The organism is Geodermatophilus sp. DSM 45219 (genome assembly GCF_900104025.1).
Taxonomy (GTDB): domain Bacteria; phylum Actinomycetota; class Actinomycetes; order Mycobacteriales; family Geodermatophilaceae; genus Geodermatophilus.
Genome location: NZ_FNIQ01000003.1, coordinates 690,302 through 746,215, shown reverse-complemented (window position 1 = coordinate 746,215; position 55,914 = coordinate 690,302). Strand labels below are relative to the sequence as shown.

Annotated in this window: 55 protein-coding genes and 1 riboswitch (2 of these 56 only partly in view); of the genes, 29 read left to right on the top strand and 26 right to left on the bottom strand. The window is 76.3% G+C overall.

Annotated elements, in window-relative coordinates; all coding sequences use genetic code 11:
* The 6 genes in view from BLR12_RS12585 to BLR12_RS12560 are tightly spaced (at most 6 nt apart) and all read right to left on the bottom strand, a layout consistent with a single transcriptional unit that may run on beyond the window.
* Positions 1-392: the 5' portion of a GntR family transcriptional regulator gene (locus tag BLR12_RS12585; RefSeq protein WP_091378203.1), read on the bottom strand. 355 nt of this gene lie to the left of the window's left edge; 392 of the gene's 747 nt are visible here — the first part of the coding sequence; it begins with the start codon at positions 390-392; the stop codon falls past the left edge of the window.
* Positions 389-1,471 carry an ABC transporter ATP-binding protein gene (locus tag BLR12_RS25540; protein WP_218120640.1) on the bottom strand — a complete coding sequence of 361 codons (1,083 nt, stop codon included), beginning with the start codon at positions 1,469-1,471 and terminating at the stop codon, positions 389-391. Before BLR12_RS25540 ends, BLR12_RS12585 begins: the two co-directional genes overlap by 4 nt.
* Complete coding sequence (locus tag BLR12_RS12575; protein WP_255363456.1) at positions 1,468-2,559, bottom strand: ABC transporter ATP-binding protein; 1,092 nt, start codon at positions 2,557-2,559, stop codon at positions 1,468-1,470. Before BLR12_RS12575 ends, BLR12_RS25540 begins: the two co-directional genes overlap by 4 nt.
* The gene (locus BLR12_RS12570) at positions 2,556-3,491 is read right to left on the bottom strand and encodes an ABC transporter permease (RefSeq protein WP_218120639.1); all 936 of its coding nucleotides are present in this window, start codon (positions 3,489-3,491) and stop codon (positions 2,556-2,558) included. Before BLR12_RS12570 ends, BLR12_RS12575 begins: the two co-directional genes overlap by 4 nt.
* Positions 3,488-4,444 (bottom strand): ABC transporter permease, encoded by a 957-nt coding sequence (locus BLR12_RS12565; protein ID WP_091378200.1) that lies wholly within the window; start codon positions 4,442-4,444, stop codon positions 3,488-3,490. Before BLR12_RS12565 ends, BLR12_RS12570 begins: the two co-directional genes overlap by 4 nt.
* A 6-nt stretch (positions 4,445-4,450) precedes the next feature.
* Positions 4,451-6,106, bottom strand: coding sequence for an ABC transporter substrate-binding protein (locus BLR12_RS12560; RefSeq protein ID WP_091378199.1), 1,656 nt, complete (start codon positions 6,104-6,106; stop codon positions 4,451-4,453).
* Positions 6,107-6,262: 156 nt separating this feature from the next.
* Here BLR12_RS12560 and BLR12_RS12555 point away from each other — a divergent pair, with 156 nt between their 5' ends.
* Positions 6,263-8,335, top strand: a complete 2,073-nt coding sequence (locus BLR12_RS12555; protein ID WP_091378196.1) for a hydantoinase/oxoprolinase family protein — start codon at positions 6,263-6,265, stop codon at positions 8,333-8,335.
* Complete coding sequence (locus BLR12_RS12550) at positions 8,332-10,209, top strand: hydantoinase B/oxoprolinase family protein (protein WP_091378193.1); 1,878 nt, start codon at positions 8,332-8,334, stop codon at positions 10,207-10,209. Before BLR12_RS12555 ends, BLR12_RS12550 begins: the two co-directional genes overlap by 4 nt.
* A gap of 138 nt (positions 10,210-10,347) precedes the next feature.
* Here the strand turns inward: BLR12_RS12550 and BLR12_RS24855 are convergent, their stop codons facing one another.
* A complete protein-coding gene (locus tag BLR12_RS24855; protein ID WP_255363455.1) occupies positions 10,348-11,223 on the bottom strand; it encodes a helix-turn-helix transcriptional regulator in 876 nt (291 codons plus the stop codon).
* 220 nt (positions 11,224-11,443) lie between these two features.
* Here BLR12_RS24855 and BLR12_RS12540 point away from each other — a divergent pair, with 220 nt between their 5' ends.
* Complete coding sequence (locus BLR12_RS12540; RefSeq protein ID WP_091378190.1) at positions 11,444-12,376, top strand: TolB family protein; 933 nt, start codon at positions 11,444-11,446, stop codon at positions 12,374-12,376.
* A gap of 48 nt (positions 12,377-12,424) precedes the next feature.
* Here the strand turns inward: BLR12_RS12540 and BLR12_RS24525 are convergent, their stop codons facing one another.
* The 4 genes from BLR12_RS24525 to BLR12_RS12520 all read right to left on the bottom strand — a co-directional run bounded on the left by BLR12_RS24525 (position 12,425) and on the right by BLR12_RS12520 (position 15,541).
* Complete coding sequence (locus BLR12_RS24525; RefSeq protein WP_176832479.1) at positions 12,425-12,595, bottom strand: hypothetical protein; 171 nt, start codon at positions 12,593-12,595, stop codon at positions 12,425-12,427.
* Positions 12,596-12,703: 108 nt separating this feature from the next.
* Positions 12,704-13,570, bottom strand: a complete 867-nt coding sequence (locus BLR12_RS12535; protein ID WP_143018761.1) for a hypothetical protein — start codon at positions 13,568-13,570, stop codon at positions 12,704-12,706.
* Positions 13,571-14,794: 1,224 nt separating this feature from the next.
* Positions 14,795-14,992 carry a hypothetical protein gene (locus tag BLR12_RS12525; RefSeq protein WP_091378184.1) on the bottom strand — a complete coding sequence of 66 codons (198 nt, stop codon included), beginning with the start codon at positions 14,990-14,992 and terminating at the stop codon, positions 14,795-14,797.
* A 66-nt stretch (positions 14,993-15,058) separates the two neighbouring features.
* Positions 15,059-15,541: a DnaJ family domain-containing protein gene (locus BLR12_RS12520; RefSeq protein ID WP_091378182.1), complete on the bottom strand. Its 483-nt coding sequence runs from the start codon at positions 15,539-15,541 to the stop codon at positions 15,059-15,061.
* A gap of 111 nt (positions 15,542-15,652) precedes the next feature.
* On the opposite strand from BLR12_RS12520, the gene BLR12_RS12515 reads away from it, so the two are divergent.
* Both BLR12_RS12515 and BLR12_RS12510 read left to right on the top strand, forming a co-directional pair.
* On the top strand, positions 15,653-17,497 hold the full coding sequence (locus BLR12_RS12515; RefSeq protein WP_091378181.1) for a glycoside hydrolase family 15 protein: 1,845 nt from the start codon (positions 15,653-15,655) through the stop codon (positions 17,495-17,497).
* On the top strand, positions 17,494-18,852 hold the full coding sequence (locus BLR12_RS12510) for a glucose-6-phosphate dehydrogenase (RefSeq protein ID WP_091378179.1): 1,359 nt from the start codon (positions 17,494-17,496) through the stop codon (positions 18,850-18,852). Before BLR12_RS12515 ends, BLR12_RS12510 begins: the two co-directional genes overlap by 4 nt.
* A gap of 43 nt (positions 18,853-18,895) precedes the next feature.
* Here BLR12_RS12510 and BLR12_RS24020 read toward each other — a convergent pair whose 3' ends face one another.
* Positions 18,896-19,468 (bottom strand): TetR/AcrR family transcriptional regulator, encoded by a 573-nt coding sequence (locus BLR12_RS24020; RefSeq protein WP_143018760.1) that lies wholly within the window; start codon positions 19,466-19,468, stop codon positions 18,896-18,898.
* A 58-nt stretch (positions 19,469-19,526) separates the two neighbouring features.
* On the opposite strand from BLR12_RS24020, the gene BLR12_RS12500 reads away from it, so the two are divergent.
* Both BLR12_RS12500 and BLR12_RS12495 read left to right on the top strand, forming a co-directional pair.
* Complete coding sequence (locus BLR12_RS12500; protein WP_091378177.1) at positions 19,527-20,369, top strand: alpha/beta fold hydrolase; 843 nt, start codon at positions 19,527-19,529, stop codon at positions 20,367-20,369.
* 145 nt (positions 20,370-20,514) lie between these two features.
* A complete protein-coding gene (locus BLR12_RS12495; RefSeq protein ID WP_091378587.1) occupies positions 20,515-21,525 on the top strand; it encodes an ATP-dependent DNA ligase in 1,011 nt (336 codons plus the stop codon).
* A 113-nt stretch (positions 21,526-21,638) separates the two neighbouring features.
* On the opposite strand, the gene BLR12_RS12490 is transcribed toward BLR12_RS12495, so the two are convergent.
* The 4 genes from BLR12_RS12490 to BLR12_RS12475 all read right to left on the bottom strand — a co-directional run bounded on the left by BLR12_RS12490 (position 21,639) and on the right by BLR12_RS12475 (position 29,723).
* Positions 21,639-22,139, bottom strand: coding sequence for a MarR family winged helix-turn-helix transcriptional regulator (locus tag BLR12_RS12490; RefSeq protein ID WP_091378175.1), 501 nt, complete (start codon positions 22,137-22,139; stop codon positions 21,639-21,641).
* A gap of 32 nt (positions 22,140-22,171) precedes the next feature.
* Positions 22,172-23,173, bottom strand: coding sequence for an anti-sigma factor RsbA family regulatory protein (locus BLR12_RS12485; protein ID WP_218120638.1), 1,002 nt, complete (start codon positions 23,171-23,173; stop codon positions 22,172-22,174).
* A 102-nt stretch (positions 23,174-23,275) separates the two neighbouring features.
* Positions 23,276-28,438 (bottom strand): SpoIIE family protein phosphatase, encoded by a 5,163-nt coding sequence (locus BLR12_RS12480; RefSeq protein WP_091378172.1) that lies wholly within the window; start codon positions 28,436-28,438, stop codon positions 23,276-23,278.
* Positions 28,439-28,445: 7 nt separating this feature from the next.
* Positions 28,446-29,723, bottom strand: a complete 1,278-nt coding sequence (locus tag BLR12_RS12475) for a DUF6986 family protein (protein WP_091378171.1) — start codon at positions 29,721-29,723, stop codon at positions 28,446-28,448.
* Between the two features lie 39 nt (positions 29,724-29,762).
* Here BLR12_RS12475 and uraD point away from each other — a divergent pair, with 39 nt between their 5' ends.
* From uraD to pucL, 3 genes are all read left to right on the top strand, one after another.
* The gene (uraD, locus tag BLR12_RS12470) at positions 29,763-30,299 is read left to right on the top strand and encodes a 2-oxo-4-hydroxy-4-carboxy-5-ureidoimidazoline decarboxylase (RefSeq protein ID WP_091378169.1); all 537 of its coding nucleotides are present in this window, start codon (positions 29,763-29,765) and stop codon (positions 30,297-30,299) included.
* A 120-nt stretch (positions 30,300-30,419) separates the two neighbouring features.
* On the top strand, positions 30,420-30,737 hold the full coding sequence (uraH, locus tag BLR12_RS12465) for a hydroxyisourate hydrolase (protein WP_091378167.1): 318 nt from the start codon (positions 30,420-30,422) through the stop codon (positions 30,735-30,737).
* A 126-nt stretch (positions 30,738-30,863) separates the two neighbouring features.
* Positions 30,864-31,754: a factor-independent urate hydroxylase gene (gene pucL / locus BLR12_RS12460; protein WP_091378165.1), complete on the top strand. Its 891-nt coding sequence runs from the start codon at positions 30,864-30,866 to the stop codon at positions 31,752-31,754.
* A gap of 3 nt (positions 31,755-31,757) precedes the next feature.
* Here pucL and BLR12_RS12455 read toward each other — a convergent pair whose 3' ends face one another.
* The gene (locus BLR12_RS12455) at positions 31,758-32,261 is read right to left on the bottom strand and encodes a hypothetical protein (protein WP_091378164.1); all 504 of its coding nucleotides are present in this window, start codon (positions 32,259-32,261) and stop codon (positions 31,758-31,760) included.
* Between the two features lie 312 nt (positions 32,262-32,573).
* Between BLR12_RS12455 and BLR12_RS12450 the strand changes: the two genes are divergently transcribed.
* From BLR12_RS12450 to BLR12_RS12440, 3 genes are read left to right on the top strand one after another with little or no spacing between them, the layout of a single operon-like run.
* Positions 32,574-33,188 (top strand): hypothetical protein, encoded by a 615-nt coding sequence (locus BLR12_RS12450; protein ID WP_091378162.1) that lies wholly within the window; start codon positions 32,574-32,576, stop codon positions 33,186-33,188.
* Between the two features lie 11 nt (positions 33,189-33,199).
* Positions 33,200-33,790: a hypothetical protein gene (locus BLR12_RS12445; protein ID WP_091378160.1), complete on the top strand. Its 591-nt coding sequence runs from the start codon at positions 33,200-33,202 to the stop codon at positions 33,788-33,790.
* Positions 33,787-34,302, top strand: coding sequence for a S24/S26 family peptidase (locus BLR12_RS12440; protein ID WP_091378159.1), 516 nt, complete (start codon positions 33,787-33,789; stop codon positions 34,300-34,302). Before BLR12_RS12445 ends, BLR12_RS12440 begins: the two co-directional genes overlap by 4 nt.
* 65 nt (positions 34,303-34,367) lie before the next feature.
* Here the strand turns inward: BLR12_RS12440 and BLR12_RS12435 are convergent, their stop codons facing one another.
* From BLR12_RS12435 to msrA, 3 genes are all read right to left on the bottom strand, one after another.
* Positions 34,368-35,459, bottom strand: a complete 1,092-nt coding sequence (locus BLR12_RS12435) for a class I SAM-dependent methyltransferase (protein WP_091378158.1) — start codon at positions 35,457-35,459, stop codon at positions 34,368-34,370.
* A 143-nt stretch (positions 35,460-35,602) separates the two neighbouring features.
* Positions 35,603-36,727 carry a class I SAM-dependent methyltransferase gene (locus BLR12_RS12430; protein ID WP_091378157.1) on the bottom strand — a complete coding sequence of 375 codons (1,125 nt, stop codon included), beginning with the start codon at positions 36,725-36,727 and terminating at the stop codon, positions 35,603-35,605.
* A gap of 93 nt (positions 36,728-36,820) precedes the next feature.
* Positions 36,821-37,474: a peptide-methionine (S)-S-oxide reductase MsrA gene (gene msrA / locus BLR12_RS12425; protein ID WP_091378156.1), complete on the bottom strand. Its 654-nt coding sequence runs from the start codon at positions 37,472-37,474 to the stop codon at positions 36,821-36,823.
* Positions 37,475-37,563: 89 nt separating this feature from the next.
* Between msrA and BLR12_RS12420 the strand changes: the two genes are divergently transcribed.
* From BLR12_RS12420 to BLR12_RS12405, 4 genes are read left to right on the top strand one after another with little or no spacing between them, the layout of a single operon-like run.
* Positions 37,564-38,580, top strand: a complete 1,017-nt coding sequence (locus tag BLR12_RS12420) for an NADP-dependent oxidoreductase (RefSeq protein WP_091378155.1) — start codon at positions 37,564-37,566, stop codon at positions 38,578-38,580.
* A 33-nt stretch (positions 38,581-38,613) separates the two neighbouring features.
* Positions 38,614-38,817, top strand: a complete 204-nt coding sequence (locus BLR12_RS12415; protein ID WP_091378584.1) for a hypothetical protein — start codon at positions 38,614-38,616, stop codon at positions 38,815-38,817.
* Positions 38,814-39,506, top strand: a complete 693-nt coding sequence (locus tag BLR12_RS12410) for an alpha/beta fold hydrolase (RefSeq protein WP_091378154.1) — start codon at positions 38,814-38,816, stop codon at positions 39,504-39,506. Before BLR12_RS12415 ends, BLR12_RS12410 begins: the two co-directional genes overlap by 4 nt.
* A 57-nt stretch (positions 39,507-39,563) precedes the next feature.
* A complete protein-coding gene (locus BLR12_RS12405; protein ID WP_091378153.1) occupies positions 39,564-39,989 on the top strand; it encodes a DUF6958 family protein in 426 nt (141 codons plus the stop codon).
* Here BLR12_RS12405 and BLR12_RS12400 read toward each other — a convergent pair.
* Complete coding sequence (locus BLR12_RS12400; protein WP_091378152.1) at positions 39,941-40,453, bottom strand: VOC family protein; 513 nt, start codon at positions 40,451-40,453, stop codon at positions 39,941-39,943. The two genes, BLR12_RS12405 and BLR12_RS12400, sit on opposite strands and share 49 nt — an antisense overlap.
* Positions 40,454-40,549: 96 nt before the next feature.
* Between BLR12_RS12400 and BLR12_RS12395 the strand changes: the two genes are divergently transcribed.
* The 4 genes from BLR12_RS12395 (at position 40,550) to BLR12_RS12380 (ending at position 43,280) form a co-directional block, all read left to right on the top strand.
* Positions 40,550-41,251 (top strand): Mut7-C RNAse domain-containing protein, encoded by a 702-nt coding sequence (locus BLR12_RS12395; protein ID WP_091378151.1) that lies wholly within the window; start codon positions 40,550-40,552, stop codon positions 41,249-41,251.
* 102 nt (positions 41,252-41,353) lie between these two features.
* A complete protein-coding gene (locus BLR12_RS12390) occupies positions 41,354-42,643 on the top strand; it encodes an Nramp family divalent metal transporter (protein WP_091378150.1) in 1,290 nt (429 codons plus the stop codon).
* Between the two features lie 23 nt (positions 42,644-42,666).
* Positions 42,667-42,921: a hypothetical protein gene (locus BLR12_RS12385; protein WP_218120637.1), complete on the top strand. Its 255-nt coding sequence runs from the start codon at positions 42,667-42,669 to the stop codon at positions 42,919-42,921.
* Entirely contained in the window at positions 42,918-43,280 is a 363-nt protein-coding gene (locus tag BLR12_RS12380; protein ID WP_218120636.1) for a TA system VapC family ribonuclease toxin, read from the top strand. The genes BLR12_RS12385 and BLR12_RS12380 overlap by 4 nt, the downstream gene beginning before the upstream one ends.
* 117 nt (positions 43,281-43,397) lie before the next feature.
* On the opposite strand, the gene BLR12_RS12375 is transcribed toward BLR12_RS12380, so the two are convergent.
* From BLR12_RS12375 to BLR12_RS12365, 3 genes are all read right to left on the bottom strand, one after another.
* Complete coding sequence (locus BLR12_RS12375) at positions 43,398-43,568, bottom strand: hypothetical protein (RefSeq protein WP_176832477.1); 171 nt, start codon at positions 43,566-43,568, stop codon at positions 43,398-43,400.
* 155 nt (positions 43,569-43,723) lie between these two features.
* Complete coding sequence (locus BLR12_RS12370; RefSeq protein WP_091378145.1) at positions 43,724-44,347, bottom strand: TenA family protein; 624 nt, start codon at positions 44,345-44,347, stop codon at positions 43,724-43,726.
* Positions 44,344-44,943 (bottom strand): thiaminase II/PqqC family protein, encoded by a 600-nt coding sequence (locus BLR12_RS12365; protein ID WP_091378143.1) that lies wholly within the window; start codon positions 44,941-44,943, stop codon positions 44,344-44,346. Before BLR12_RS12365 ends, BLR12_RS12370 begins: the two co-directional genes overlap by 4 nt.
* Before the next feature lie 34 nt (positions 44,944-44,977).
* Positions 44,978-45,090, top strand: a riboswitch (TPP riboswitch).
* Here BLR12_RS12365 and BLR12_RS12360 point away from each other — a divergent pair.
* The 6 genes from BLR12_RS12360 to BLR12_RS12335 all read left to right on the top strand — a co-directional run bounded on the left by BLR12_RS12360 (position 45,080) and on the right by BLR12_RS12335 (position 49,715).
* Positions 45,080-46,426 carry a purine-cytosine permease family protein gene (locus tag BLR12_RS12360; protein WP_091378140.1) on the top strand — a complete coding sequence of 449 codons (1,347 nt, stop codon included), beginning with the start codon at positions 45,080-45,082 and terminating at the stop codon, positions 46,424-46,426. It overlaps the preceding riboswitch by 11 nt.
* Positions 46,423-47,532, top strand: a complete 1,110-nt coding sequence (gene thiO, locus BLR12_RS12355) for a glycine oxidase ThiO (protein WP_091378138.1) — start codon at positions 46,423-46,425, stop codon at positions 47,530-47,532. The genes BLR12_RS12360 and thiO overlap by 4 nt, the downstream gene beginning before the upstream one ends.
* Positions 47,533-47,537: 5 nt before the next feature.
* Complete coding sequence (thiS, locus tag BLR12_RS12350; protein ID WP_091378136.1) at positions 47,538-47,738, top strand: sulfur carrier protein ThiS; 201 nt, start codon at positions 47,538-47,540, stop codon at positions 47,736-47,738.
* A 4-nt stretch (positions 47,739-47,742) separates the two neighbouring features.
* Positions 47,743-48,555, top strand: a complete 813-nt coding sequence (locus BLR12_RS12345) for a thiazole synthase (RefSeq protein WP_091378133.1) — start codon at positions 47,743-47,745, stop codon at positions 48,553-48,555.
* The gene (locus tag BLR12_RS12340) at positions 48,552-49,121 is read left to right on the top strand and encodes a thiamine phosphate synthase (protein WP_091378131.1); all 570 of its coding nucleotides are present in this window, start codon (positions 48,552-48,554) and stop codon (positions 49,119-49,121) included. Before BLR12_RS12345 ends, BLR12_RS12340 begins: the two co-directional genes overlap by 4 nt.
* A gap of 174 nt (positions 49,122-49,295) precedes the next feature.
* Positions 49,296-49,715: an ATP-binding protein gene (locus BLR12_RS12335; protein ID WP_091378128.1), complete on the top strand. Its 420-nt coding sequence runs from the start codon at positions 49,296-49,298 to the stop codon at positions 49,713-49,715.
* A gap of 10 nt (positions 49,716-49,725) precedes the next feature.
* Here the strand turns inward: BLR12_RS12335 and BLR12_RS12330 are convergent, their stop codons facing one another.
* Positions 49,726-51,837: a SpoIIE family protein phosphatase gene (locus BLR12_RS12330; protein WP_091378125.1), complete on the bottom strand. Its 2,112-nt coding sequence runs from the start codon at positions 51,835-51,837 to the stop codon at positions 49,726-49,728.
* An 838-nt stretch (positions 51,838-52,675) separates the two neighbouring features.
* Complete coding sequence (locus BLR12_RS12325) at positions 52,676-53,359, bottom strand: hypothetical protein (protein WP_091378123.1); 684 nt, start codon at positions 53,357-53,359, stop codon at positions 52,676-52,678.
* 308 nt (positions 53,360-53,667) lie between these two features.
* Here BLR12_RS12325 and BLR12_RS12320 point away from each other — a divergent pair, with 308 nt between their 5' ends.
* On the top strand, positions 53,668-55,017 hold the full coding sequence (locus BLR12_RS12320; protein WP_091378120.1) for an APC family permease: 1,350 nt from the start codon (positions 53,668-53,670) through the stop codon (positions 55,015-55,017).
* 13 nt (positions 55,018-55,030) lie between these two features.
* On the top strand, positions 55,031-55,914 hold the 5' portion of the coding sequence (locus BLR12_RS12315; RefSeq protein ID WP_091378117.1) for a nucleoside hydrolase. It continues 64 nt past the right edge of the window; only the first 884 of its 948 coding nucleotides appear in the window; the start codon lies at positions 55,031-55,033; the stop codon falls past the right edge of the window.

The following is a 55,914-nucleotide window of genomic DNA, read 5'->3' as shown; positions in this document are numbered from 1 at the left end:
CCCCGGCGGGCACCGTCCAGCAGGTCCCGGAGCCCGACGATGTCGACCGGACCGGCCCGCTCGGCGGCCTGCCGGGCGGCGAGGGTCTCCAGCCGCCGGCGGACGGCGAACAGGTCGCGCATGCTCGTCGGATCCGGGCTGGCCACGATCACGCCGCGCCGGGGCAGCTCGAGGACGAAGCCCTCGGCCTGCACCACCCGCAGCGCCTCGCGCACGGGATTGCGGGAGACGCCGAAGTCCTCGGCCAGCCGCTCCTCGGTGAGCCGCTGGCCGGGCGCGTAGACCCCGTTGATGATCCGGGAACGGAGCGCGTCGAGCACCTGCTCGCGCAGCGGCGTGTGCCGCTCCCCGATCGTCGGCTCACCCGGGCGGGGCGCCGCCGCGTCGCTCACGGTCGCCCGGCGCCCGCCGGGGGGGCCGGGTGGGGCGGGCCCTCGGTCCCCAGCAGGCGCACGTCCGGTCCGGTCCCGTCATCGGCCACCAGGTGGCAGGCAACCCGCCGGCCGGCCACCAGGCGCAGCGCGGGTACCTCGCTGCGGCAACGCTCGACCGCCACGGGACAGCGGGTGTGGAAGCGGCAGCCGGCCGGCGGGTCGACGGGCGAGGGGATGTCGCCGGTCAGCAGGACCCGCCGGCGGCTGCGCTGCTCGCGCGGGTCGGCGAGCGGCGCCGCGGACAGCAGCGCCTGGGTGTACGGCATCCGGGGGGAGTCGAAGACCTGGGCCCGGGTGCCCTGCTCGACCAGCTGGCCCAGGTACATCACCGCCACGTCGTCGGCGAGGTACTCCACGGCCGAGAGGTCGTGGGTGATGAACAGGCACGCGAAGCCGAGGTCGCGCTGCAGGTCGGCCAGCAGGTTGAGCACCGAGGCCTGCACCGACACGTCCAGGGCGCTGGTGGGCTCGTCGGCGATGAGCAGCCGGGGGGAGGACACCAGGGCCCGGGCGATGCTCACCCGCTGGCGCTGCCCGCCGGACATCTCGTGCGGGTAGCGCTCGGCGACCTGGCGCCGCAGCCCCACCTGCTCCAGCACGTCGCCCACCCGCCGTGCCCGGGCCCCGCGGGACCGGTCGCCGCCGAGCAGCCGCAGCGGCTCACCGACGATGTCGCCGACGGTCAGCCGCGGGTCCAGCGAGCTGGCCGGGTCCTGGAAGACGATCGACACGTCCCGCCGGTGCGGGCGCAGCCGGCGACGGCTCAGCGAGGTGACGTCGGTGCCGGCCAGCCGCACGGTGCCCGAGGTCGGCTCCAGCAGCCGCACGATGCAGCGGCCGACCGTGGACTTGCCGGAGCCGCTCTCCCCCACCAAGGCCATGACCCGGCCACGGTCGATGCGCATGGAGATGCCGTCCACGGCCCGCACCGAGCCGAAGTGCATGACGAGGTCCTCGACCTCCAGGGCCGGGGGCTCCCCGGCGCCCGGGTCGACCGATGCCGTCCCCGTCCCGGGGGTCCCGGTGGCTGTGCTCACGGTCGCTCCTGGTGGTCGACAGGGGGCTCGGCAGCGAGATCGGCACGGTGTCCGGCGGGGTGCCAGCAGGCGAACCGGTGCACCGTCCGGTCGGTGGTCTCCGGCGCCAGCGGCGGCCGGGAGGCGCGACACCGGTCGCTCGCCGCGGGGCACCGGTCGGCGAAGGTGCAGGCGTCGGGCTGCTCGCTGAGCACCGGCACCAGCCCGGGGATCTCCTGCAGCCGGCCGTTCGACGCCCGCCGTCCGGCGGTGGGCACCGCGCCGAGGAGTCCGGTCGTGTAGTGGTGCCGGGGGGTGTCGAAGAGGTCCTCCGTCGGCGCGGTCTCCACCACCCGCCCGGCGTACATCACCACGACCCGGTCGGCGATGTCGGCCACCACCCCCAGGTCGTGGGTGATCAGCACGATCGCGGTGCCCAGCCGCCGGCCCAGGTCGCGCAGCAGGTCCAGGATGGCCGCCTGCACGGTGACGTCGAGCGCGGTGGTCGGCTCGTCGGCGACCAGGACCTTGGGGTCGCAGGCCAGGGCCATCGCGATCATCACCCGCTGCCGCATCCCGCCGGAGAGCTGGTGCGGGTACTCCCCCACCCGCCGCGCCGGCGAGGGGATCCCGACCAGCGTGAGCAGCTCCACCGCGCGGTCCGCCGCCTGCCTGCGGCTCATGCCCTGGTGCAGCCGCAGCACCTCGATGATCTGCCGTCCCACGGTGAACACCGGGTTCAGCGAGGTCATCGGCTCCTGGAAGATGTAGGCGATGTCGTCGCCCCGGATGCGGCGCAGCCGGCGGTCCCCGGCCCCCACGAGCTCGGTGCCCTCCAGCAGCACCGACCCGGTCACCCGGGCGGCCCGGGGCAGCAGTCCCGACAGGCTCATCGCCGTCACGCTCTTGCCGCAGCCGGACTCGCCGACGACCGCGAGCACCTCCCCCGGCCACACGTCGAAGGACACCGCGTCCACCGCGGAGACGGTGCCGTCCTCGGTGGTGAAGCCGACGGAGAGGTCCCGCACGGTGAGCACCGGCGTGCCCCGCCCCGGGCCGTCCACCCCGTCCGTCCCCGCGCCGGCGGCACCCAGCTGCGTGCCGGTCACCGCCGCGACGCCCGCGGGTCCAGGGCGTCGCGCAGGGCGTCGCCGAAGAGGTTGAAGGCCAGCGTGACCACGACGATCGCCAGTCCCGGGACGATGGCGGTCCACGGCGCCTGCGCCGCGTACTGCTGGGCCTCCGACAGCATGGTGCCCAGGCTCGGGGACGGCGGCTGGATCCCCAGACCCAGGAAGGACAGCACCGCCTCGCCCAGGATGGCCACCGGGATGGTGACGGTGGCCTGGACGATGATCGCCGACAGGGCGTTGGGCAGCACGTGCCGGCCCAGCACCCACAGGTCGCCGGCGCCGTCGACGATCGATGCGGCCACGAAGTCCAGCCCCTTGAGCCGCAGCGTCTCCGAGCGGACCACCCGGATCATCCCGGGGATCTGCGAGATGCCGATCGCCAGGGCGGCGTTGCCCAGGCTGGCGCCCCGGATGGCCGCCAGGCCGACGGCCAGGATGAGGAACGGGAAGGCCAGCATCAGGTCGGTGAAGCGGGAGATGACCGCGTCCAGCGCCCGGAAGTAGCCCGCGGCGAGCCCCAGGGGGACCCCGACCGCCAGCGCCACCAGGACGGCCAGCACGCCGACCTGCAAGGAGGCCCGCAGCCCGTAGAGGATGCGGGAGAGGATGTCGCGGCCCAGGTCGTCGGTGCCCAGCAGGTAGCCGACCGTCCCCGGCACCTGGAAGGGCGCGTCGAAGTCCACCCGCGCGGGCGGGTACGGCGCGAGCACCGGCGCCAGCACGGCGGCCACGACGGCCACCGCCAGGATGGTGAACCCGACCACGCCCAGCGGGTTGCGGCGCAGCCGGCGCAGCACCCGGCGGCGCCGCACCGGCGCGGCCGGCGGCGGCGGGTCGGCCGCCCCCAGCCCGGCCCGCGCCGGCACCACCGTGGGGGTCTGCGGCGGGGTGGTCTCCGAGGTCGTCACGTCGCGGCTCCTGCCACCCGGATCCGGGGGTCGATCAGCGAGTACGCCAGGTCGACGAGGAAGTTGACGATGATGTAGGCCGACGCCGTCACCAGGACGACGCCCTGGATCACCGGGTAGTCGCGCTGGAACACCGCGTCCAGCGTCATCTTGCCGAAGCCGGGCAGCCCGAAGATCCGCTCGGTGACGACCGCACCGGAGATCAGCCCGCCCAGCTGCAGGCCCACGATGGTGACGACCACGACCAGGCTGTTGCGCAGCGCGTGCCGGCCGATCAGCGCCCCCGGGCCCAGGCCCTTGGCCCGGGCGGTGCGGATGTAGTCCGCGCCCAGGGCCTCCAGCATCGAGGACCGCGTCTGGCGCATCACCACCGCCGCCAGGCCCGTGCCGAGCACCAGCGCCGGCAGCACCAGGTGGTGCAGGTTGGCCAGCGGGTCCTCGGTGAACGGCACGTAGCCCGAGGCCGGGAACAGGCCCGCCCCCACCGCCAGGTAGAGGATGAGGATCAGGCCGAGCCAGAAGTTCGGCACCGACAGGCCCAGCAGCGCCACCGCGTTGGCGGCCCACTCCGCCGGCCGGCCCTGCCGCACCGCCGCGAGCACCCCCGCGCCGACGCCGATCACGATCGCCACGGCCAGCGACAGCACCGCCAGCTCCAGGGTGACCGGGAGCGCCGCGGCGAGCATCTCGGTGACCGGGATGTCGGTGCGGGTCGACCGGCCGAGGTCGCCCTGCAGGCTGTTGGCCACGAAGGTCCCGTACTGGAGGAGCAGCGGGTCGTCGAAGCCGTACTGGGCGCGGATCGCGGCCAGCGACGCCGGGTCGCGCTCCTCCCCGGCGAAGGCCAGCGCGGGGTCCCCGGGGAGCGCGCGCACCCCGAGGAACACCACGATGGTGGCCAGGACCAGCGTCAGCGCCGACTGCCAGAGCCTGCGCAGCAGGTAGGCACGCACGCCGGGTCAGCCGGTGAGGCCGGCGAAGGCCACCCGCAGGACGCCGTCCGGGAACACCTGGACGCCCTGCACGTCGTCGGTGACGCCGCTGAGGTTGCGCTGCCGGTACAGGTAGACGATCGGGTCGTCGGCCTGGATCAGGCTGACCGCCTCCCCGTAGAGGGCGACCCGCTCCTGGGTGTCGGTGGACGTCCGGGCCTGCTCGAGCACGGTGTCCAGCTCGGGGTTGCTGTAGCCGGCGACGTTCTGCCCCCCGCCGGTGCCCAGGAAGTTGGTGATGTTCGCGTCGGGGTCGACGCGCCCGGACCAGCCCAGCTGGAGGGACTCGAAGTCGCCGCGGTCCTGCTGGTCGAGCAGCGAGGAGTACTCCACCGGTTCGATGGACAGCGCGAACCCGCCCTCCTCCAGGTTGGCCTGCAGGGCCTGCGCCAGGCGCAGGGTGTCGGGGTTGTTCGACACGATCATCGACAACGGGTACGGCTGCTGGACGCCGGCCTCCTCCAGCAGCTCCCGCGACCGGGCCGGGTCGAACTCGGTGCACGCCTGCGCCGCGTCGCTGCTGAACTCGCTGTCCGGGCTGATGGGCGAGCACGCCGGGCTGTACAGCCCGTTGAACACCGCCTGCACCAGGCCCTCGCGGTCCACCGACAGCTCGAACGCCTCGCGGACCCGTGGGTCGTTGGCCACCGGCGTCCCGACGTCACCCGGCGGCGTCCCGAGGCCGTCGACGTTGCCCACGTTGAACGTCACGCCCTGGTAGCCCAGCGAGTCGGTCTCCAGCACGGTGATGCCCTCGGTGTCGCGCAGACCGGGCACGTCCTGGGTGGACAACGTGTCGGCGACCTGGGCGTCGCCGGACTGCAGGTTGGCCGCGCGGATGCTGGCGTCGGTGATGATCCGGTAGGTGATCCGGTCGAGGAAGACCCGGTCGGCGTCGTAGTAGTTGGGGTCGCGCTCGACCTCGATGGAGTTCTGCGCGACGCGGTTGACGAACTTGAACGGGCCGACGCAGACCGGGGCGGTGGCGAAGTCCTCGCCCAGCGCGGTCAGCGCAGTGGGGCTGAGGATCATGCCGGCCCGGTCGGCCAGCGCGGCGGTCAGCGGGGCGAACGGCTCCGCGAGCGTGATGACGACCGTGGTGGGGTCCGGTGCCTCGACCGAGGTGATCGGCCCCAGCTCGCCGCGCCGCGCGGAGGTCTCCGCCGAGAGGCTGCGCTCCAGGGTCGTCTTGACCGCCGCGGCGTCGAACGGGGTGCCGTCGGCGAAGAGCGCGCCCTCGCGGACGGGGATCGTGACGGTCAGGCCGTCCTCGGAGACCTCGGGCAGGGCCGTCGCCAGTTGCGGCACGATCTCGGTGTCCTCGTCGAGGTCGTAGAGCTTCTCGCACATCGTGTGGAACACGTACCGGGAGTACAGCGACCGCGAGGTCACCGGGTCCAGCCGGTCGGGCTCGGCCGACAGCGCGACCACCAGCTCCCCGCCCTGCTCGACGGCGCCGGCGTCAGCCGGCTCCCCGACGCTCTGGCCGGTCGTCTCCTCCGCCGGCCCCTCTGCCGGCTGGACGGGCGCGCAGGCGGCGATCAGGCACGTGACGGCGAGGCCGGTGGCGGCCAGTGCCCGCCGTCCTGCACGACCTGCTGGGAGGGAGGGGGGTCGCGACATGAGGGCTCCTGGAGGCTCCGGGGCGGGACGCGAACGTATCCTGTATCCAAAGTCACAGTGAAGGTCCCCGGCCGAAAGATTTCGCCGACGCCACGAGTGGCGGGCACCGGGCCACCGACTTCCCCCGCAGGTATCTCAGCCCTAAGGTATCCGGCCATGGAGCCCCGCCGAGTCCGCATCGGCATCGACACCGGCGGGACGTTCACCGACGTGGTGGCCGTGGACGAGGCGACCGGCCGGACGACGACCACCAAGACGCCGTCCACCCCGGCCGACCCGGCGGAGGGCTTCCTCACCGGCGTCCGCAAGGTGCTCGGCCTGATGGGGCTCGACGGCACCGCCGTCACGGCCGTCAGCCACGGGACGACGGTCGCGACCAACCAGCTGCTCCAAGGAGAACTGGACCGGATCGGCTTCGTCACCACCGAGGGCTACGAGTCGGTGCTGGAGATCGCCCGCCAGTCGGTGCCCGACGGCTACGGCAACAGCTACTTCTGGGTCAAGCCGCCGCGGATCGTCCCGGCGGACCTGGTGCACACCGTCCGCGGCCGGCTCGACCACCGGGGCCAGGAGGTCCGCCCGCTCGACGAGGACGACGCCCGTGCCGCCGCCCGCTCGCTCCGCGCCGCCGGAGTCCGCACGATCGGCGTCTGCCTGCTGCACTCCTACGCCGACGACGCCCACGAGCGCCGGGTGCTCGAGATCCTGCGCGAGGAGCACCCGGACGCCGTGGTGAGCATCAGCTCCGAGGTGCTGCGGGAGTACCGCGAGTACGAGCGGTCGGTCACCACGCTGGTCGACGCCGCGGTGAAGCCGCGGGTGGGCGCGTACGTGACGGCGATCCGGGAGCGGCTCGACGGCATCGCGCCCGGCGTGCCGTTCTACGTGATGAAGAGCAACGGCGGGGTGCTCTCGGCCGAGGAGGTCGTGCACCAGCCGATCACCACGATGCTGTCCGGCCCGGCCGCCGGGGCCCTCGGGGCGGCCCTGGTCGCCGGCGCGGCGGGCTTCGACCGGGTGCTCACCTGCGACGGCGGCGGCACCTCCACCGACGTCACGGTCGTGGTGGACGGGGAGCCCGCGCTCACCACCGAGGGCTCGGTCGGGGACTACCCGTCGAAGATCCCGATGATCGACGTCGTCACCGTGGGCGCCGGCGGCGGCTCGATCGCCTGGCTGTCACCCGAGGGCACGCTCAAGGTGGGGCCGCGCTCGGCCGGCGCCGACCCGGGGCCGATCTGCTACCCGTCGGGCGGCTCGGAGCCGACCGTCACCGACGCGCACGTGGTGCTCGGCCGCATCCCGCCGCACCTGCTCGGCGGGGAGATCCCGCTGTCGGTCGCGGCCGCGCGGACCGGCCTGGAGAAGCTCGGTGAGGAGCTCGGGCTGGACCTCGAGCGCACCGCCACCGGCATCCTCGAGATCTCCGCGTGGAACCAGGCCAACGCGCTGCGCCAGGTGACCGTCGCCCGCGGCCTCGACGTCCGCGACTTCACGCTCACCACCTTCGGCGGCTCCGGGTCGCTGCTGGCCTGCCGGCTGATGGACGTCCTGGGCCTGCCCCGCACCCTCGTCCCCCCGGACCCGGGCAACCTCAGCGCGTTCGGCCTGCTCACCGTCGACGTCCGGAACGACCACGTCCAGACGGCGATCCAGCGGCACGCCGACCTCGACCTCGACCGGGTGCGCGCCGGCTACGCCGACCTGGAGGACCGGGCCCGCCGGTCGCTCGACGGCGAGGGCTTCCCCCGCGGCCGGCAGCGGGTGCAGCGCAGCGCCGACCTGCGCTACGTGGGCCAGGCGTTCGAGGTCCGGGTCCCGGTGGCCGACGGCGACCTGGACGCAGCAGCCGTCGATCGGGCCGGCCAGGACTTCCACGCCGCGCACCGGCAGCTGTACGGCTACGACTTCGCCGCGGACCCGCGGCAGGCCGTCGAGTGGGTCAACCTGCGCGTCAGCGGGATCGGGCCGATCCGCCGTCCCGACCTGGTGGACCTGGCGCCGGCGGACGGGGCCGTGACGGACCGGGCCGTCACGGGCTCCCGGCCGGTGTTCTTCGACGACTGGGTGGAGACGCCCACCTACGACCGGCCGCGGCTGGCCCCCGGCGACGTGGTGCCCGGCCCGGCGGTGGTCGAGGAGTTCGGCTCGACCGTCCCGGTGCACCCGGGCTTCCGCGCGACGGTCGACCGGTTCGGGAACCTGCTGATCGAGAGGGCGCCCCGGTGAGCCTTTATCGCGATAATGGCGGATCGGACGCCGACCCGGTGCTGGTGGAGATCGTCGCCGGCACGCTGGCCGCGATCGAGCGCGAGGTGGAGACCTCGATCGGCCGGACGTCGCGGTCGCCGATGATCCGCGACGCGCACGACTTCCGCGCCGGCATCCACGACCGGCAGCTGCGCAAGCTGACCGGTCGCTCGTACTCCGCGCTGGTGCACCCCGTGGTGCGCGACCACCCGATCGGGACGATGCACGTCGGCGACGTCTACTTCCACAACGACGTCTACCTGTCCGAGGGCGGGATCGGGCACCTGCCGGACCTGTGCGTCACCGTGCCGGTGTTCGCCGACGTCGAGGGGACGCCGACCGTCGTCGCCTTCGTCCAGGCGTTCGGCCACCACGACGACATCGGCGGCGCGGTGCCCGGCTCGATGCCCTCGGCCGCGACGAGCGTGTACGAGGAGGGCCTGATGGTCCCGCCGATCAAGCTGTGGGACCGCGGCGTCCGCAACGAGGCCGCGCTGGCCATCATGACCCGCAACTCGCGGATGCCCGACTCGCTGGCCGCCGACCTCGACGCGGAGTGCTCGGCCTGCCTGGCCGGCGCCCGGCGGCTCGGCGAGCTGTTCGACCGGTACGGGGTCGCGGCGGTCGAGGCCTGCTTCGACGCGATCCTGGCCAACTCCACGGAGGTCTACCGGCGGGAGGTCCTGAGCCAGATCCCCGACGGCACCTACGTGTGGGAGGACTACGCCGAGCACGACGGCGTCGAGCCGCCGACGCTGCACCGGCAGCGGATCACGCTCACCATGGACTCGGCCGCCGACGTCCCGCTGACCATCGACTTCACCGGTACCGGGCCGCAGGCGAAGGGGCCGATCAACCACTGCGGGGACTACGCCGACGGCAACTTCCTCAAGAAGTGGCTGGCCCCGGTCCTGCGCAACCTGGCCGAGACGCCCGAGCGGATGGCCGAGCTCGACGTCAACGAGGGCGTCGTCCCGTTGATCGAGATGCGGTTCCCGGAGAAGGGCACGCTGCTCACCCCGGTCTTCCCCGCGCCGACCAACGCCCGGACGTTCGTCATCCTGCGGCTGCTCGGCGTCCTGGCCGGGGTGCTGGCCAAGGCGACCGGCGGCCGGATGCCCGCCGACCAGGAGACGATCCGCTACACCGGCGTCTACGGCACCGATGCCGACGGCGAGCCCTACCTGATGCGCGAGGTGCTCGGCGGCGGCTCGGGCGGGCGGTACTACGCCGACGGCGAGGACACCATCCACGTCGTGCCGGACTCGCGGAACCTGCCCACCGAGTTCACCGAGAGCCGCTTCCCGCTGCGGGTCGAGCGGCTCGGCCTGGCGCTGGACTCCGGCGGGCCGGGCCGCCACCGGGGGGGCTGCGGCTACGAGAAGCACATCCGGGTGCTGCGCGACGCGCACTTCATGTCGATCGCCGACCGCTCGATCCTGTCCTGCTGGGGCGTCAACGGCGGCCGGGCCGGGCGGCCGTTCCAGGTCACCGTGGACCCGGGCGGCCCGGACGAGCACGACGTCGACGCGCTCGCCGACGCCGAGCCGCTGCGCGCCGGCACCGTCGTCCGGATCCGCACGACGGGCGGCGGCGGCTGGGGCGACCCGCTGGACCGGCCGGTCGCCGAGGTGCTCCGGGACGTCGCCTGGCGCAAGGTCTCGGTGGCCGGCGCGCGGGCGGACTACGGCGTGGTGGTGCGCGACGACGGCACGGCGGACGAGGGCGCGACGGGGGCGCTGCGGGACGCGGTGCGGGCGGCCCGGACCGGCGACGAGCCGTTCTTCGACCGCGGCCCGGGCTATGCGTTGCTGTCGGGCGGGGCGGCGTCCAACGAGTTCGACGTCCTCTGAAGAAGGACCCCCTGCCCCCCGAGAAGGACCCCCCTGCCCCCCACCGCTCGCAGGCTCGCGGCGGGACCCTGCAGGAGGGCCGATCGACGCTCGCCGCGGGACCCTGCAGGGGCCAGGGCAGGGCAGCGGGGTCCTTTCTCAGCCGGCCCGCAGCCAGGCCAGCGCCGCCAGCACCCGACGGTTGTCGTCCGGGGAGGGAGCCAGGCCCAGCTTCGCGAAGACCGCGGCGACGTGCGTCTCGACGGTCTTGGGGCTGAGGTGCAGCTCGCGGCCGATGCATGCGTTCGTCCGGCCCTCGGCGATGAGCCGCAGCACGTCCCGCTCCCGCGCGGTCAGCGGGTCGTCCTCCGCCGTCGCACGCCGGGGGGAGGGCAGCGGGACGGCCGGCGCGGCGCGACCCGGCCCGCGCCGCCCGCCGATGGTCGCCGGGGCGACGATCGGCGCGACCTGCAGCGCCGGCACCGCGACCGGGGCCCGGCGGGCCCGCTGCAGCGCGGCCCCGACGTGCGGTGACACGAGCCAGACGAGGTCCCGCTCCCAGTCGGTGAACGCCCGCCCGGAGCGGCCGACGCTGACCCCGGAGAACGAGGCCCCCGAGTCCGTGGCGCCGACGGCGATCTGGTCGTCCACGTCCAGCGCGCGGTACACGTCGCAGTAGACCGCGTTGGCCCGCCACTCCCGCCGGCTGACCAGGTCCGAGGTGCGCACCGGCTCACCCAGGGCGGGCAGGGCCATGGCGTAGCCGACGATGGGGTGCTGCGCCATGACCCCGGGGTAGCCGTCCAGGAGGTCCGCGCGGTAGGTCTCGGCCGGCCACCCGAGCGCCACCTCCCGGCCGGTCCGGCGGTCGAGCTCGTGGTAGACGGCCAGGTGGGAGCCGAGCAGGCCGGCCAGCCCCGGCAGCACGACGTCCCGGACACCGGCGAAGTCCTCGACCCCCTCGAGGCTCGCGACGAAGTCGCGGCAGCGGCGCAGGCGCAGCGCCGGAGGCTCATCGAGCAGGCGCTGCGGCATCGTCGTCCCCCCAGGACCAGGCCTCGTCACCCGGGGTGCGTCCCCGAGTGCGCCCTGCTGTCAGTGTGGGGACCGCGGCACCCCGCGACAAGGGGCGGGAGAACCCTGGGCGGGTCCAGGGCCGCCCCCGATCCGCCGGCGGTCCGGATCGGCCACGCTCGTCCCCGCCTGGCCGCACCGGCCAGGACGTCCTCCCCGAGACCGGAGCAGGTGATCCCGGATGCGTCGCACTGCCGTCACGCTGGCGTCGTCCCTCGCCGTCGTGCCCCTCCTCGCCCTCCCGGCGCAGGCCGGCGACCGGGTGCTCCCGTTCGTCTTCACCAGCGACCGCGACGGTGACAGCGAGATCTACCGGGTCCGGGCGGACGGCCGGGTCGTGCAGCTGACCTCCAACGACGTCCACGACGGCGACGCCGTCTGGTCGCCCGACGGACGCGAGCTGGCCTTCGTCAGCGACCGGGACGGCGACCTGGAGGTCTTCGTGATGGACGCCGACGGCTCCGACGTCCGCCAGCTGACGCACAACGAGGCGACCCCGGACGCCGCTGCCTGGGACCACTCGCCCGACTGGGCACCGGACGGCGACGCCCTCGTCTTCGTGTCGGACCGGGAGGACCCGGAGGGCGACATCTACCGAATGGCGGCCGACGGCTCGGAGCAGACCCGGCTGACCGAGACCCCCTTCGTCACCGACTACTCCCCCTCGTGGTCACCGAACGGGCGGCACATCGCGTTCGGGTCCACCCAGGCGGGCATCGACAACCCCGAGGTCTACCGCATCCGCACCGACGGCTCGGGCCTGCGCCGGCTGACCCGCACGGCCGACGGCATCTGGGACGACAACCCGGAGTACTCCCCCGACGGCCGGACGATCGTGTTCAGCAGCAACCGCGGCGGCGCGGACCGCGACCTCTACACGATGCGTGCCGACGGCGGGCGGGTGCGGGAGCTGACCGGGGAGGTCGGCGTCGACGAGTGGTTCCCGGCGTGGACGCCGGACGGCCGGCAGGTCGTGTACTGGAGCCTGACCCTGGACGGATCGGCCCGGGACACCGCCTGGACCGTCGACCGCGACGGGACCGACCCGCGCCCCCTGACGTCGGGGGAGTCGAACGACTCGTTCCCCGATGCCCGACCCCCAACGGGTCGGTGACACCGGTCCACCCCGCGGCGGCGCGGGGGGCCGCCGCGGGGGGGACCCTCAGGCGCCCGGGGTCTTCGCGGCCCCGTCCGCGCCGCCCTCCTGGTTGTCCTCGTAGACCTCGCGGGCGGTGCCGTGCAGGTCCTCGCCCTCGCCGCCGCCGGCCTTGCCGCTCGGGGTGGCGGTCACCTCGTCGGCGCCCGCTCCTCCGGCCCCGCTGCTCTCGGTCATGGGTCTCCCTCGCTGGTGTGACGCAGGCCACCACTGTGCTCCCGTGCCGGGCGACCCGCCCGCCGGATCGAGGCATCCCTGCTCCGAGGGCTGTCCCGTCGCCGGCGCTCAGCAGACGGGCTGGCGCTGCTGCCCCGGGGGTGCGAACTCCAGCCGCACGGCGTCGCTGCGGGGGACGAGGACCGCGGTGCCGGTCTGCCGGTTCCACCCGGCCGGTAGCAGCAGGTACTGGTCGCCGGACTGGAGGACGAGCTTGAAGCCGTCATAGCGGTACCGGTACGCCGCGTTCGGGTCCTGGCAGGGCACCTCTGTGACACCCACGACCGCCAGCCGCAGCGACTGCTGGCTGTACAGGACGGCGTCGGCCACCGCGGGGAGCTCGGCCACGAGTTGCTGCGCCCGGCCCGTACCGACCTCGACGGCGTAGTTGCCGGCCGCCCAGAACAGCCCGACGCTCACCAGGACGAAGGCGAACGCACCGTGCGCGAGAGCCGCCAGGTCGACCGTCCAGCGGCCGCTCGGACCGTCGGCGGCCGGACCGGGCCGGCCCAGGTGGATGCCGTACACGACCAGGACGACCCCCGCGGACAGCGCCAGCCCGCCGACCCAGGGGCGGCCCGTGGTTCCGGGCCCGCCTCCCAGCAGGTCGAGCAGCGCCAGACCGACGAGCACGACACCGAGGCTGGTGGCAGCCGGTGCGAGGGTGTGGAGCGCCCGGTCCCGTGCGCCGGGCGTGAGCCGGCCGAGCACCCGGTGCCCCCCGACCGCCAGGACGCCGACCACAGCCACCAGCGTGAGCGGGACGAAGAGCCCGTCGGCGCTGCGGACGAGGTGGTCGTACAACGTGAGGTCGAGTGCTGTGTGGTTGACCCGCAGGTACCGGAAGAAGCCGGTGATGTGCATCCGGCCGAAGTAGAAGAGCAACCCGGTGAGGACCGTCGTCGAGCCGAGCAGTGCCCCCGCGGCCGTGAGCACCGTCCGGACGGTGTCGGTCGCCGGCTCGGGCTGCGGCCGGGCGCCGACGGTCTGCTCGGCCGGATGAGCTCCCGCTGCGCTCCCGACCGACGCTGACGACGACGTGTCGGGGGGTGCGGCGACCCTCTGGTGCCGAAGTGCCTCCGCAGCCTCCGCGGCCGGGACGTCACGGAGCACCGACGAACCGTCGGCGCTCACCGCCGTCGCGGTCGGCTGCCCGCTGGTACGCGGCTCCGGCGGCACCATCCCGGTCAGTCCTGCTCCGCGTTGCTGCAGTCGGTCGTGACGTACACGTGCGTCCCGGGTTCCAGCCACCGCCTGCCCTCGGCGTCGGGAGCCGAGGGCCCGGGCTCGAATCGCAGCGTGGCGACCGTGCACAGCTCCCGCAGGTCCGGCTCGGTGACCAGGGGCTCCTCGTGCAGGACGAGGCAGCCGGAGTCGTCCTTCGCGCCTCCGCACCGGTCCTCGAAGACGGCGTCGAGCGCGGACAGCGGGCCTCCCTCGACCTCGAATGCCTCGATGCCGAGCGGAGCACCCGGCGCGGTCCCCCCAGGGTCGCCACCACCGGTGCCGGGGTCCGGAGCGGGAGCGGGCGCCGGCGGCGGCGGCGGGACCGGAGCAGGGGCCGGCGCGGGCGCGGGCGGCGCGGGCGCCGGCGCGGGCGGCGCCGGAGCGGGTGCCGGGGCAGGCGCGGGCGCGGGCGCGGGCGAGGCCGGAACGGGCGGCGCCGGGGCCGGTGCGGGCGCCGGGCGGGGCACCGGTGCCGGGGCCGGGGCCGGCGCCGGCGCCGGGTGTGGCGCGGGCGCCGGAGCAGGCCTGGGTGCCGGGGCCGGCAGCGGCGCGGGAGCCGGGTCGGGGAGGGGCGCGGTCCACGGGGCCGGCGCCGGTGCGGGAGCCGGCGCGGGCCCCGGTGGCGGGACGGGGACCGGCGCGGGCGCCGGACCCGACCAGCTCGGCGGGCTGCTCCCCTGGCTGGACGACGGCCCGGCCCGGCCCGATCCGTCGACCCGGGGAGCCTCCCCGCAGCCGGCCAGGACCACGGCCATCAGGACGCTCGCGAGGAACCGAGCGGAGGACGACCGGGACACCGTGACCTCCCGCGCCGAGGCGGAGACGGACGGCGACCACGGTGCTCGGACCGTGCCGGTGTCACCAGGGGCCTACTGCCCGCCCGGCCGGCCCGCCGTCCCCCGGCGGGCCGGCCGGGTCCGGACCCGGCGTCGCTCAGGTGCCGAGCTCGGTGCTCCCCGGCTCCGGCTTGACGTCCTCGCCCGTCTGGCCCTCGTCGCCGCCGTAGCTCGGCTCGTCGGTGCTGCGCGGGTCGTCGTCCCCCGCGTCCTCGACGTCCTCGGGGACCAGCGGGGTCTCGTGCAGCACGTTCTCGCGCGCCTCGTCGCGGTCGGTACCTGGCACCTCGGTCATGGGGACCTCCTCCTCGCAGAGCCATCCCCCTACCCGCGCCCGGACGGCCGATGCGGGTGTCCGCCGTCAGCGAACCCGGCGGTGCCACCAGCGCCGGCGGCGCGCCCCCTCCGGCGCCGCGACCGGCTCCACGGGCGCCGGCGGTGGGCGGGTGGCCTGCCAGAGCCGGACCAGCGCGTCCTCGTCGGCCAGCCCCGGGACGGCGTCCGGCCCGTCCTGCGGCCGGCGCCAGTGCGCCTCGACCCGGGCGTTGAAGTCCGTCACGATCGCCCGGACCGCGGCCTCGCTGGGCAGCTGCGGAACGCGCAGGGCCAGGTCCTCGCGCTCCCGGCGCAGCGCCATGCCCGGCGGCAGCAGGTCCTTGGGGTCGGCCTGCTGGCGGCGGGCCCACTCCAGCGCCCACTCGTAGCTGGTCTGCTCCTTCACCCGCTGCGGCAGCGGGCGGCCGGTGCCCTCGAGGCCGTCGAAGGCGCCGCGCTCCTGCGCCTGGGTGATCTGGTGGTCGATCCAGGTCTCGAAGGACATCCCCGGGGGCTTGCGCTCGGTCATCGCCCTCCATCGTGCGCCCGTCCGGCCGCTCCCGGCACCGGCGGCGGTTGACGGTGCCGCGCCCCGGGCAGGTCAGGAGGGCCCACCCCGACTCCCCCAGGACCGGTGCCCGTGCCGCCCCGCCCCGTGACCCGCCTCGACGGCCACCTGCCCATCGAGGACCACGGCCTCATCGGGGACGGCGCGACCTGTGCCCTCGTGGGCCGCGACGGGTCCATCCCCTGGCTGTGCCTCCCCGACTTCGACAGCCGGCCGTTCCTCGCCGGGCTGCTCGACGCCGAGCGCGGCGGCAGCCTCACCGTCGCCCCGGCCGAGCTGCGGGCATCGGCCCAGCACTACCTCGGCGACACCGGCGTCCTGGTCACCGAGCTGCACGGGCCGGACGGCGTCCTGGAGGTCACCGACTGCCTGACCCTGCGCACCGGCGCCGACCTCGGCGAGCTGGTGCCCCCCGGCCGGGGCGAGCTGCTCCGGCTGGCCCGGGTGGTGAGCGGCACGGTCGAGGTCGACGTCCGGCTCCGGCCGCTGGACCCGGTGCAGGTGACCCGGGAGGCCGGCGGCTGGCGGGTCCACTGGCCGGCCCGCGCCGACCTGCCCCTGGCCCTGTGGTGCTCGCACGGGCTCGAGGTCGCCCGGGACGGCTCGATCGGCGGCCGGGTGACCCTGTCGGCCGGTGAGCAGCTGACCGTGGCGCTGCACTGGTCGGGCAGCACGCGGATCCTGCACCGCACCGATCCCGCGCAGCTGGTCGACCGCACCGTGGACGCCTGGGAGCGGTGGGCCGGCCGGCTGGACTACCAGGGCCCGCAGCGCGACCTGGTGCGCCGCTCGGCGGTGACGCTCAAGCTGCTCGACCACGCCCCCACCGGCGCGATCATGGCCGCCGCGACGTCGTCCCTGCCCGAGGCGCTGGGCGGGGAGCGCAACTGGGACTACCGCTACACCTGGGTGCGCGACGCGGCCTTCTCCACCTACGCACTGCGCCGGATCGGGATGACCAGCGAGTCGGAGTCCTTCCTCGCCTGGACGCTGGCCAACGCCGAGCGCGAGGGCGGGGTCGGCATCATGTACGCCCTCGACGGCCGACCGCCGTCCACCGAGTGGCAGGACGTCAGCCTCGCCGGGTACCGCGGCTCCGGCCCGGTCCGCTGGGGCAACGGCGCGGCCGGCCAGCACCAGCACGACGTCTACGGCGAGCTCCTCGACGTGGCCTGGCAGTGGGTGGGCTCCGGCGGCCGGGTCGACGAGTACCTGTGGACGCTGCTCTGCCGGCTCACCGAGCAGGCCGTCGAGCGCTGGGAGACCCCCGACCACGGGATCTGGGAGATCCGCGACACCGGCCGGCCGTTCACCTACTCGGTCGCCCTGTGCTGCGTCGCGGTCGACCGGGCGCTGCGCATCGCCGAGCACCGCGGACTGCCGCACCCGCGGGAGCGCTGGCGCGCCGAGCTCGACCGGATGCGGGCCGCCCTGCTGGACCGCGCCTGGGACCCCGACCGGCAGACCTTCACCGAGCACCTCGCCGACGCGCAGGGGCGCGGACGCGGCGGCCTGGACGGGTCGCTGCTCGCGCTGCCGCTGCGCCGCGTGGTCGCCGCCGACGACCCGCGGATGGTCGCCACCACCGAGGCCGTCCGCCGCGAGCTCGACGCCGGCGACGGCCTGCTCTACCGCTACCTGCACACCGAGTCCCCCGACGGGCTGGAGGGCCAGGAGGGCGCGTTCCTGCTCTGCAGCTTCTGGCTGGTCGACAACCTCACCGGCCAGGGCCGGCTCGAGGAGGCGCACGACCTCTACGACCGGCTCTGCGCGCGGGCCAGCGAGACCGGGTTGCTCGCCGAGGAGGTCGACCCCACCACCGGCGCGTTCCTCGGCAACGTCCCGCAGGCCTTCAGCCACGTCGGGGTCATCTCCAGCGGCTGGGCGCTGGCCCGCGCCGGGGAGGGACGGCGGTGACGCGCTCGCTGCTGGTGCTCGGCGGCTCCGGCGACCTCACCGGCCGGTACCTGCTGCCCTCGCTGGCCTCCCTGGCGGCCACCGGGGCGCTGGGTGCGGACGTCGCGGTGCACGCCGTCAGCCGCGAGCCGTGGGACGACGAGGCCTACCGCGACTGGGCCCGAGAGCGGCTGGCGCAGTTCGCCCCCGGGGTGGACCAGGGCACCCGCGACCGGCTGGTCGGCCAGCTCGCGCACACCCGCGGCGACGTCACCGCAGCCGGGCAGCTGCGCGCGGCGCTGGACCGGGTGCCCGGCGTGCCGATCGTCTACCTGGCGCTGCCCAACACCGTCTTCCACCGCACCCTGGAGGCGCTGGTCGAGGTCGGGCTGCCCGAGGGCGCGCAGGTCGTCGTCGAGAAGCCGTTCGGCCGGGACGGCGCCGACGCCCGGGCGCTCAACGAGGTGCTGCACCGGCTGGTGCCCGAGAGGTCGGTCTTCCGCATCGACCACTTCCTCGCCATGCAGACCGCGCTCAACCTGCTCGGGCTGCGCTTCGCCAACCGCCTGTTCGAGCCGGTCTGGAACGCCGGCCACGTCGACCGGGTCGAGATCGTCTTCGACGAGACCCTCGGCCTGGAGGGGCGGGCCGGCTACTACGACACCGCGGGCGCGCTGCGCGACATGCTGCAGAACCACCTGCTGCAGCTGCTCGCCCTGGTCGCGATGGAGCCACCGCACGCCCTCGACGACACGACCCTGCCGGCGCGCAAGGCCGACGTCCTGCGTGCCGTCCGGCCGCCCGCCGACATGGCCCGCGACACCGTGCGGGCCCGGTACACGGCCGGCACCGTCGGCGGGCGGGCGCTGCCGGACTACACCGCCGAGGACGGCGTCGACCCCGCCCGCGGCACCGAGACCTACGCCGAGTTCACGGTGGGCGTGGACAACTGGCGCTGGGCCGGCGTGCCGTTCCGGCTGCGCACCGGCAAGGCGCTGGGCAGCGGACGGCGGGAGATCGCCGTCCACTTCAAGCCGGTGCCGCACCTGCCCTTCGGCGACACGCAGCCCGAGCCCGGCGTGCTGCGGATGCGCCTGGAGCCCGACGGCATCGCCCTGGAGCTCAACCTCAACGGCGCCGGCGACCCGTTCGACCTGGAGCGGCACGTGCTGGAGACCGACCTGCCCCGGCAGGCGCTGCCCGCCTACGGGATCCTCTTCCGCGAGCTGCTGGCCGGGGACACCACGCTGTCGATCAGCGACGTCGAGGCCGAGGAGAGCTGGCGGATCGTCGAGCCGGTGCTGGCCGCCTGGGCCGCCGGGGAGGTCCCGCTGCGGGAGTACCCGGCCGGGTCGGACGGTCCCGCGCGTCCCTGAGGGAGGACCGTCGAGGCTCGGGGCGGTGCCCTGGACGGGGCCGTCAGCGGCCGCCGGCCGGGGGCGCCAACCGGGCGACGAGCCAGCCCACCGCACGGTCGGCCACCTCGGCGGTCGCGAGGAAGCGGACCAGCAGCATCCCGTCCACGACCGCCAGGACGCCGGCCGCGGCACCCGCCCGCTCCCCGTCCGGCACGTCCAGCCGCGACCCGAGCCAGGCCAGCCAGCCCTCGGCGACCGCCGCCGCGACCGTCCGGTGCGGCTCGTGCCCGCGGGCGGCCAGGCCGCTGACCTCGACGTACAACCGGAGCGAGGACTCGGTCGCGGGGTCGTGCAGGGCCGAGGCCAGTCCCCGCAGCAGCTCGGCCGGGGGTACCCGGCCGGCGGGCAGGGCCGCGGCGAGCTGGTCCTGCAGCCGTTCGCCGACCGCGCCGAGGACGGCGGTCAGCAGCTGCTCGCGGGTGCCGAAGTAGTACAGCAGCATGCGGTCGCTGGTCCCCAGCGCCGCGGCCAGCGGGCGCAGGGACAGCGTGGCGACCCCGTGGTGCAGCACGTGCTCGACCGCCCCGCTCAGGAACGCCGCACGCTGCTCGGGCCGACCTCTTCCCTGTCCCATGTAGCAGACGCTACAGTCGCATTCGTGTAGCACTCGCTACAGAAAACGGGAGGCGATCATGACGACGACCATCGAGGTGCCGACCCGGGTGGGGCCCGTCCCGGTGCGCACGGCCGGCGACGGGCCGGCCGTGCTGGCCGTCCACGGAGCGCTCGTCGACGGACGGCTGTGGGACCGGACGGCACGGCTGCTGGCCCCCCATGCCCGGGTGCTGCTCCCCGACCTGCCCCTGGGCGCCCACCGCCGAGCGGTCCCGTCCCGGTCGCGACTGACGCCGGAGGAGGTCGCCGGCGCGCTGGTCGACGTCCTCGACGGGCTGGACCTCGACCGCGCCGTCCTGCTGGGCAACGACACCGGTGGGGCGCTGGCCCAGCTCATCGCGGCCGGCGCACCGGAGCGCACCGCCGGGCTGGTGCTGGCGGGCTGCGACGCGTTCGAGCACTTCCCGCCGCCGCTGCTGCGCCCGCTGCCGGCGCTCGCGGCGCTCCCCGGGACGACCGCCCTGCTGGTCCGCGCCCTCGCCGTCCCGGCCCTGTTCGCCGACCCCGGCCGGCTGAACGTCTTCACCAGCCGCGGCTTCGACCGGGCGCTGGTCCGCGACTGGCTGCACCCCGCGCGCACCGACCCCGCCGTCCGCGCGGACCTCACGGCGCTGGTCCGCGCCATGCGGCCGGAGCCGCTCGTGGCCGCCGCCGGACGGCTGCCGGTGCTGGCCGGCCGGGCGGCCGTGGTCTGGGGGCGCCGCGACCGGGTCTTCCCGCCCCGCGACGCCGAGCGGCTCGCCGCCCTGCTGGGCACGACGGTCACGTGGCTGGACGACGCGCTGACGTTCGTCCCCAACGACCGGCCCGACGCGGTGGCCGACGCCGTCCGGACCGTGCTGGCGGCCGCCGACCGCTGACCCCGTTGCCGGATCGTGCCTTGACCGCGGCCGCGGCTCGTGCGGCCCCCCGGGGTCCTCGCGGAGGGTGGCGACCGGCCACGAAGGGGTGAACCGGCAGCTCAGCCGCCTGCGCGGACGGCGAGGAGCCCCCACGCTGGCCGTCGTGCCGCTGTCCGTGCCCGGGTTGCCCGACGTGCCGCCCGAGCTGGCCGGGCCGGTCGCGGTGGCGCTGGCCCGGCCGGTGCGCGACCTGCCGCGGGCCGACGCGCTGCCCGGCGGCGTCCGCTACGAGCCCAAGTGGGACGGCTACCGCCTCGTCGTCGTCCGCACCGGCGGCACCACCCGCGCCTGGTCGCGGCAGGGCCGCGACCTCTCCGCCCGCTTCCCCGACGTCGTCGCCGCGGCCGTGGCCCAGGTCCCGCCCGGCACGGTGCTCGACGGCGAGGTCGTGGTCTGGAACGGGTCCCGGCTGGACTTCGGCCTGCTCCAGCAGCGGATGGTCGCCCCCGCGGGCCGCGTCGGCGCGCTGGCCGCCGCCGCGCCCGCCTCCTACGTCGCCTTCGACCTGCTGGCCCTCGGCGGCGCGGACCTGCGCGACCGCCGGCTGCGCGAGCGGCGAGCCGCACTCGAGGAGCTCGCCGCACGCTGGGCGCCGCCGATGCAGCTCTCCCCCGTCACCGCCGACCCCGACGAGGCCCGGCAGTGGTCGGCGGACTTCCGGCCCGCCGGCGTGGAGGGGCTGGTCGCCAAGGGCGCGGCCACCCGCTACGCCCCCGGCCGGCGGGAGTGGCTCAAGGTGAAGTCGTGGGAGACCACGGAGGTCGTGGCGGGCGGCGTCATCGGGCCGGTCGAGCGGCCGAGCCAGCTGGTCGCCGGCCGGTACCGGGACGGCGAGCTGGTGGTCGTCGGCCGGACCAGCCCGCTGTCGCCCGCGCAGTCGGCCGAGCTGGCCGCCGTCCTGACCCCCGCCGGGCCGGACCACCCGTGGCCCGAGCGGATCGGCACCGGCGCGTTCGGCGGCGGCCGGCTGTCGGTGCCGCTCACCCGCGTGCGCCCGGACGTCGTCGTGGAGGTCAGCGCCGACGCCGCGCTGCAGGCCGGCGTCTTCCGCCACCCGCTGCGCTACGTGCGCACCCGCCCCGACCTCGAACCGGCGGACGTGCCTGAGCAATGACATCGTCGACCTACCGGCCGACACCGCCGCCAGGAGCTGTGCCCGACCCGCGTTGAGCCCACCCGCCGCCTCCTCGCGGACCCCTCCGGGGCCCACTCGTCGACGGCAACCGTTCACTCGGGTGGCACGCGGCCCAGGGCGATCAGCAGGCGCCGGAGCAGGCCGGCCAGGGCCTGCTGGTCGTCGGCGTCGAGGCCGGCGAGCAGCCGTCGCTCGGTCTCCAGGTGGTCGGGCAGCGTGTCGTCCAGCGCGGCCCGTCCCGCCCCGGTCAGCGTGACGACGACGGCCCGCCCGTCGGCCTCGCTGCGCTCGCGGGTGATCAGCCCCTTCTCCTCCAGCCGGTCCAGCCGCTGGGTGATGGCGCCGGAGGTGACCAGAGCGGTGCGCATCAGCTCGGTCGGGGTCAGCTGGTAGGGCTCCCCGGCCCGGCGCAGCGCGGCCAGCACGTCGAAGGAGGGCACGTCGAGGCCGTGCCGGGCGAAGGTCGCGCGCTGGGCGAGGAAGACCTCGCGCTGCAGCTGGGAGATCCGGCCGACGACCCCCATCGGGCTGCAGTCCAGGTCCGGCCGCTCCCGCGCCCACTGGGCCAGGATCAGGTCGACGGCGTCCCCCACGCCGGTACTTCAGCAGTGAGGTATCGACGGCGTCAAGCCGGCTGGAGGCGGGCGGCGAGGCGGACGGTGAGCCCGCCGGGACCCAGGGACAGGTCGACGGAGTCCCACAGCTTGCGGGCCAGCCACAGCCCCATCCCGCCGCGGCCGAGGTCGGCGCCGTGGGCGGGACGGAAGCCGGCCATCGGGTCGGCGAAGGTGCGCCCGGAGTCCGTGATCGCGCAGACCAGCCGGTCCCCGTCGGCCCACATCCGCGCCGACACCGGGCGCTCGCCGTGCCGGAAGGCGTTGGCGGCGACCTCGGCGGCGGCCAGGTGCAGGTCCTCGCGCTGGTCGCGGTCGGGCACCCACGCGGCGAGGGCGAGGCCGAGCTCGTGGCGCAGCGCGACCAGGCCGGGCGCGTCATCGAGGACGAACACCGGCGCGGCGTCCTCCACCGGCTCGCGTGGCCAGGGCAGCCGCGGCAGGTACTCGGCCGGATGGCGGTAGGCCGAGCTGGGCGCCCAGGCGCCGTCGTGCACCAGGTAGGGGTGGGTCGCAGCGGCGGCCTCGACCACCGCCGGCGGCAGCCGACGCCGGTCGTACAGGCACAGGGAGTCGATCGGCGTGTCGGCCATGACGGAGTTGGCGGCCGACTCGAAGCGCAGCCCCTCGCGCCAGTCGGCGGGAGCGGGCCCGAAGTCGACCAGGCAGAGGATGCGCAGCTGCCGGCCGTCGGCCTCCTGCTCCGCCATCCGGCGGGCGTGCGCCAGCGCATCGGGCGCCCGGGCACCCAGCAGGCTCAGCCGGGGTTCGTCGCGGACGCGCCCGGCGCGCTCGCCGAGCTCCGCGCACAGCAGCGCGGTGACCTCCGGCGGGCAGGTCAGCGCGACGACGTCGCCGGCGCGCAGGCCGGCGTCGAGGAAGGTCAGGGCGACCGAGAGCAGCTCGCCGTCCCCCCGCACCACCGCGGCGGCGTGCCGGGACCGGGCGCGCGCGCCGGCCCGTGGCTGCGGTAGCCCGGCCGGCGCCCGCGACCTGCTCGGCGCTCGGTCCACCTGTGCCTGCCCTCTCCCGGGCCGGGGGGACCGGCCGACTGCTCGGTCATCCTCGTGCACGCGCACTCCCCACCATCCGGGGGGCACCGGGTGTGCGCACCGTCACGCCGACGGGACGGCCGGCGCGCCGGTCGCCGGTCCGTGGTCGGCCGCCCCGGCGACCGGGTCCGGCGCGACCCCTGCCAGAGCGAGTATCCGCCCCGGCGGGGTGCCCGGCTCGGTGCGCACCCGGAGTTCCACGCCGGCCTGCCGGGCACGGGCCACGGCCTCCAGGACCAGCCCGACCCCGGCGCTGGCCAGGTAGCCGGTGGAGGTGAGGTCCAGCGTCGCGACCGACCCGGCCGTGAGCCGATCGAGCCGGACGAGCAGCTGCGCGCGCACCTGGCCGGCGCTGGCCAGGTCGACCTCGCCGTGCACCTCCAGGCGCAGGCCCCCCGGCTCGTCGTGCACCGCCAGCGTCGCGCCGCCGTCCGCGGCGACGCCCGGGGTGCCGCGCTGCCTGCGGGTCTGCAGGCCCGGGACGGCGGGGGCCATCCGGAAGCAGACCGTGGTGCCGTCGCCGTCCGGGCCGCGACCGATCTCGACGTCGGTGGCCAGGGCGCTGATCAGCTCCAGCCCGCGGCCGCGGTAGCCGCGGTCGGCCGGCGGCGGGCGCCACACCCCGGTGTCGCGCACCTCGACCCGGACGCTGCCGTCGGGCTCGCGGGCGACCCGGTAGCTGCACCAGCCCTCCCCGGGTGCGGCCGCGTAGGCGTGCTCCACGGCGTTGGCCAGCGCCTCGCCGAGGGCCAGCTGCAGGTCCTCGGTGGTGTCCTCGGACAGTCCGGCCGCCGCCGTCCAGGCCGTGACGGCCCGCCGGACACCGGAGAGCCGTCGCGGGTCGGCCGGCAGCCGCGCGGCCAGCGGTCCGGGCAGCAGCCGCGCGGCGATCAGCGCGACGTCGTCGGGCTGGTCGGCGTCGGCGAGGACCTCGGCCAGCAGGCTCGCGGTCAGCCCGGCCGGGTCGGTCGCGGCGTGCCGGGCCGCGGCGGCGCACACCCGCGCCAGCCCGTCGTCGATGACCTCGCCGCGGCGCTCGACCAGGCCGTCGGTGTAGAGCAGCAGGGTGGCGCCCGGGGTGATCGCGGCCGTGCCCTCGGTGTACGGGCGACGGCCCGGGACGCCGAGCACGGTGCCGGAGCCCGCACCGTCGAGCAGTTCCGCGCCGTCCGGGGTGACCAGCACCGCCGGCGGGTGCCCGGCCCGGGCCCAGGTGACGGTGCCGGCCGTGCCGTCGAGGACGAGGCAGGCCGCGGTGGAGGCCAGCGCCCCCGGCAGCCGGCCGGCGAAGAGGTCCAGCAGCTCCAGGGCCTCGGCCGGGCCGCAGCCCTGCAGCAGGGCGGCCGACAGCGCGCTGCGCAGCTGGCCCATGACCGCGGCGGCCGCCGGCCCCTGGCCGACGACGTCCCCCACGGCGATCGCGACCCGGGAGCCGGCGAGCTCCACGACGTCGTACCAGTCGCCGCCGGCCTGGCTGCCCTCGGCGCCGGGCAGGTAGTGCGCGGCCAGCGCCAGCCGCTGCAGGGCCGGCAGCTGCGCGGGCAGCAGGCTCAGCTGCAGCGTCTCGGCGATGCCCCGTTCGGCGCGGTAGAGCCGGGCGCGGTCGAGGGCCGAGGCGGCCTGCTCGGCGACGGCGAGCAGCATCGCCCGGTCGGTGGCCGAGAACCGCTGCACCCGCGGCCAGGCGACCGACAGGACGCCGACGACCCGCCCGGCCGCGGTGAGCGGGAGGGCCGCCACCGCGGCCAGGCCGAAGTCCGCCGCCGACGCGGCCAGCTCGGGCGCGAGCTCGCGGTCGGCCGGGGGCTGGGTGCGGACGTCCTCCACCCACACGGGACGGCGCTCGGAGACCGCGGTGGTGGCCACCAGGGGCGCGGACATCGGCACCGTCCGCCACACGTCCAGGCCGGCCGGGCTGCCGCCGTCGATGGCCAGCGCGGTCAGCGCCCGGTGCGAGGGGTCCAGCTCGTAGACCGCGACCCGGCTGTCCGGGCCGGTCAGCGCCCGCACGTGCCCGCCGGTGACCTCGGCGACCTCCAGCGGGGTGGTCGCCGAGGACAGCTCGGCGGTGGCCCGCTGCAGCAGCGCCAGCCGCCGGGCCGCGCCGCGTTCCTCGGCGAGCAGCACCGCGTTGTCCACCGCCAGGGCGGCGCGCCCGGCCACCTCCTCGAGCAGCACCCGGTCGTCGTCGTCGTACGGCGGCGCCTCGCGGTGCCGGCCCAGCACCAGGACGGCCCGCAGCACCCCGCGGACGGCGAGCGGCACCGCGATCGCCGACAGCATGGCGAGCGGCCAGCCCGTCGCGTCCTCCTCCGACGGCGCCGGCCAGGACAGCCGCTCGCCGAGCACCGACTCCCCGGTCTCCAGGACCTGGAGACTCAGCCCGCTGTGCGGGTCGAGGGAGGCCATCGCGGCCTCCGCGGCGGCATCGAGGCCGGCGATCCCGGCGAAGCGGAGCCGGCCGTCGTCCCCCAGGAAGCGCACGCTGCACAGGTCGGCCAGCCGCCGCTCGACCAGCAGCCGCGCCAGCGCACCGAGCTGGCCGTCGACGGTGGTCTCCCGGTCCAGCGCGGTGCCCACCTCGGCCAGCAGCGTCTGCCGGGCGGTCTCGCGGGTGCGGGCGTTGATGTCGGTGCAGCTGCCGACGTAGCCGGCGGAGGTCTCGCCGGGACCGACGGGCCCCGTCCCGATCGGCACCGCCCGCTCGAGCAGCCAGTGGTACGTGCCGTCGGCGCGGCGCAGCCGGACGTCGACCTCCCAGCCCTCGCGCCGCGCGGTCGCCGCGGCGACCACCTCGGCGTAGCGGTCGCGGTCCTCCGGGTGCAGGCCCTGCTCCCAGCCGCGACCGACCTCCTCGCGGGCCGGGCGGCCGGTGAACTCCGTCCAGCCGCGGTTGACGAACACCCGCTGCCCGTCGGGGCCGGCCACCCAGATGAGCGCCGGCGCGAGGTCCGCCATGGCGGTGAACTGCTCCTCCGCGGCCCGCCGGGCCCGGCCGAGCTCCAGGTGCGCGCCCACGCGGGCCAGCAGCTCCTGCGCGGAGAACGGCTTGACCAGGTAGTCGTCGGCGCCGGCGGCCAGCCCCTCGACGGCGGCCTCCTCGCCGGCGCGGGCCGACAGCAGCACCACCGGGAGGCGGGCGGTGCGCGGGTCGGCCCGCAGCCTGGCCAGCAGCCCCATGCCGTCGAGCCCGGGCATCATCACGTCGCTGACGACCAGGTCGGGCGGGTCGGCCAGGACCGCGTCCAGCGCCTGCCGGCCGTCGGCGGCCGCCCGGACGTCGTAGTGCGGGGACAGCAGCCGCACCAGGTAGCCCCGCATGTCGGCGTTGTCGTCGGCCACCAGCACCCGGCCGGACGCCGCCGCGGGGCCGGGTGCGACCGCGCCGCCGGCCGCGGGTCGCCCGTCGGGCAGCCAGCGCAGCGCCTCGGTGACGAACGGGGCGGCGGCCGGGGACACCGCGGGCGCGTCCGCGGCCGGCTCGGCCAGCCGGTCGGCGGGCAGGTGCGCGGTGCCCAGCGGCAGGGTGACGGTGAACGCCGTCCCGGCGCCGAGGGTGCTCTCGGCGCCGACGGTGCCGCCGTGCAGGGCGACCAGCTCGCGGACCATGGCCAGCCCGATGCCGCTGCCCTCGCCGGAGCGGCCGCGGGCGTCGGCCACCCGGTGGAAGCGCTCGAACAGCCGCGGCAGCTCGTCGGCGGGGATGCCGGTGCCGGTGTCGCTGACCGTCAGCCGCACGACGTGGCCGTCCCGCCGCAGCCGGACGGCGATGCCGCCGTCGAAGGTGAACTTCAGCGCGTTGGAGAGCAGGTTCAGGACGACCTTCTCCCACATGTCCCGGTCGATGTGCACCGGTTCGTCCAGCGGCGGGCAGTCGACGGTGAAGTCCAGCCCGGCGCGGACGACGGCCGAGCGGAAGACGCTGGCCAGCTCCGCGGTGGTGGCGGCGAGGTCGACCGGCTCGAAGCGGGCGTCGATCCGGCCGGCCTGGATGCGGGAGAAGTCGAGCAGGGTGTTGACCAGGCGGGCCAGCCGCTGGGCGTTGCGCTCGACGACCTCGAGCTCCTCGGCCAGCCGGGGGTCGGACTGGGCGGCCGGGGAGGCGCGCAGCTCGGCGACCGGGCCGGCGATGAGCGTCAGCGGGGTGCGGAACTCGTGGCTGACGTTGCTGAAGAAGTCGGTCTTGGCCCGGTCCAGCTCGGCGAGCGCCTCGGCCCGCCGCCGCTCGGCCTCGTAGCTGCCGGCGTTGGCGAGGGCGGAGGAGACCTGGTTGGCCACCAGCCCGAGGAAGCCGCGGTAGGCGTCGTCGTACCGGCGGTGCGGGTTGAGCCCGACCACCAGGAAACCTGCGACCGGGTCGCGGTCCTGGGCCACGGAGGCGATCGGCAGCGCCACCGCCTGCTGCAGGGGCCGGTCCCAGGCGCCGGTCGGCAGGCCCGGGCGGCGGCGGTCGAGGTCGTCCACCAGGACGTCCTCGCCGGCCAGCAGCCGCTGCAGCAGGTCGCCGCCGGGTCCGTCCGGGGTCAGCACCGGCGGGAGCACCGTGACACCCGGCTCGAAACCCGCCGCGCAGCCCAGCCGCGTGGTCCCGTCGTCGTCGACCAGGTACACCGCGCTGAAGGGCAGGTCGGCGGGGTTGCGGGCGAGCTGCTCGCCGGTGGCGGCGAGCACGCCCGCCTCGGTGCGGGCGGCCCCCAGCGCCGCGGCGAGGTCGCGCAGCGTGCCCATCCGGCGCTCGCCGAGGACCTGCTGGGTGGTCTCGGTGACCACGCAGAACAGGCCGCCGGTGCCGCCGTCGTCGCCGGGCAGGGGGCTGTAGGAGAAGGTGTGGTAGGTCTCCTCGGGGTAGCCGCTGCGCTCCAGGAAGAGCAGCAGGTCCTCGTCCCAGGTGGCGAGGCCGCTGCCCAGCACCGCCTCCACGCGGGGAGCGATGGCCGACCAGATCTCGGCCCACACCTCGGACGCGGGCCGGCCCAGCGCCCAGGGGTGCTTGTCCTGCAGCGTGTCGTGGCGGTAGGCGTCGTTGTAGAAGAAGAAGAGGTCGGGGCCCCACCCGGCCCACATCGCGAACCGCGACGTGAGCATGACCCGGACGGTGTGCCGCAGCGCCGTGGGCCACCGCTCCGGCGGGCCGAGCGGGGTCCGCGCCCAGTCCACGGCTGCCATCGCGCGGCCGACCTCGCCGCCTCCGGCGAACAGCGACCGCCGGAGGTCGTCGTCGGTCACCGCACCATCACGAGGGGATGGTAGGTCGAGCGCCGCCACGGGCGGTTGCGGGCGGTCCGACCGGAGCAGTGCGTCCGGCGAGTCGCTCCAGGTCGGCCCGCTCGACACCGGCCGCCGTCCGGACCTCCGCGTCGTCGACCGCGCCGCAGTCCAGCCCGCGCAGCACGACCGTGGCCAGCGCCCGCGCGGTGGCCGGCTCGTCGAGGACGCCGCCCTCCACCCGGTCCAGGTAGGCGGCCAGCCGGGCCCCGGCCGCGGGCAGCGCGGCCCGGAAGAAGGCCTGGGTGGCGACGTGGCGGGTGACCAGCTGGGCCGGGTGCAGGTCCCAGCCCTGGTACAGCCCGCGCTCCAGCGCCCGGCGCACCAGCCGAGCGTGCAGCACCCAGGCGGCGTGCACCCGGTCGCGGTCGCCGACCGGCAGCACGTTGGTCGAGCCGTCGACCGCGACGGCCCCGGTGCCCGCGACGGCGACCTGCATCAGCTGCTTGGCCAGGTCCAGCGCCGGGTGGTCGGAGGACTGGTGCGCCGCGGCGATGCCCAGCGCCGCGCTGTAGTCGTAGGTGCCGTGGTGCAGGCCGGTCAGCCGCGGGCCGGCCGCGTGCACCAGCGCGGCGGTGGTCACGGTCCCGGCCGGGCCGACGACGGCCTGCGGCGTCTCGACCTGCAGCTCCAGGTCCAGCGCCACGCCGTGCGCCCGCTCCAGCGCGTCGAGCACCGGCAGGAAGGCGCGCACCTGCTCGACGTCGGTGACCTTGGGCAGGGTGACGACCGCCGTCGGCGCCCTTATCGCGATGTCTGCGGCCAGTCCGCCGAGGAACAGGTCCAGGGAGCGGACGCCGCGGCGCCGGGTGGGCCCCTCGAGGGACTTGGCGCGGACCCCGACCGACGGCGGCGCGGTCCCGGCGGCCAGGTCGGCGGCGACGGCGGCCGCGGCGCGCAGCACGTCGTCGTCCTCGGCCTCGGGTGGACCGCGGTAGCCGTCCTCGGCGTCCACCCGCAGGTCCTCGACCGGCTCGGCGGCCAGCTTGGCGCGCACCCGGGGCAGCACCTGCTCGACCAGCGCGGGGTCCAGGCCGAGGTCGGGCAGGCCGTGCTCGTCGAGGGCGGCGAGCGCGGCGTCCCCCCACGACCGGGCCAGCCCGGGGACGACGGCGTCGGCGGGCACGTAGCAGGTGTGCACCGGCTGGCGCACGGACCGCTCGCCGGGGAAGGCGGCGGCGCGGGCGGCGTCCACCGGCTCCAGGCGCCGGTCGAGCTCGGCGTAGACGTCGTCCCCCAGTGGCATCCGTCGACCCTGCCACGGCCGGGCTGCCATCCTCGACGCATGGCCTCCCTCGACGACTTCAACGCCGAGCCCGCCGACCGTGCCGTGCACGCGCTGCGGGCGTGCAACGCCGCACCGCGGTTCGCCGCCGGGGTGGTGGCCGGCCGCCCCTACCCGGACGTCGAGGCGCTGGTGGCCCGCGCCGAGGAGGTCGTCCGCGGGCTGCCGTGGGACGAGGTCGAGCTGGCGATCGCCGTCCACCCGCGGATCGGGGACCGGGCCGAGGGCTCGTCGGCGGAGGCCGAGGCGTCCCGCCGCGAGCAGGGCTCGGTGGGCGGGGCGGACGACGCGACGCGGGCCGCCCTGGCCGCGGGCAACCGGGAGTACGAGGAGCGCTTCGACCGGGTCTTCCTGGTCCGCGCCTCCGGCCGCTCACCGGAGGAGATGCTCGCCGAGCTGCGCCGCCGGCTGGGCAACGACGAGGAGACCGAGCGGGCCGAGGTGACCGGGCAGCTGGCGGAGATCACGGCGCTGCGGGTGCGGGGGCTGGTCTCCGCGACGGCGACGGGCGAGCGAGCACCGCAGCGAGATGCCTAGGAGCCGACAGGGAGTGGGCATCGCAGCGAGCGCCAGCGAGCGAGGAGCGGAACGACCGCGGAGGCGACCGATGACATGGTGCGAGGAGCGGAACGGGTCCGGAGCGGAGCCGGAGCAGTCATGAGCGTGTCGACGCACGTGCTCGACTCCGTGTCGGGCCGCCCGGCCGCGGGGGTCGCCGTCCGGCTGTTCGCCGGTGAGGAGCTGGCCGGCGAGGGGGTCACCGACGCCGACGGCCGCTGCCGGCCGGCCGAGGGGGTGACCGCGCCCGGCGCCCACCGGCTGGTCTTCGCCACCGGACCGTGGTTCGCCGGGCAGGGGCGGGACACCTTCTACCCGGAGGTCGTGCTCACCTTCGACGTCCGCGAGCCCACCGAGCACCACCACGTTCCGCTGCTGCTGGCCCCGTTCGCCTACTCGACCTACCGCGGCAGCTGAGAGAGGACCCCCTGCCCCCGCCATAGAAGGACCCCGTCCTCCTCACCCCTCGCAAGCTCAGGGCGAGCCTCGGGACGGGGCCAGCGACGGGACCCGGCAGGGGGTCCTTCTGCAACAGTGCGGCGCATGGCGATCCGGCTCGGGCCCAACCAGTACGGCAAGGCGGAGGTCCGCGTGGTGGCGGTGGACCGCAGCGCCCCGCGGCACACCCTGGTGGACCTCGACGTCAGCAGCAGCCTGCGCGGGGACTTCACCGCCGCGCACACCGCCGGCGACAACGGGCACGTCCTGGCGACCGACACGCAGAAGAACACCGTCTTCGCCTTCGCCCGGGACGGCGTCGGGTCGCCCGAGGCGTTCGGACTGCGGCTGGCCCGCCACTTCGCCGGCGCCCACGAGTGGATCAGCGGCGCCCGGGTCGCGGTCGACTCGTTCGGCTGGGACCGCATCGCCGTCGGCGGGCAGCCGCACGAGCACGCCTTCCGCCGCGACGGCGGCGAGGTCCGGACGGCGGTGGTCACGGTGGACGGCGGTGACGCGCACGTGCTCGCCGGGCTGCGCGACCTCGTCGTGCTCAAGACCACCGGCTCGGAGTTCTGGGGCTTCCCGCGCGACCGGTACACCACGCTGGCCGAGACCCGCGATCGGATCCTCGCCACCGCGGTGACCGCGCGCTGGCGCTACACGGGCACCGACCTCGACTGGGACGCCGCCTTCGACGTGGTCCGGACGACGCTGCTCGAGACCTTCGCCGCCACCCACTCCCTGGCCCTGCAGCAGACGCTGTACGCGATGGGCGAGGCGGTGCTCGAGCGCTGCCCCGACGTCGCCGAGGTGCGGCTGTCGATGCCGAACAGGCACCACTTCCTGCAGGACCTCTCGGCGTTCGGGCTGGACAACCCCGACGTCGTCTACCACGCCGACGACCGCCCCTACGGCCTCATCGAGGGCACCGTGCTGCGCGACGACGTGCCGCCCGCCGAGGTCGCCTGGCTGGGGACACCCGGCTTCTGCTGACCGTCAGCGGCCCCAGCTGTCGTCCTGCGGCGCGCCCTCGACGCCGATGCCGCCGAACAGCACGTCGGCGTGGATGCGCAGGTCGGCCCCGCGCTCGTCGTCGGTGCGGACCAGGCCGTCGCTCTCGGCGAAGCCGACGCCCCCGATGCCGCGACAGCTCCACCACACCCGCCACCCCGTCGGCACCTGCACGCCCAGGCCGCCCATGAGGGCGCGCACGGTGAGGTCCACGCCGCCGGGCACGTGCGGCACCCTGGTCAGGTCGAGCCGCCCGCCGGCCATCACCAGGTCCAGCCGCACCCGCGAGAGCTCGCGGTTCACCGGCCGCAGCTCCACCCCGCCGATCACGACGACCCGCCGGATGCCCGCCGTGCTCTCGTCACCCTCGTCCTTCTGCCGGGCGACCAGCCGGCCGATCACGGCCAGCCCGGCCTGGACGGCCCACCAGCGCAGCAGCCAGGGCAGCACCCGGCGGACGGCGGGCGGCAGGGTGCTCGGGGTCCTCATGCGACCAGCCTGCCCGTCGTCCCCGCTCCCTGCCCAGGTCCGGGCTGCCGGCACCGTCGCGGCGCGAGGGTGCCGGTGGTCGACGACACCGGCGAGACCCTGGCACCGGTGCGCGACCGCTGCGCCGCGGCGGTGGTCCACGAGGAACCGCGGTCGGTCGTGCGCGCCCCGTCCCCGATCCCTCGATCCGGTCGGCGTCCACCGGATCGCCCACGATCTTCCTTCCCGTTCGGTTACAGGTCCGGTCGGTCTCGGCCGAAACCCCTCCCGGGAGTCGTCGAGCAGCGGCGACGGTCGACCGGGGGATGGGTCATGGGCAGGTCCGCAGGAGCACACGTCGCCGGCTGCACCGCACCCCGGGCCCGGCGCCTCGGCGTGCTCGCCCTCGCGCTCGGCGGCACCACCCTCGTCGGCGCCGGCGCCCTCTCCAGCTGGGACGTCACCGCGGACGCCTCGTCCGGCGACCTGACCGCGGCCAACGCCGGGGTGACCCTGCTCGACGCCAACGGCGGCCGGTTCACCACCGGTGTCGCCGACCTGCTGCCCGGGGACTGGTTCGACCGGTACGTCGACGTGCGCAACGACGGGTCGGGCGCCGGCACGTTCACCGGTGCCGTCACGGCGACCGGCGACCTCGCCGGCCAGCTGTCGGTCGACGTGCGCACCTGCAGCGCGCCGTGGACGACGGTGCTCGGCGTCAGCACCTGCCTGGGGACCGAGACCCCGCTCGCGTCGGGCAGCCTGTCCGGGGCGCAGGTCGCCGTCGCCCACGGGGAGATCCGCACCGGCTCCACCGCGGCCCAGCACGTCCGGTACCGGTTCACCTTCTCCCCCTCGGCGCCTGCATCCGTGCAGGGCAAGGCCGGGTCGGTCGCGATCACGGTCAGCAACACGCTGGTCGGCAACCGCGACCGCACCGGCGGCTGAGGCGGCCCGAGGTGGGCCGGCTCTCCTGTGACTGCGGCGGCGGGAGTCCCGCGCCGTCCCGGGCCCGGCGGCGCGCCGGGGCCACCCTCGCCGCGCTCCTGGTCGGGGCCCTCGCGGCGCCGGCCCCCGCCGCCGCGCACTGGCAGCCGACCGCGACGGTGACCGCACCGCTGACCGCCGCGTCGCTCGGCGACGGCTTCGTCCTCGTCTCCGGCGGCGGGACGGTCAGCGCCGACCGGCTCGGCTACTCGATCGGGGGCCCGCTCACCGGCGCCACCGGCTACGTCGACCTGGTCAACACCTCCTCGGTGCCCGCGACGCTGTCGCTGACCGTCTCGATGGGCACGCTCGTGGGCGTGAGCCCGGCCGCCGTGTGCTCCGTGTCGTGGGTCCCCGCGACCGGCGCCTGTCCGGGGAGCAGCACGCTGATCGGGCTGACGCTCGTCCTCGGCGTCGCCTCGGGCACCTACACCACCCCCGCACCGGTCGCCCCCGGCGGGAGGGTGCACGTGAAGGTGGCCGTCGGCGCGGTCCTGGGCGGCGTGACGCTCACCGCGCACCCGCCCGTCGCCCGGCCCGCCGGCGAACGGACCCGGGGGTGAGGGCCGCCCGCACCCGGCTCGGCCGCGCCCTGGGCCCGGTCCTGCTGGCCGCCGCCGGGGTCGCCGTCGTCGGGGCCGGCATGTGCGGCGTCCGGTTCGTGCCGGTGCTGACCGGCTCGATGGCGCCGTCCGCGCCGGCCGGCTCGCTGGTGCTCACCGTGCCGGTGGCCGGGGAGGACGTCGTCGAGGGCGACGTGCTCGCCTTCCGCCCGCCGGCCCCGTACGAGGTCGTGGGCGACCGTCCGGTCCTGCACCGCGTGGTCGAGGTCGACGCGGGGGCCGGGCGGCCGTGGATGGCGACCCAGGGTGACGCCAACCCGCAGGCCGACCCGTGGCGGGTGTCGCTGCACGGTGCCGACCTCGGTCGCGCCGTCCTCGTGGTGCCGCACGCCGGCCGGCCGCTGGCCGGCGGACCGTGGAGCGCCGCGGCGTTCGTCTGCGGCGGTGCCGCACTGGCCGCCGGCGCCCGGGCCGCCCGCCGTCCGGGGTGCGGCTGCCCGCCGGGAGCGTGAGGTGCTGGGCTGCAGCGCAAGCGGACCGCGGAGCACCCTTTCCTCGTTCCGTGCCGTGACGTGGCTCACGCCTTGCCACGCAGCCGGTAGAAGCGGAAGAAGTCGTGCTCCACGGGCAGGACGTCGACCCCCGCGAACCCGGCCTCGCGTGCGTAGCCCTCGAGGGTGGCCGGCCGCATCACGGTGCCGGTGCCGGCCGACGGCCGGGTGGAGAGCCCGTCGGGCAGGCAGCAGGTGACGCTGTAGCCGTACATCAGCCGCTCGACGGTGTCCCCGGGCGCGGTGAACCGCTCGGCCACCTTCTCGTCGACGACGAGCACCGTGCCGCCCGGGCGCACCATCCGGCGCATCCCGGCGAGCACGTCCACCGGGTCGGCGAGGTCGTGCACGCACTCGAAGGCGGTCACCAGGTGGTAGCCCGCCTCCTCCCCCGCAGCCGCGGCGTCCACCGTGGTGAAGCGCACCCGGTCGGCGACCCCGGCGGCCTCGGCGTTGCGCCGCGCCTGCTCGACCGACGGCTCGTCGACGTCGAACCCGTCGACACGGGCCTGCGGGTACGCGCGGGCGATGCCGATGGCCGACCAGCCCATGCCGCAGCCGACGTCGGCGACCCGGCCGCCGGCCCGCAGCGCCTGGTCGATCCCCGGCACGGACGCGAGGTCCTGCGACGCCATCGGGCCGAGGAAGTAGGAGCGGTTGGCGGCGGCCTGCGCGTCGCGGGCGTCGCCCATCTCGGCCCAGCTCAACCCGCCGCCGGTGCGGTAGACCTCGAGCAGCCGGGGCACGTTGCGGGTGAACACCAGCGCGGCGTGGGCGAACGGGGGCATGAAGGCGAGGTCGTCCTGGTCGACCAGGACGGGGCGGTGCGCCTCGGGCAGGGCGTAGCGCCGCTCGTCGGGGCCGGCGGTGACGTCGTCCACCGTGAGGATGCCGGCCACCGCCTGCTGCTCCAGCCACTCGCGGGCGTAGCGCGGGGCGGTGCCGGTGCGCCCGGCCAGCTCCGGGGCGGTCGCCGGCGCCTCGGCCAGGGCGCGGTACCAGCCCAGCTCGCTGCCGAGGTGGACCGCGGCCAGCTCGAGGCTCGAGGTGACCGCCTCGAGGAGGCGCTCGGCCAGGGCGGTGGTGGCGTCGACGGGCGGGATCTCGGTCGTCGTCATGCCCCCCGACGGTGGCCCGGCCCCGCCCGCCCGGCCAGGGCCCTGGGGCCCCCTCGCCGGGCGGGCGGTGGTGTGCAGCAGCGGCGCATGCCGGCCCAGAGGGTGCGCCGTGACTGCACGCCATCCCCGCCGGGCACCGGGCCTCAGCGGCGGGTGGAGATGGTGACGGTGAAGCGCCGGCCGGACGCGGCGACCCGGGTGGGGCCGACCAGCCGGCGCAGCGCGGCCCGGTGCGGCAGCCGGTTGTTGTAGACGCACCACAGCTGCCCGCCCGGCCGGAGCACCCGCCCCGCCGCGGCGAACAGCCGGTCGGCCGCACCGGTCACCACGGCCGCGCCCAGGTGGAACGGCGGGTTGCAGACGACGAGGTCCACGCTCGCGTCCGCGACCGTGGACGCCGCGTCGTCCCGGGTCACCCGCACCCGGTCGCCGACCCCGTTGGCCGCCGCGGTCGCCTCCGCCGAGGCCACGGCGGCCGCGGACTGGTCGCCGGCCAGCACCGTCAGCCCCGGGCGGGCGAGGGCGAGGGCGGTGGCCAGCACGCCGGTGCCGCAGCCGAGGTCCAGCGCCGTCCGGGCGTCGGGCGCGCCCTCGGCCAGCGCGGCCAGCAGGGCGCGGGTGCCGGCGTCGACCCTGGTGCCGGCGAAGGCCGCGCCGTGCGCGCAGACCGTCAGCCCCAGGTCGGGGTGCTCCTGCCGGCGCGGGAAGGACGACGGGACCCCCGGCCGGGGACCGCGGGCGACCAGCACCCGCGACTTCTGCCGGGCCAGCGTCGCGTGCACGTCGGTGAAGCCACTGCCGAGGACGTCGTTCATCGCGTGGGTCATGTGCTTGACCCGCCCGCCGACCAGCAGCGTGACGTCCCGTGCGGCCGACGCGGCGACCACCTCGGTGAGCTCGCGCAGCGCGTCCAGGGACTTCGGCGCCTTGGCCAGCACGACGCGCGCGCCGTCCGCCAGCCGGGGGCCCAGCGGCAGCGAGCGGTACGTGCCGGTCAGCCCGGTGCGCCCGGCGTTGCGGGCCAGCGCCAGCTCGCCGACCAGCAGGTCCTGGTGCACCCGGACGTCACGCGCCCCGGCGGTGACCGCGCCCAGGGTCAGCGCGCCGTAGGAGTCGTCGACGACGACCACCGCACCGGGCCCGGCCGTGGTCAGCAGCCCGGCGGCCTCGTCGAGCAGCAGCCGGTCGGTGGCATCGACGGCGACCAGGTCGGGCGCCTCGACGTCCGGCTCCCGCCGCAGCTGGTCGAGGAGCCCGAGGTCGGCCACGGCCCTCCCCTCATCCGGCAAGATCGGCGATCTGGCACGCGTACGGCCCGGGAACCGTACGAGATCGGCGATCTCGCCGGAGTGGGGCGGGGGTCAGACGCCCGACAGACCCACCGGGCAGGAGACGCCGGTCGAGTGGATGGGGCAGTAGCCGTTCGGCACCTTGTACAGGTACTGCTGGTGGTAGTCCTCGGCGTAGTAGAAGTCGCCGAGCGGCGCGATCTCGGTGGTGATCTCGCCGTAGCCCGCCGCGGTCAGCCGCTGCTGGAACGCCTCGCGGCTGGCGCGGGCGGCCGCCTCCTGCTCCGGCGTCGCGTAGTAGATCGCCGAGCGGTACTGGGTGCCGACGTCGTTGCCCTGGCGCATGCCCTGCGTCGGGTCGTGGTCCTCCCAGAAGACCTTGAGCAGCTGCTCGTAGGAGGTGACGGCCGGGTCGAAGACGACCAGCACGACCTCGGTGTGGCCGGTCTGCGCCGAGCAGACCTCCTCGTAGGTCGGGTTCGGCGTGTAGCCGCCGGCGTAGCCGGCCGCGGTCGAGTAGACGCCCGGCTGCTCCCAGAAGACCTTCTCCACGCCCCAGAAGCAGCCGGCCCCGAAGACGGCGGTCTGCATGCCCTCCGGGAACGGCGGCTGGATGCGGTTGCCGTTGACCGCGTGCAGCTCCGGCACGTGCGGCAGCGCGTCCGGGCGGCCCGGCAGCGCGTCCTCGGCTGCCACCGGCTGGGTCTTGAACCGGGAGAAGAACATGCCCCGAGCGTAGGCCCGGCTCGCAACCCCGCGGGGCGCACGCGGGCGGCGGCACAGCGGCGCGACCTCGGCGGATGCAGGATCGGGGCATGGCAGCGACGACCCGCGAGTGGCACCTGGCGGCCCGGCCGCACGGCGAGCCGACCCCCGAGGACTTCCGCCTGGTCGAGGTGCCGGTGCCCGAGCCGGCCGACGGGCAGGTCGTCGTCCGCATGGTGGTCATGTCGGTGGACCCCTACATGCGTGGCCGGATGCGGTCCGGCCCGTCGTACGCGCCGCCGTGGGAGGTCGGCGAGGTGATGAGGGGCGGCGCGGTGGGCCGGGTCGTCGCGTCGCGGGCGCCGGAGCTGCCGGAGGGGTCGCTGGTCCTCACCGACGCGGCCTGGCGGGAGACCGCCGTCCTGGACGCCGCGGCGGCGACGCGGCTGCCCGCGGCGGACGACGTCTCGCCGTCCTGGTACCTCGGCGTGCTGGGGATGCCGGGGCTGACCGCGTACGCCGGGCTGTTCCGGGTCGGCGCCTTCCGCGAGGGGGACGACGTGCTCGTCTCCGGCGCGGGCGGTGCGGTGGGCAGCCTCGTGGGCCAGTTCGCGCGGCTGCGCGGCGCGGGCCGCGTGATCGGCAGCGCCGGGTCGCCGGAGAAGGTCGCCTGGCTGCGCGAACTCAGCTTCACAGCGGCGTTCAGCCACCGGGACGGGGTGGCGCGCGGGCTGGCCGAGGCCGCGCCCGACGGCATCGACCTGTTCTTCGACAACGTCGGCGGCGAGCACCTGGAGGCCGCGATCGGCGCGTTCCGGGTGCACGGGCGGGCCGCGCTGTGCGGGTCGATCTCGGCCTACAACGCCGTCGAGCCGCCGCCCGGCCCGCGCAACCTGGGCCTGGTGGTCGGCAAGCGGCTCACGCTGCGCGGCTTCCTCGTGAGTGACCACGCCGACCTGCGGCCGGAGTTCACCGAGGCGGTCACCGGCTGGCTGCGCTCGGGCGACCTCGTCGTCCGGGAGACCGTGCGGGAGGGGATCGAGCAGGCGGTGCCGGCCTTCCTGGACCTGCTGCGCGGTGGGAACACCGGGAAGATGGTGGTCCGCCTGGCGCCCGACCCCGACTGACGGACACCCGCGGCGCCAGGGAAGATGCCGACCATGTGGCTCTTCCTGACCCGCCGGCTCCGCACCTGGCTGATCCTCACCGTCGTCGTCCCCCTCGCCACCGGCCTGCTGCGCCGGGTCGGGCAGGTCATCGAGCGGCGCACCGGCTCCACACCGGTCACCCGCGCGCTCTACAAGGCCGGGGACCTCGGCGACCGCGCCCGCTCGACGCTCCGCGGCGGGCGACGGCGCCGGTGACCACCGGCGGCGGGCAGCCGGGCCTGGAACACCAGCCCGCCAGCGGGCCGACCCGGGCGCTCGCCGTCTTCTGCCACGGCGGCACCGTGGCCAGCGTCGAGCCGCCCAAGGAGCGGGCGCTGTCGCTGCTGCGGATGCGCGCCATCGAGCAGTTCGTGCGCGCCTCGGCCGCCGACCGGGGACTGGGCACCTACCTGCTGCGCTACCGGGTGGCCGGCTGGAACGGCGTGGCGGCCGACGCGCACGCCGACGTCCGCTGGGCCCTCGGCCAGCTGCGCGCACGGCACGGCGACGACGTCCCGGTGGTGCTGGTGGGCCACTCCATGGGCGGCCGGGCGGTGCTGCGCGCGGGCGACGACCCGTCGGTCAGCGCCGTCTGCGGACTGGCGCCGTGGACCCCGCCCGGCGAGCCCGTCGGGCACCTGCGGGGGCAGACGGTGGCCCTGCTGCACGGCCGGGGTGACCGCTGGGTGCCGGCCGCGCTGTCCGCGGACTTCGCCGCACGGGCGGAGCGGGCCGGGGCGCACATCGCGCGGTTCACCATCGCCGGCGGGCACAGCATGGTGCGCCGGGCGCCGGTCTGGCACGCCTACGTGCGGGACGTCGTCCTGGCCGGGACCGGGCTCGCGCCGTGGCGGGCCGACCTGCGCGCGGCCCTGGAACACCGGGAGCTCGCCGCGACCCTCTGAGCCCGCCAGACTCCGCGCGTGCCCGGGACGACGCGACGCGACCCCCACAGCGGCCCGGTGCCCGAGAGCGCGTGGGCGGCGGATGCCGAGGCCCGCGGCCGCGGCCGGGTCGAGGTCTTCAACACGACCCGGCCCGGGGGACTCGACGGCTGGACGATGGACGCCGCCCAGTACGAGCTGGTGCGGGCCCACGTCCTCGACACCGTCGACGACCTCGCCGGTCCGGACGGCAGCGTGCTGCTGCGGGACGTCGTCGCCACGGCCCAGGAGCGGTACGCGACGCACCCGCTGTTCCCGGGCGGCCGGCTGCGCAACCACTGCACGTACACGGAGGTCGACCTCGAGGCCCGCTGCGAGATCGAGCGGGTGCCCGGATCGAGCCCGCAGCGCATCCGGCGCTGGACGGGGGACGCGCCGCCCCGGGAGGCGGGCGGTCAGGCGGGGACGGAGACCCCCACGCCGCCGCGGGTGTCGGCGCCGTAGCGGGCGATCTCGCGGTCGAGGTCCAGCGGCGCGGTCATCGGCGCGCCCTCGGTGAGCTCGGGGGTGATGAGCGCGGCCGGCAGCAGCCAGGAGACCTCGAACTCCAGGCCGTCGGGGTCCTGCGCGTAGAGGGCCTTGGTGGTGACGTGGTCCGAGGCGCCGACCAGCGCACCGGCCCGCTGCAGCGCGTCGCGGACGCGGGCGAGCTCGGCGAGGGTGTCGACCTCCCAGGCGAGGTGGTAGAGCCCGACCGTGCGGCGGCCGGCCTCGGAGGGCCCGGCGCCGGCGCCGATCTGGAACAGCCCGAGGTCGTGGTCGTTGGTCGACCCCTCGGCCTGCAGGAACACCGCACGGCCGGGGATCTCGGTCTTCGCGCGGAAGCCCAGGACGTCGCGGTAGAAGGCGTGGCTGCGGGTCACGTCGCGGACGTAGAGGACGGCGTGGTTGAGGCGCTGGACGGGCATGGCGGGCTCCTGACGGTGAGGACGACGCCGTCCAGTGTGCGCCCCTTTGCTTGATTGTTCAAGTATCCGACAGCAGCGAGCGGGTACGGCCCCGACGTGGACGACGCACCCGTCACGGTCCGGGTCGCCCCCGAGCTGGTCTTCCTGCTGCGGCCGCGGGACCGGCCGGCCCGGGAGCGCCGGCTCGGGCACGACGCCGACGCGACGGTCGGCCACGTCGTCCAGGCGGCGGGGGTGCCGCTGACCGAGGCCGGGGGGCTGCGGCTGGACGGCGTCCCGACGGTGGTGGGCGCGCGGCCGGGCCCGGGTTCCGTGGTGGCGGTGGCCGCCGTCCCCCGGCCGCAGCCGGTGCCCCGCGGCGGGTTCCTGCTGGACGTCGGCCTCGGGACGCTGGCCCGCCGGCTGCGGCTGCTCGGCCTGGACGCGGCCTGGTCGAACGACGCGGACGACGCCGACCTCGCGGCCCGGGCCGCCGCGGAGGAGCGTGTCCTGCTCACCCAGGACCGCGGGCTGCTCATGCGGCGGGGCGTGGGCGGCGCCCTGGTGCGCGGCAGCCGGCCCGACGACCAGCTGGCCGACGTCCTCGACCGGTTCGCGCCGTCCCTCGCGCCGCTGACCCGGTGCACCGCCTGCGGCGGCCGCCTGGAGGCCGTTCCCACGGCGGAGGTCGCCGACCGGCTGCCGCCCGGGACGCGGCGGACCTTCGACGAGTTCTCCCGCTGCGTGGCGTGTGCCCACGTCTACTGGCACGGTGCGCACGCCCGCCGGATCGAGGCGCTGGTGGCGCGACACAGGTGAGGCTCACTTCGGCCCCCGGGGGCCACGGGCTGGCCCCGGTGTGACACCGGCGGCGGGCAGTCCAGGAGCGACCACCCTCCGCTCCACCGCTGCGAGGCCGCCGTGTACCTGTCGAAGACCGAGGCCGCCGTCCTGCCGACCACGCTGGTCGGCACCCCGAGACGGCCCCCGCAGCCCACCGGCCGGCGCCGCACCTGGCCGCTGCTGGGCCCGGCCTTCGTCGCCGCGGTCGCCTACGTGGACCCGGGCAACTTCGCCACCAACTTCTCCGGCGGCGCGGCCTTCGGCTACACGCTGCTGTGGGTGATCGTCGCGGCGAACCTCATGGCGATGCTCATCCAGTCGCTGACCGCGAAACTGGGCCTGGCCACCGGCCGCGACCTGGCGACCAACTGCCGCGAGCGGTTGCCCCGCCCGGTCACCTGGGGGCTGTGGCTGCAGGCCGAGGCGGTCGCCATCGCCACCGACCTGGCCGAGATCGTCGGCGGTGCGGTCGCGCTCAACCTGCTCTTCGGCGTCCCGCTGCCGATCGGCGGGCTGATCACCGCCGTCGTCGCCTTCCTGCTGCTGGCCGCGCAGTCCCGCGGGCACCGGCCCTTCGAGCGGGTCATCACCGGGTTGCTGCTGGTCATCGGCCTCGGGTTCGGCTACACGCTGGTCGGCTCGGGGGTGGACGTGGGTGGGCTGGCCGGCGGCCTGGTGCCCTCGTTCGCCGGCCCGGACAGCCTGGTGCTGGCCGCCGGCATCCTCGGCGCGACGGTGATGCCGCACGTCATCTACGTGCACTCCGCGCTGACGCCGGGCCGCTACGGCGACGTCGTCACCGCGGGGCGCACCCACGAGGGACGGCGCCGGCTGCTGCGGGCCCAGCGGCTCGACGTCCTGCTGGCCATGGGCCTGGCCGGGCTGGTCAACGCCTCGATGCTGATCATCGCCGCGCAACTGTTCACCGGTGGGGAGGACGCGAGCTCGCTGGAGGGCGTGCACGCGGGGCTCGGCGAGCAACTGGGCGCGGGGGCCGCGCTCGCCTTCGCCCTCGCCCTGCTCGCGTCGGGGTTCGCGTCGTCGTCGGTCGGCACGCACGCCGGCCAGGTGGTCATGGCCGGCTTCCTGCGCCGGCACATCCCGGTGCTGGCCCGACGGCTGATCACCCTGGCCCCGGCACTCCTCGTGCTCGGGCTCGGGGGTGACCCGACGACCGCGCTGGTCTGGTCGCAGGTGGTGCTCAGCTTCGGCATCCCGTTCGCCCTGGTGCCGCTGCTGTGGCTGACCAGCCGGCGCGACCTCATGGGCGGCTGGGTGAACCGGCGGGTCACCACGGTCGCCGGGGCGGTGGTGGCGACGCTGATCATCGGCCTGAACGGCCACCTGCTGCTGGGCTTCGTCCTCTGAGGCCCGGCACCGCGCATCCGGTGGTGCATAGCATCAGGTGCGTCCGCACCACGCTGAGCATCGACGACGACGTCCTCGTCGCCGTCCGCGAGCGGGCCCGCCGGGAACGGCGGACCGCGGGAGAGGTGCTCTCGGACCTCGCCCGCCAGGCCCTGACCGGCGGGCACCGCTCGGCCGAGCCCGCACCAGGGCGGCACGGCTTCTCTCCCCCGCCCCGCCGCGGCCCGGCCGTGTCGAACGCGCTGATCGACAGGCTGCGCGACGACGAGGGCGAGTGAGCCGAGCCCTCCTCGACGTGAACGTCCTGCTGGCTCTGCTGGACAGCGACCACGTCGACCACGAGCGCGCCGGCGAGTGGTTGGACGCCGAGCTGGACACCGGATGGGCGTCCTGCCCCATCACGGAGAACGGCTTCGTGCGGATCATCAGCCAGCCCCGGTACCCCAGCCCGGTGACCCCAGCGCAGGCGGTCGCGCTGCTCTCGGCGGCCCGGGAGACCCCGCACCACGCGATCTGGCCCTGCGACGTGAGCCTCCTCGACCCACAGGTCGTCGACCGCTCACGCCTGCACGGCTCCCGGCAGGTGGCCGACGCCTTCTCCTCGCCCTGGCGGTGGCGCACGACGGGCGGTTCGTGACCTTCGACCAGTCGCTGGCCCTGACGACGGTGCACGGTGCGACGGCGGAGCACCTCACCGTCCTGTGACCCGGCCGGCGGGGGCCGTCTCCGTCCCGGCGGCGTTCCCGCGGGGACGTCAGGCGGGTTCGGGCACCCCGCCCGGGTCACCGCCGGGGTCGTCGGGGGTGGGCTCGATCGGCGGCGGCGGCAGCGGCTCCGGCGCGTCGGGGAGCAGCTCACCCGGGTCGTCCGGCACCGGCTCGGTCGGATCGATGATCGGGTCCGGCTCGGGGATCGGGGCGACCATGGGGTGAGTCAACCAGCGCGGCGTCTCTCGTGCGGCGCGCTCCCCGGGCCCGGCCTCGGCGCCGACCGGGGCAGGGGGCGCTCCTCGGCCCGTCGAGACCTGCGAGCTCGTGGCCATCAGCCCACGATCACCACGAGTCCGCAGGTCTCGACGCGTCAGCCCGGGAAGGCCCGCCAAGCGGCGTCGAAGAAGCCGATCTCGAGCTGCATCGCCCGCCGGTACGCCGTCCGCACCACCGGTACGTCGGAAGCGTGCCGGTCGAGCAGCCGCTCCAGCGTGGCGGCCAGCTCCTCGAACCCCGGGTCGGCGTAGGTGGTGACCCACTCGGCGTAGTCCCCGGCGCGCCCGGCCGACAGCGACCGGCCCAGGTGCGCGTAGAGCCGCATGCACGGGGTCATCGCCGCGCAGGTCGCGCCCACCCCGCCCAGGGACGCCGTCGCCAGCAGGAAGTCGGTGTAGGCGGTGGTCGCCGGCAGCGGCTCGACGCCGGCCAGGTCGATGCCCCAGCGCTCGGCGTAGCCCGCGTGCAGCCGCAGCTCCTCGCGGACGCCGGCCAGCAGGTCGGCGAACGCGTCGAGGGTCGCCCGGTCGGGGCTGTGCGCGACCCCGAGCGCGTAGGCGCGAGCGAAGGACTCGAGGAAGAACGCGTCCTGGGCGATGTAGCCGGCGAAGGCCGCGCGGGGCAGCGTGCCGTCACCGATCCCCGCGACGAACGGCGAGGCCAGCGCCTCGGCGGCGAGGTCGGCGTTGGCCGCCCAGAGGTCGGCCGAGAGCGTCACGCCGCGGCCTCCATCGCCATGCCCCAGAAGGCCACCTCGGCCGCGACCACCTCGGTGAACACGGCGTCGGCGTCGGGCGCCGGGACGCCGTCCGCGGCCGTCTCCAGCCCCGCGACGTAGCCCGCGAACCCCGGCTGGGTCCAGTGCTCGATGAACCCGCGGTACTCCGGCGCCCCGGGCCGCGCGGCCGACCAGGCGTCGAGGTAGGTCCGCTCGATGGTCCACAGCGCGGTCAGCGCCGTCCCGACGTCGGCGGCGTCCAGCCGCTCCAGCAGGCCGGCGTACGCGGCGGTGGCCGGCAGCGCCGCCGCCCCGAGGTCCAGCCCGCGGACGGCGGCCTGCTCCTCGAACCAGGACAGCTCGTCGACCAGCGCGACCAGACCACCGGCGAGGACGGCCTGCGCCGGCCGGGGCGCGCGGGCCAGCAGCCGCGCCTGGAAGGCCAGCAGGTCGGACACGAAGCGGGCGTCCTGCACCAGCCAGGTGTCGAAGGCGGCGACCGGGACCGTCCCGTCGCGGACGGCGTCCAGGAACGGGTGGCGGGTCGCCGCCCGCCAGGCGTCGGGGTGGCGGGACAGCAGCTCGGCGACCGGCACGGCGGGGACCGTACGCGTCGGGTCTACTGTGGTCACAGCCATGTGCGGGAGCTCGGGCGAACCGGGCTGAGAGGGCGACTGGACGCGTCGCCGACCGCTGGAACCTGACCGGGTAATGCCGGCGTAGGGAGCAGCCATGAGCACCTCCGACGTCCGTACCGGCGCGCCTGCCGGGGACGCGCCCCTCACCCTCACCGAGGCCCCCGCCCCGGTCCTCGGCCTGCGCGACGCCTTCGGGCTGTGGGCCAACCTCGGCGTCAGCCTGCTGCTGCCGGTCGCCGCCGTCTTCGTCGTCCTCCCCGGGCAGCCGCTGTCGACGACGCTCGGCGCGATCGTCGTCGGCGCGGTCGTCGGGGCCACCCTGCTCGGGCTGGGCGCCGCGGCCGGCGCGCGCGAGCGGGTGCCCACGATGGTGCTGCTGCGCGGGCTGCTCGGCCGGCACGCCTCGGCCCTGCCCACCGTGATCAACCTCGTGCAGTGCATCGGCTGGGCGACCTTCGAGATCGTGGTCATCGCCGAGGCGGCGTCCCGGGTGCTCGGCGCGCCGCGCTGGCCGTTCGTGCTGGCCGCGGGCGTGCTGGCCACCGCGATGGCGCTGCGCCCGCTGGGCGTGGCCCGGGTGCTCGCGCGCTACGCGATCTGGGCGGCGCTGGCCGCGCTGGTCTACCTGTTCGTCAACGTGCTGGCCGAGCCGTTGCCGCCGCTCACCGAGGGCGCGGCGACGTCGTTCTGGACGGCGGCCGACATCGTCATCGCCCTGCCGGTCTCCTGGTTCCCGCTGGTCGCCGACTACACCCGGCACGTGCGCAGCGGCCGGGCGGCGTTCACCGGCGCGGCGGCCGGCTACGGCCTGGCGACCATCGTGATGTTCACGCTGGGCGTCGTCGCGCTGGCCGCCTACGGCAGCGCCGGGTTCGACGTCATCGACGCGCTGCTCGCCGTCCCGCTGGGCGCCCTGGCCGTGCTCGTGCTGGTCTCCGTCGAGCTGGACGAGGCCTTCGCCAACGTCTACTCGACCGCGGTGTCGGCGCAGAACATCGTCGCCCGGGCCGACCGCCGGGTGCTCGCCGTCGTCGTGGGCGCGGTCGCCACGCTGCTCGCGCTGACCTTCGACATCGCCGCCTACGAGCCGTTCCTGTTCCTCATCGGCGCGGTGTTCGTGCCGCTGGTCGGCGTCTTCGTCGTGGCCTACTACTCCACGCCCCGCGGCGCCTGGGACACCTCCGACACCGCCCCCGCCCGGCCGGTGTTCCTGCTGCCGTGGGTCGCGGGCTTCCTCGCCTACCAGCTGACGCTCCCGACCTTCTTCGCCGGACCCGGCGCCGGCTGGACGGCGTGGTGGACCGCCCGGCAGGCCGACCTGGGCATCGACCCGGCCAACGGCTGGTCGGCGTCCCTGGTCGGCCTGGCCGTCGCGGTGTCGATCACCGCGCTGATCTGCCTGCCCGGGAGGCTCCGCGCGCGGAGGGGGACGGCGGCATGACCGACGTCGCGGTCGCCGGCGGGGGGCTCATCGGGCTGGCGACGGCCTGGCGGGCGGCCCGGCGCGGCCTGTCGGTGACCGTGGTCGACGACTCCCCGGGCACCGGCGCGTCGGCGGCCGCCGCCGGGATGCTCGCCCCGGTCACCGAGGCCGGCTACCGCGAGGAGGCGCTGCTGCGGCTGGGCCTGGCTTCGGTGCAGCGCTGGCCGGCCTTCGCCGCGGACGTCGAGGCGGCGAGCGGGACGCCGATCGGCCTGCGCACCGCCGGCACCCTCGTGGTCGGCTTCGACGAGGACGACGTCCGCGAGCTGACCGCGCTGCACGCCTTCCAGACCGAGCTGGGCCTGGCCGCCGAGCGGCTGACCCCGCGCGAGTCGCGCCGCCGCGAGCCCTCGCTCACCCCGCGGGTGCGCGGCGGGCTGCTCGTGGCCGGCGACCACTCCGTCGACGGCCGGGCGCTGCACGCCGCGCTGCTCGTCGCCGCGCAGGCCGCCGGCGTGCGCCTGGTGCGCGACCGGGTCACCGAGCTGCGCGTCGTCGGTGGCCGGGCGGTGGGGCTGGAGACGGCGGACGGCGGTGCGCTGGCGGCCGGCACCGTCGTCCTGGCGCTCGGCGCGCACAGCGGGCGGCTGCCCGGGGTGCCACCGCTGCCGGTGCGCCCGGTCAAGGGCCAGATCCTGCGGCTGGCCGGGGCGAGCGACCTGCTGGAGGGCACGGTGCGCGCGCTGGTCCGCGGCCGGCAGGTCTACCTGGTGCCCTACGCGGGCGACCGGTTGATCGTCGGCGCGACGACGGAGGACCGCGGCTTCGACCCGACCGTCACCGCCGGTGGGGTGCACGACCTGCTGCACGACGCGATCGACGTCGTCCCCGGGATCAGCGAGCTGGAGCTGGTCGAGACGCTGGCCCGCTGGCGGCCGGGCACCCCCGACAACGCCCCGCTGCTCGGCCCCGGCCCGCTGCCCGGCCTGGTGCTGGCCACCGGGCACCACCGCAACGGCGTGCTGCTCACCCCGGTCACCGCCGAGGTGACCGCCGAGCTGCTGGCCACCGGCACGCTGCCCGAGCTGGCCGCCCCGTTCACCGCCGACCGATTCGGGAGGTAGCCCTCATGCAGGTCACCGTCAACGGCGCGGCCACCGAGCTGGCCGCGGACGCCACCGTGGCCGACCTGGTCGCCGCCCGCAGCGGCGGGCACGACCGGGTCGCGGTGGCGCTCAACGGGGACGTCGTCCCCCGCAGCAGCTGGCCGGGCACCCGGCTCTCCCCCGGCGACACCCTCGAGGTCCTCGCGCCCACCGCAGGAGGCTGACCCAATGACCACGTCCGCCCCCGCCCCCGCCCTCGCCCGCGAGGAGGCGGCCGACCCGTTCACCATCGCCGGCGAGACCTTCACCTCCCGGCTGCTGCTCGGCACCGGCGGCGTCCCCAGCCTGGAGACCCTCGAGGCGGCCGTGCGCGCCTCGGGCACCCAGCTGGTGACGGTGGCGCTGCGCCGGGTCGAGGCGTCCGCCAGCGCGTCGATGCTCGGGGTGCTCGACCGCTGCGGGGTGCGGCTGCTGCCCAACACCGCCGGCTGCCGGACCGCCCGCGAGGCGGTGCTCACCGCGCGGCTGGCCCGCGAGGCGTTCGGCACCCCCTGGGTCAAGCTCGAGGTGATCGGCGACGAGGTCACCCTGCTGCCCGACGCCGTCGAGCTGCTGGACGCCGCCGAGCAGCTGGTCGCCGACGGCTTCACGGTGCTCGCCTACACCACCGACGACCCGGTCCTCGGCCGCCGGCTGGCCGACGCCGGGTGCGCCGCGGTGATGCCGCTCGGCTCGCCGATCGGCAGCGGGCTGGGCATCCGGAACCCGCACAACATCGCGCTGCTCCGCGAGGGCGTCGACGTCCCGGTGGTCCTGGACGCCGGCATCGGCACCGCCTCGGACGCCGCCCTGGCGATGGAGCTGGGCTGCGACGCCGTCCTGCTGGCCTCGGCCGTGACCCGCGCCCGCGACCCCGAGCGGATGGCGCTGGCCATGCGGCAGGCCGTCGAGGGCGGGCGGCTGGCCAAGCTCGCCGGGCGCATCCCGCGGCGCTGGCACGCCGAGGCCTCGACGTCCTTCGAGGGCCTGCCGGAGCTGTGAACCGGCCGCGGCTGGTCGTCGTCACCGACCGGACGCAGGCCGCCGGCCCGCTGCCCGGCGTCGTGGCGGAGGCGGTCGCCGCCGGCGCCCGGGCCGTCCTCCTCCGCGACAGGGACCTCACGGGAGGCGAGCGCGCCGCCCTCGCCGTCGAGCTGCGGGCGGTGCTCGACCCGGTGGGCGGGCTGCTGGTCACCGCGGGCGGGGACGGCGGCGCTGCCGTCCACCTGGCGGCGGCCGAGCCGTTCCCCGAGCCGCGCCCGGCGCTGGTCGGCCGCTCCTGCCACTCCGCCGCCGAGCTGACCCGGGCGCGGGCCGAGGGCTGCGACTGGGCCTTCCTCTCCCCCGTCTTCCCGACCGCGTCCAAGCCCGGCTACGGCCCGGCCCTCGGCGTCGACGGGTTCGCCGCGCTGGCACCCCTCGGGCCCCCGGCGTACGCGCTGGGCGGGGTCGGCCCGGACGACGTCCCGGCGCTGCTCGCGGCCGGGGCGGCCGGGGTGGCGGTGATGGGCCCGGTCATGCGCGACCCCTCCGTCGTCCGCGCGTACCTGGCCGCGCTGGACGGCTGACCCCCGGGCGCCCCCGATCGGGTGTGACTCCGGTCTCATCACGTTTGGAACGGCTCCGGTGAACCCATACGCAGGTGTTCGGCTCGCCCGCGAGCCGTCGGTCGGTCACGCCCGCCGGGCGATGGACCCAGGTCCGCCTCCGGGCGGGACGAGCAGGTGAAGGGGACCAGGGGCGTGAGAGGCGAGACGGCCCGCGTGATCTGGCCGTCGGCACGTCCCCCGGCGGCGCCCGAGCGCTACGCCTGGGACCTCGGGACCGTGGCCGAGCTGCCCGACGTCCGCGCCGAGCTGCGCACCCAGCTCTGCGCTCCGCACCTCGCCGACCTGCGCGACCGGCTGGTCCTGGCGCTCGACGAGATGGCCTCGAACGCCCTGCGGCACGGCGGCGGCGCCGTCCGCGCCTCCGTGCGCCTGCTCGGCGACGCCTGGCTGATCGAGGTCCGCGACGGCGCGCCCGACACCCCGCCGTCCCCCGCGATCGACCGCGACCCGAGCGAGGGCGGTCTCGGGCTCTACCTGATCGCCGAGCTCGCCACCGACCACGGCTGGTACTGCACCGACGGCGCCAAGCACGTCTGGGCCCTCCTGCGATGACCTCGTCGGCCTACCGGCCGACACCGCGGTCACGTGGCGTTCCCCTGCCGCGCTGAGCGCCGCCGTCGCCCTGCGGGTGGAGGCGGATCGCGACCAGGGCGATGTCGTCCTGCAGGCGCTCCGGGCGCAGCCGCTCGATGACCGCGTCGCAGAGCTGCTCCAGCGGCTGGTCACCGAGGTCGGCCAGGGCGTCGCGCAGCCGGCCGATGCCCTCGTCCAACGGCAGGTCACGGCCCTCGACCAGCCCGTCGGTGTAGAGCAGCAGGGTCGCCCCGCGACGCACGGTCACCTCGTGCTCCCCCCGCGCCGCGGCCGGGTCGACGCCCAGCATGAGGTCGGGCCGCCCGGCCTCCAGCGCCTCCACCCGCCCGTCGGTGTGCAGCACCAGCGGCGGCGGGTGCCCGGCGTTCGACCAGCGCAGGGTGGTCAGCCCGGCGTCCCGCTGCTCGGGGGTCTGCTCGACCCGCGCGACCGCGGCGGTCGCCATCGTGCTCATGCCCAGCCCCCGCACCGCGGCGTCGAGGTCGCTGAGCACCTGCGCCGGACCGATCCCGTCGCGGTAGGCGATGCCCCGCAACAGCCCGCGCAGCTGCCCCATGGCCGCGGCGGCCTCGGTGTCGTGCCCGACGACGTCGCCGATCACCAGCACCGTCGCCCCGGAGGGCTGCACGAACGCGTCGTACCAGTCGCCGCCGACCTCGGCGACCTCCACCGCGGGCCGGTACCGGACGGCGATCTCCGCCGAGTCCGGCGCCGGCGGGGCGGTCAGCAGGCTGCGCTGCAGACCCTCGGCCAGCCGGCGCTGCTGCTCGTAGAGGCGGGCGTTGTCCAGCGCCAGGGCGACGCGGGCCGCGACCTCCTGGGCGGCGGCGACGTCGTCCTCGTCGGCGGCCAGGCGGCCCGCCGAGCGGTAGATGCTCAACGCCCCGAGCGTGCGTCCGCGGGCGGCCATCGGCAGCGTCACCGCCGTCCGCGGGTCCAGGGTCCAGAACACGTCGCTGACCTCGCCCGGCGGCAGGGTGCGGCCGACGGTCGCCCCGACGTCGGCGACGCCCAGCGTCCGGCCCGAGGCCAGCGCCCGCAGGATCGGCGCGTCCGGCGGCAGTGCGGCCAGCCGCAGCTGGGCGTAGCGCGCGACCGTCGCCCGCAGCGCCGGGTCGCGGTGCCAGCTGCCGACGTCGCGCATCCGGCCGTCGGGGCCGGCGAGGCTGACGATCACCCAGTCCCCCAGCACGGGGACGACGGACTCCGCGAGCCGCTGCAGCGCGGCGTCCTCCCCCGCCCCGGAGTCCAGCGTCCCGCCGGTCACCGCGCCGGCCTCCGCGACGAGGGCGAGCCGGGCAGCGGCGGCCCGGGCCCGCTCCTCGGCGGCGCGGCGCTCGGTGACGTCGAGGAAGTAGACCGACAACCCGTCGGGGCCCGGCCACGCGCGCACCTCGTACCACGCGTCCAGCGGCGGCGGGTAGTACGCCTCGAAGACCCGCTCCCGCCCGGTCGCGGCAGCGCCGCGGTAGTGCGCCTCGAAGTCGCTGCCCACGGCGGCGGGGAACAGCTCCCAGATGTCGCCGCCGAGCAGTTCCCCGCGCGGGCGTGCGAGCACCCGCTCGGCCTCGCCGTTGACGTAGCTGAACCGCCACTCGCGGTCCAGGGCGAAGAAGGCGGCGTTCATCGACTCCAGCACCCGGGCGACGCGGGCGTCGGTCTGCCGGTGCTCGGTGGTGTCGTAGCCCGCGCCCAGCAGCCGGACGGCGGTCCCCCGCTCGTCGGCGAGCGTCCGGCCGCGGCCCTGCACCCAGCGGGTCTCCCCGGTGGGCAGCACCACCCGGAACTCGGCGTCGTACTCCCCGCGGGTCTCGATCGCCTCCTGGAGCGCGCCGAGCGTGCGGGCGGCGTCGGCGGGGTGGATGCGGTCGGCGAAGGCGTCGATCGTGCCGGGCCAGGTGGACCGGTCGTAGCCGAAGACCTCCAGCATCCGGTCGTCCCAGTCCAGCCGGCCGGAGACCAGGTCCCAGTCGAAACCGCCGATCCCGGCGGCGTCGATGGCCAGGTCGAACCGCAGGCGGGTCGCCTCGGCGTCCCGGTCCGGGCCCCCGGCACCGGCCGGCGTCCGCTCCGGGCTCACGGTCGGCTCACTCGCATCCTCGGGAGGTGTCGGGCACGGCGGGACCGGGCCGTCGGCGCTGCCCGGCTCTCCGCACCGGCAGGCAACGTCCCTTTCTCTCATGCTCCGGCGCTCTCCGGCCACTCGGTGTGCCGAGCGCGACACGCCCGGTTGCGCGGGTCCCGCCCCCGGGGGCAGGGGAGGCGGGACCCGCGGACGCCGGCCGCGCCACCGGGTGGCGCGGGGCTCCATGGACGACAACGACGCGGTGCCGCTGCGGATACGGGACGTGGTGCAGGAGGGGCGGGAGGGACGTGCAGGACCGCCGACGGCGGGCGCTCCCCGGACCGGGGGGCGCCCGCCGTGGGCGGTGGGAGGGACGGCGGTGCCGTGCGGGGTGCCCGTCCTGCGGCGCACTGACCCGGAGCGTGCCCGGGCGGGTCTCCTGCGGTCGACTCCCGGACCGGTGGGCGGCTCCCGCAGCGCCGGCCAGGTCGGTGCCGGTCAGAGACCCGGGGGACGGGTACCGGCGCGGACCTGTCGTCCCCGGTGACGGGACCCGTCGCCGACACCCGTGCCGCGCTGCGGTCGCCGCCTCCCTGGAGGGTCCGCACGCTGCGTTCGAGGGACGCAGTCGGCGGGGGGTCGAGGCGGGGACCGGTGGAGCAGCGACGTCTGGGGCGGCGGGAGGACTCCCGTCGGAGGGACAGCCAGGGCGGTGCGGGGTCGGTCGGGAGGAGCGGGGACCTGCCGGGACTCGGTCGCGGTCCCCGTGGCGAGCGGGGAGCGGCGGCCGGGGCCGGAGGCGGTGCGGGGGACGGCGTCCGCAGCGGGTGCCGTGGGAGGACGGGGTCCTTTCTCAGCCGGGTGGCTGTCCCCGTGCCGGAGGGGGCCGCGGGTCGCCGCGCGACCGGGCCGGCGCGGACGCCCGGGCTGCTCCCGGCTGGCGGCTCCCCTGCGCGGTCCTCGGTGCGGGGGCAGGCCGCGGTGCCGGCAGCTGCCGGGCGAGCGGGGCGACCACCGGGACGCGGGGGGAGCCGGCCGGCCGGGGAGACCGGGCCGGACGGAGCGCCGCGGCGGGGGAAGGCGCCGCGGGCTGGATCGTGGGGGTGCTGGGCAGCTCGGTGAGCAGCACCGGGCCGTCGGGGCGCTGAGCCGGCGCCGCGGGAGCCGGGCGGCCCCACGCGAGGTGGGCGCCGTCGGGTCCGGCACCCCACATCGCCAGCCGGCGGACCAGGCGGCGCACCCGGGTCCGCAGGCCCGGACGGGGCGCGGGCGCCGGAGCGGGCGCGGTCCAGCCCGGGACCGCGGCCGGCGCCGGCACGGGGGTCACCGGACGGGGGCGCTGGGCCGGCACGGGGACCGGGCGGACGGCGGCGCGCGGGCGGGCCACGGCGGCGCGGTGCACGACCGCGCGGCGGGGACGGTGCCCGGCGCGGACCGGCAGCGGCTCGGCCCGGTCCAGCACGTCGAGCAGGCCGCTGAGGGTCAGGTCGTCCGTCGTGTGCGGCGGGCTCGGGAGCAGTGCCCGGTCGTTCGCCATGACGTCCTCCTGTCTGTCGTGCCGCGGTGCCGTGTGCTGCGGACAACGAGAAAGGTAGGGACGGCGGCCCTGCGCGACGGGCTCCTGCGACACCCGCTGGAGGGCGCGTGACCGAACCGTTGTGACGCTGCCCCGCGGGGTCCGGTGACCCTCCTCGGCGGGCGCCCCCTTGTCGACAAGCCGTGCCGTCCCGAGCGTGGAACGCCCAGATCAGGGGCCCGGTCACCCCGGGACGCGGCTCGGCGCGCCCGCGTGTCGGGCTCCTCACGCATGGTTTGCGGGCGCGCGGCGCGGAGCAGGACCCCCGGGTGAGCACCCCGACCGCGCCCGCCGCCGAGGAGCCCGACACCCGGCTGCGCCGGGCCGTCACCGGGAAGCTGCTCTTCCTGTTCATCCTGGGCGACGTCCTCGGCGCCGGCGTCTACGCGCTGGCCGGCTCGGTGGCCGCGGAGGTCGGCGGCGCGATCTGGGTGCCGCTGCTGCTCGCGCTCGTGCTGGCCCTGCTCACCGCAGCGTCCTACGCCGAGCTGGCCACCAAGTACCCGCGCGCCGGCGGATCGGCGGTCTACGCCGAGCGGGCGTTCCGGCAGCCGGTGGTCGCCTTCCTCGTGGGCTTCTGCATGCTCGCCGCCGGGGTGACCAGCGCGGCGGGGCTGGCGCTGGCCTTCTCGGGCGACTACCTGGGCGTCTTCCTCGACGTGCCCGCCGCGCCGGCCGCGCTGGTGTTCCTGCTGCTGGTCGGGCTGCTCAACGCCCGCGGCATCAAGGAGTCCCTGGGCGCCAACGTCGTGATGACGCTGGTCGAGGTGTCCGGGCTGGTGCTCGTCGTCGTCCTCGGCGCGCTGGTGCTGGGCCGTGGGGACGGCGACCTGGGCCGCACGGTGGAGTTCGCGCCCGGGGTCGCCCCGGCCTCGGCGGTGCTGGCCGGCGCGCTGCTCGCCTACTACTCCTTCGTCGGCTTCGAGACCTCGGCCAACCTGGTCGAGGAGGTGCGGGACGTGCGCCGGGTCTACCCGCGGGCGCTGTTCGGCTCGCTGCTGGCCGCCGGCGCGGTCTACGTGCTGGTCGGGCTGGCGGCGTCGGTGGTGCTGTCACCGGACGAGCTCGCCGCCTCCTCCGGCCCGCTGCTGGAGGTGGTGCGCGCCGCGGACGCCGGCGTCCCCGACCGGCTGTTCAGCGCCGTCGCGCTCGTCGCGGTGGCCAACGGCGCGCTGCTCACGATGATCATGGCCAGCCGGATGGCCTACGGGATGGCCGAGCAGCGGCTGCTGCCCGCCGTCCTGGGCCGGGTGCTGCCGCACCGGCGGACGCCGTGGGTGGCCATCGCCGTCACCACGGCGGTGGCGATGGCGCTCACGCTGGTCGGTGACCTCACCACCCTGGCCAACACGGTGGTACTGCTGCTGCTGTTCGTCTTCCTCAGCACGAACACCGCGGTGCTGGTGCTGCGCCGCGACCCCGTCGAGGCCGCCCACTACCGCGCCCCCACGGTGCTGCCGGTGCTCGGCATCGCCTCCTGCCTGCTGCTGCTCTGGCAGCAGGAGGCGCGGGTGTGGGGCATCGCCGGGCTGCTGCTGCTCGGCGGGGTGGTGCTGTACGCCGTCACCCGGCTGGTCGACCGGCGCCCGAGCGCCGCGGAGGGCGCCCGGCGCGGCTGACAGGATCGGGCCCGTGGCGACCCCCCTCGTGATCGACACCGACCCCGGAATCGACGACGCCCTGGCGATCCTGCTGGCGCTGGCCAGCCCGGAGGTCGACCTGCGCCTGGTCACCACGGTGCACGGCAACGTGGAGCTGGCGCAGACCACGCAGAACGCGCTGCGGGTGCTGCACCTGGCCGGGCGGTCCGACGTCCCGGTGGCCGCCGGTGCCCGCGAGTCGCTGGTCTACCGCCAGCCCGAGCGCGCCGGCCACGTGCACGGCGAGGCCGGCCTGGGCGGGGTGAAGCTCGAGCCCTCTCCGGCCGTCCCGGACGCGCGCCCGGCCGTGGTCGTGCTCGCCGAGCTGCTCATGGCCGCCGAGGAGCCGGTGACCGTGGCCGCGATCGGCCCCTGGACGAACATCGCGCTGCTGCTGGCCACCCATCCCGAGGCCGCCGAGCGGATCGGCCGGCTGGTGCTCATGGGCGGCTCGGCGGCGCGGGGCGGCAACGTGACCGCGGCCGCCGAGTTCAACGTGTGGGCCGACCCGGAGGCCGCGCAGCGCGTGCTGGGCTCCGCCGTCCCCACCGTGCTGGTCGGCCTGGACGTCACGCTGCCCACGGTCCTGGACGACGACGGCGTCGCCCGCTTCGCCGCCGCCGGGCCGGTCGGGGCGACCGCCGCGGCGGTGCTGCAGCAGTACCTCGACCACGCCCGGACCACCTACGGCACCACCGGCGTCGTGCTGCACGACGCGCTGGCGCTGACCGAGGCGATCGCGCCGGGCACGCTGGGCACCGTGCGGCGGGACGTCGTCGTCGACACCACCCTGGGCGCCGGCCGCGGGCAGACGCTGGTCGACCGGCGCGCCGTGTCGGGGTCCCCCACCGCGGTGGACGTGGCCGAGACCGTCGA

Bases quoted from the DNA above. Each gene is read 5' to 3' on its own strand.
- BLR12_RS12560 (WP_091378199.1), bottom strand. From the start codon at position 6,106: ATGTCGCGACCCCCCTCCCTCCCAGCAGGTCGTGCAGGACGGCGGGCA.
- BLR12_RS12555 (WP_091378196.1), top strand. From the start codon at position 6,263: ATGGAGCCCCGCCGAGTCCGCATCGGCATCGACACCGGCGGGACGTTC.
- BLR12_RS24855 (WP_255363455.1), bottom strand. From the start codon at position 11,223: ATGCCGCAGCGCCTGCTCGATGAGCCTCCGGCGCTGCGCCTGCGCCGC.
- BLR12_RS12540 (WP_091378190.1), top strand. From the start codon at position 11,444: ATGCGTCGCACTGCCGTCACGCTGGCGTCGTCCCTCGCCGTCGTGCCC.
- BLR12_RS24525 (WP_176832479.1), bottom strand. From the start codon at position 12,595: ATGACCGAGAGCAGCGGGGCCGGAGGAGCGGGCGCCGACGAGGTGACC.
- BLR12_RS12525 (WP_091378184.1), bottom strand. From the start codon at position 14,992: ATGACCGAGGTGCCAGGTACCGACCGCGACGAGGCGCGCGAGAACGTG.
- BLR12_RS12520 (WP_091378182.1), bottom strand. From the start codon at position 15,541: ATGACCGAGCGCAAGCCCCCGGGGATGTCCTTCGAGACCTGGATCGAC.
- BLR12_RS24020 (WP_143018760.1), bottom strand. From the start codon at position 19,468: ATGGGACAGGGAAGAGGTCGGCCCGAGCAGCGTGCGGCGTTCCTGAGC.
- BLR12_RS12500 (WP_091378177.1), top strand. From the start codon at position 19,527: ATGACGACGACCATCGAGGTGCCGACCCGGGTGGGGCCCGTCCCGGTG.
- BLR12_RS12475 (WP_091378171.1), bottom strand. From the start codon at position 29,723: ATGCCACTGGGGGACGACGTCTACGCCGAGCTCGACCGGCGCCTGGAG.
- uraD (WP_091378169.1), top strand. From the start codon at position 29,763: ATGGCCTCCCTCGACGACTTCAACGCCGAGCCCGCCGACCGTGCCGTG.
- uraH (WP_091378167.1), top strand. From the start codon at position 30,420: ATGAGCGTGTCGACGCACGTGCTCGACTCCGTGTCGGGCCGCCCGGCC.
- pucL (WP_091378165.1), top strand. From the start codon at position 30,864: ATGGCGATCCGGCTCGGGCCCAACCAGTACGGCAAGGCGGAGGTCCGC.
- BLR12_RS12455 (WP_091378164.1), bottom strand. From the start codon at position 32,261: ATGAGGACCCCGAGCACCCTGCCGCCCGCCGTCCGCCGGGTGCTGCCC.
- BLR12_RS12450 (WP_091378162.1), top strand. From the start codon at position 32,574: ATGGGCAGGTCCGCAGGAGCACACGTCGCCGGCTGCACCGCACCCCGG.
- BLR12_RS12435 (WP_091378158.1), bottom strand. From the start codon at position 35,459: ATGACGACGACCGAGATCCCGCCCGTCGACGCCACCACCGCCCTGGCC.
- msrA (WP_091378156.1), bottom strand. From the start codon at position 37,474: ATGTTCTTCTCCCGGTTCAAGACCCAGCCGGTGGCAGCCGAGGACGCG.
- BLR12_RS12420 (WP_091378155.1), top strand. From the start codon at position 37,564: ATGGCAGCGACGACCCGCGAGTGGCACCTGGCGGCCCGGCCGCACGGC.
- BLR12_RS12415 (WP_091378584.1), top strand. From the start codon at position 38,614: ATGTGGCTCTTCCTGACCCGCCGGCTCCGCACCTGGCTGATCCTCACC.
- BLR12_RS12400 (WP_091378152.1), bottom strand. From the start codon at position 40,453: ATGCCCGTCCAGCGCCTCAACCACGCCGTCCTCTACGTCCGCGACGTG.
- BLR12_RS12375 (WP_176832477.1), bottom strand. From the start codon at position 43,568: ATGGTCGCCCCGATCCCCGAGCCGGACCCGATCATCGATCCGACCGAG.
- BLR12_RS12360 (WP_091378140.1), top strand. From the start codon at position 45,080: ATGAGCACCTCCGACGTCCGTACCGGCGCGCCTGCCGGGGACGCGCCC.
- thiO (WP_091378138.1), top strand. From the start codon at position 46,423: ATGACCGACGTCGCGGTCGCCGGCGGGGGGCTCATCGGGCTGGCGACG.
- thiS (WP_091378136.1), top strand. From the start codon at position 47,538: ATGCAGGTCACCGTCAACGGCGCGGCCACCGAGCTGGCCGCGGACGCC.
- BLR12_RS12345 (WP_091378133.1), top strand. From the start codon at position 47,743: ATGACCACGTCCGCCCCCGCCCCCGCCCTCGCCCGCGAGGAGGCGGCC.
- BLR12_RS12325 (WP_091378123.1), bottom strand. From the start codon at position 53,359: ATGGCGAACGACCGGGCACTGCTCCCGAGCCCGCCGCACACGACGGAC.